The sequence below is a fragment of the Bacteroides sp. CAG:189 genome (assembly GCF_000432295.1).
GTDB lineage: Bacteria > Bacteroidota > Bacteroidia > Bacteroidales > Bacteroidaceae > Bacteroides > Bacteroides salyersiae.
Window position 1 is genome coordinate 1 of record NZ_HF991014.1, and the last position, 52,065, is coordinate 52,065.

The 52,065-nt window shown below is 42.6% G+C and carries 35 protein-coding genes and 1 pseudogene; 7 read left to right on the forward strand and 29 right to left on the reverse strand.

Translation table 11 applies throughout. The features are described 5' to 3' along the window. Positions 1 to 814: 814 nt before the first annotated feature. Positions 815 to 3,937 carry a response regulator gene (locus QVP90_RS03485; RefSeq protein ID WP_021935667.1) on the reverse strand — a complete coding sequence of 1,041 codons (3,123 nt, stop codon included), beginning with the start codon at positions 3,935 to 3,937 and terminating at the stop codon, positions 815 to 817. 319 nt (positions 3,938 to 4,256) lie between these two features. Here QVP90_RS03485 and QVP90_RS03490 point away from each other — a divergent pair, with 319 nt between their 5' ends. Next, on the forward strand, positions 4,257 to 4,580 hold the full coding sequence (locus QVP90_RS03490) for a thioredoxin family protein (protein ID WP_005924007.1): 324 nt from the start codon (positions 4,257 to 4,259) through the stop codon (positions 4,578 to 4,580). Positions 4,581 to 4,811: 231 nt separating this feature from the next. Here QVP90_RS03490 and QVP90_RS03495 read toward each other — a convergent pair whose 3' ends face one another. The 16 genes from QVP90_RS03495 to QVP90_RS03570 all read right to left on the reverse strand — a co-directional run bounded on the left by QVP90_RS03495 (position 4,812) and on the right by QVP90_RS03570 (position 28,327). Next, positions 4,812 to 6,986, reverse strand: coding sequence for an alpha-N-acetylglucosaminidase (locus QVP90_RS03495; RefSeq protein ID WP_021935668.1), 2,175 nt, complete (start codon positions 6,984 to 6,986; stop codon positions 4,812 to 4,814). Positions 6,987 to 6,992: 6 nt separating this feature from the next. Next, positions 6,993 to 8,090, reverse strand: coding sequence for an acyltransferase family protein (locus QVP90_RS03500; protein WP_021935669.1), 1,098 nt, complete (start codon positions 8,088 to 8,090; stop codon positions 6,993 to 6,995). A gap of 43 nt (positions 8,091 to 8,133) precedes the next feature. Next, on the reverse strand, positions 8,134 to 9,381 hold the full coding sequence (locus tag QVP90_RS03505; RefSeq protein WP_021935670.1) for a GntP family permease: 1,248 nt from the start codon (positions 9,379 to 9,381) through the stop codon (positions 8,134 to 8,136). Positions 9,382 to 9,438: 57 nt separating this feature from the next. Continuing rightward, the gene (locus tag QVP90_RS03510; protein WP_021935671.1) at positions 9,439 to 10,587 is read right to left on the reverse strand and encodes a glycerate kinase family protein; all 1,149 of its coding nucleotides are present in this window, start codon (positions 10,585 to 10,587) and stop codon (positions 9,439 to 9,441) included. Positions 10,588 to 10,655: 68 nt separating this feature from the next. Next, positions 10,656 to 12,827 (reverse strand): alpha-N-acetylglucosaminidase, encoded by a 2,172-nt coding sequence (locus tag QVP90_RS03515; protein ID WP_021935672.1) that lies wholly within the window; start codon positions 12,825 to 12,827, stop codon positions 10,656 to 10,658. A 107-nt stretch (positions 12,828 to 12,934) separates the two neighbouring features. Beyond that, on the reverse strand, positions 12,935 to 14,503 hold the full coding sequence (locus QVP90_RS03520) for a T9SS type A sorting domain-containing protein (protein WP_021935673.1): 1,569 nt from the start codon (positions 14,501 to 14,503) through the stop codon (positions 12,935 to 12,937). Positions 14,504 to 14,564: 61 nt separating this feature from the next. Continuing rightward, a complete protein-coding gene (locus tag QVP90_RS03525) occupies positions 14,565 to 15,614 on the reverse strand; it encodes an endonuclease/exonuclease/phosphatase family protein (protein WP_021935674.1) in 1,050 nt (349 codons plus the stop codon). Positions 15,615 to 15,622: 8 nt separating this feature from the next. Next, positions 15,623 to 16,408, reverse strand: coding sequence for an endonuclease/exonuclease/phosphatase family protein (locus tag QVP90_RS03530; protein ID WP_005923985.1), 786 nt, complete (start codon positions 16,406 to 16,408; stop codon positions 15,623 to 15,625). A 10-nt stretch (positions 16,409 to 16,418) separates the two neighbouring features. Continuing rightward, positions 16,419 to 16,550, reverse strand: a complete 132-nt coding sequence (locus QVP90_RS03535) for a hypothetical protein (RefSeq protein ID WP_259029693.1) — start codon at positions 16,548 to 16,550, stop codon at positions 16,419 to 16,421. Positions 16,551 to 16,562: 12 nt separating this feature from the next. After that, on the reverse strand, positions 16,563 to 18,299 hold the full coding sequence (locus QVP90_RS03540) for a RagB/SusD family nutrient uptake outer membrane protein (RefSeq protein ID WP_005923982.1): 1,737 nt from the start codon (positions 18,297 to 18,299) through the stop codon (positions 16,563 to 16,565). 24 nt (positions 18,300 to 18,323) lie between these two features. Beyond that, a complete protein-coding gene (locus QVP90_RS03545; RefSeq protein WP_005923979.1) occupies positions 18,324 to 21,746 on the reverse strand; it encodes a TonB-dependent receptor in 3,423 nt (1,140 codons plus the stop codon). A 215-nt stretch (positions 21,747 to 21,961) separates the two neighbouring features. After that, on the reverse strand, positions 21,962 to 22,885 hold the full coding sequence (locus tag QVP90_RS03550) for a FecR family protein (protein WP_005923976.1): 924 nt from the start codon (positions 22,883 to 22,885) through the stop codon (positions 21,962 to 21,964). 87 nt (positions 22,886 to 22,972) lie between these two features. Then, positions 22,973 to 23,539 carry an RNA polymerase sigma factor gene (locus QVP90_RS03555; RefSeq protein ID WP_005923973.1) on the reverse strand — a complete coding sequence of 189 codons (567 nt, stop codon included), beginning with the start codon at positions 23,537 to 23,539 and terminating at the stop codon, positions 22,973 to 22,975. 397 nt (positions 23,540 to 23,936) lie between these two features. Then, positions 23,937 to 24,413 (reverse strand): copper resistance protein NlpE N-terminal domain-containing protein, encoded by a 477-nt coding sequence (locus QVP90_RS03560; RefSeq protein ID WP_007480316.1) that lies wholly within the window; start codon positions 24,411 to 24,413, stop codon positions 23,937 to 23,939. Positions 24,414 to 24,450: 37 nt separating this feature from the next. Beyond that, positions 24,451 to 25,743: a hemolysin family protein gene (locus QVP90_RS03565; protein WP_025819347.1), complete on the reverse strand. Its 1,293-nt coding sequence runs from the start codon at positions 25,741 to 25,743 to the stop codon at positions 24,451 to 24,453. A gap of 208 nt (positions 25,744 to 25,951) precedes the next feature. Continuing rightward, complete coding sequence (locus QVP90_RS03570; protein WP_021935675.1) at positions 25,952 to 28,327, reverse strand: TonB-dependent receptor; 2,376 nt, start codon at positions 28,325 to 28,327, stop codon at positions 25,952 to 25,954. Between the two features lie 112 nt (positions 28,328 to 28,439). On the opposite strand from QVP90_RS03570, the gene QVP90_RS03575 reads away from it, so the two are divergent. Then, a complete protein-coding gene (locus QVP90_RS03575) occupies positions 28,440 to 28,877 on the forward strand; it encodes a putative signal transducing protein (RefSeq protein WP_130058477.1) in 438 nt (145 codons plus the stop codon). A 25-nt stretch (positions 28,878 to 28,902) separates the two neighbouring features. After that, on the forward strand, positions 28,903 to 29,718 hold the full coding sequence (locus QVP90_RS03580; RefSeq protein WP_007480322.1) for an alpha/beta hydrolase: 816 nt from the start codon (positions 28,903 to 28,905) through the stop codon (positions 29,716 to 29,718). A 357-nt stretch (positions 29,719 to 30,075) separates the two neighbouring features. Here the strand turns inward: QVP90_RS03580 and QVP90_RS03585 are convergent, their stop codons facing one another. Together QVP90_RS03585 and QVP90_RS03590 are read right to left on the reverse strand one after the other, a co-directional pair. Beyond that, positions 30,076 to 30,912, reverse strand: coding sequence for a DUF4595 domain-containing protein (locus QVP90_RS03585; RefSeq protein ID WP_005923952.1), 837 nt, complete (start codon positions 30,910 to 30,912; stop codon positions 30,076 to 30,078). Between the two features lie 13 nt (positions 30,913 to 30,925). Beyond that, a complete protein-coding gene (locus QVP90_RS03590; protein WP_007480323.1) occupies positions 30,926 to 32,311 on the reverse strand; it encodes a S41 family peptidase in 1,386 nt (461 codons plus the stop codon). A 123-nt stretch (positions 32,312 to 32,434) separates the two neighbouring features. Here QVP90_RS03590 and mnmA point away from each other — a divergent pair, with 123 nt between their 5' ends. Beyond that, the gene (gene mnmA, locus QVP90_RS03595; RefSeq protein WP_005923947.1) at positions 32,435 to 33,499 is read left to right on the forward strand and encodes a tRNA 2-thiouridine(34) synthase MnmA; all 1,065 of its coding nucleotides are present in this window, start codon (positions 32,435 to 32,437) and stop codon (positions 33,497 to 33,499) included. An 84-nt stretch (positions 33,500 to 33,583) separates the two neighbouring features. On the opposite strand, the gene QVP90_RS03600 is transcribed toward mnmA, so the two are convergent. The 3 genes from QVP90_RS03600 to QVP90_RS03610 all read right to left on the reverse strand — a co-directional run bounded on the left by QVP90_RS03600 (position 33,584) and on the right by QVP90_RS03610 (position 36,664). Beyond that, entirely contained in the window at positions 33,584 to 34,249 is a 666-nt protein-coding gene (locus tag QVP90_RS03600; RefSeq protein ID WP_005923944.1) for a LuxR C-terminal-related transcriptional regulator, read from the reverse strand. A 15-nt stretch (positions 34,250 to 34,264) separates the two neighbouring features. Continuing rightward, positions 34,265 to 35,821, reverse strand: a complete 1,557-nt coding sequence (locus QVP90_RS03605; protein WP_021935677.1) for an ATP-binding protein — start codon at positions 35,819 to 35,821, stop codon at positions 34,265 to 34,267. 252 nt (positions 35,822 to 36,073) lie between these two features. Then, on the reverse strand, positions 36,074 to 36,664 hold the full coding sequence (locus tag QVP90_RS03610) for a DUF4251 domain-containing protein (RefSeq protein WP_005923938.1): 591 nt from the start codon (positions 36,662 to 36,664) through the stop codon (positions 36,074 to 36,076). 259 nt (positions 36,665 to 36,923) lie between these two features. Here QVP90_RS03610 and QVP90_RS03615 point away from each other — a divergent pair, with 259 nt between their 5' ends. Continuing rightward, a complete protein-coding gene (locus QVP90_RS03615) occupies positions 36,924 to 37,964 on the forward strand; it encodes a sugar kinase (protein WP_005923935.1) in 1,041 nt (346 codons plus the stop codon). On the opposite strand, the gene QVP90_RS03620 is transcribed toward QVP90_RS03615, so the two are convergent. The 7 genes and pseudogenes from QVP90_RS03620 to QVP90_RS03650 all read right to left on the reverse strand — a co-directional run bounded on the left by QVP90_RS03620 (position 37,961) and on the right by QVP90_RS03650 (position 50,786). Further along, positions 37,961 to 38,395, reverse strand: a complete 435-nt coding sequence (locus QVP90_RS03620; RefSeq protein ID WP_005923933.1) for a hypothetical protein — start codon at positions 38,393 to 38,395, stop codon at positions 37,961 to 37,963. The genes QVP90_RS03615 and QVP90_RS03620 overlap by 4 nt on opposite strands. Before the next feature lie 53 nt (positions 38,396 to 38,448). Then, the gene (locus QVP90_RS03625; protein WP_005923930.1) at positions 38,449 to 39,624 is read right to left on the reverse strand and encodes an MFS transporter; all 1,176 of its coding nucleotides are present in this window, start codon (positions 39,622 to 39,624) and stop codon (positions 38,449 to 38,451) included. A gap of 25 nt (positions 39,625 to 39,649) precedes the next feature. After that, complete coding sequence (pbpC, locus tag QVP90_RS03630) at positions 39,650 to 41,959, reverse strand: penicillin-binding protein 1C (RefSeq protein ID WP_021935678.1); 2,310 nt, start codon at positions 41,957 to 41,959, stop codon at positions 39,650 to 39,652. Between the two features lie 32 nt (positions 41,960 to 41,991). Next, positions 41,992 to 47,601 (reverse strand): alpha-2-macroglobulin family protein, encoded by a 5,610-nt coding sequence (locus QVP90_RS03635; protein ID WP_021935679.1) that lies wholly within the window; start codon positions 47,599 to 47,601, stop codon positions 41,992 to 41,994. A gap of 116 nt (positions 47,602 to 47,717) precedes the next feature. Further along, entirely contained in the window at positions 47,718 to 49,466 is a 1,749-nt protein-coding gene (locus QVP90_RS03640) for a glycosyltransferase family 39 protein (protein ID WP_007480335.1), read from the reverse strand. 366 nt (positions 49,467 to 49,832) lie between these two features. Further along, a pseudogene (locus tag QVP90_RS03645) lies at positions 49,833 to 50,009 on the reverse strand (GGGtGRT protein); the annotation flags it as partial. A 180-nt stretch (positions 50,010 to 50,189) separates the two neighbouring features. Further along, complete coding sequence (locus tag QVP90_RS03650; protein ID WP_021935681.1) at positions 50,190 to 50,786, reverse strand: hypothetical protein; 597 nt, start codon at positions 50,784 to 50,786, stop codon at positions 50,190 to 50,192. Between the two features lie 455 nt (positions 50,787 to 51,241). On the opposite strand from QVP90_RS03650, the gene QVP90_RS03655 reads away from it, so the two are divergent. Together QVP90_RS03655 and QVP90_RS03660 are read left to right on the forward strand one after the other, a co-directional pair. Next, positions 51,242 to 51,388 carry a hypothetical protein gene (locus tag QVP90_RS03655; protein ID WP_005923914.1) on the forward strand — a complete coding sequence of 49 codons (147 nt, stop codon included), beginning with the start codon at positions 51,242 to 51,244 and terminating at the stop codon, positions 51,386 to 51,388. A 43-nt stretch (positions 51,389 to 51,431) separates the two neighbouring features. After that, positions 51,432 to 51,905 carry a DUF3871 family protein gene (locus tag QVP90_RS03660; protein ID WP_259029947.1) on the forward strand — a complete coding sequence of 158 codons (474 nt, stop codon included), beginning with the start codon at positions 51,432 to 51,434 and terminating at the stop codon, positions 51,903 to 51,905. The last annotated feature ends 160 nt before the right edge of the window (positions 51,906 to 52,065 follow it).

Here is a 52,065-nt window from a genome sequence, read left to right on the forward strand (position 1 = left end):
GACAGGCTTAACGGTTGAAAATCGTTACTGTTTCGTTACCTATTTGAAATTTTGAAAGCAAAGTAGCTGAAATATAAGCGGTTAGAGTTATAGGTTCAAAACCCTGTCTCTCCGCTGAAATAGTAGAAATATTTACTAAATAGCCCTGTAAATCATTGATTTACGGGGCTATTTCTTTTTGTGATAAGTTGTAGCATCTTCAAGAAAAAGACGTAGCAACTTTCCAAAAAAGATGTAACAGGTTTTAACGGAAAGATGTGCAGGTTTCCAAAAAAGATGTAGCATCTTTTTTCCGGTGAATGTTTTATTCTTTAGAATGTTGACTCTTCTGTATGTTTTTTCCCCCTTTCACCGGCTTCACCTTTTTTTAATCAAATACCCTATTCATCTGCAGTACAGGGTGAAGGGCCGTTGCCACTTTCCGCTCTCTGTGTAAATACCTTCCAAGAACTGGGCATACGGGGCGTAAGCCTCAGGCATACGGGCAGTGAGCACCGATCATACAGACGGTGGGCACGGTTGCCGGAAAAACAAGGCGTGCCTTCACCCTGCATCACCGATAAATAGGGTATTTGATTAAAAAAGGTGAAGCCGGTGAAGGGGGTAAATTCTATGTGGATAATGTACCCCGATGAACAAAATTGTCCCTTAGGGGAAGCTTCTAAAATGAAATGGCCTGATCAAACCGGAACAATATATCAAGTGTTTTTAAGTCTGTTTAAATTTTGCTCAAAATAAACTGATAAGAACTTTTAAGAGGAAAATTTAAACAGGTTCTAAGCATTGCTAAATATGCTTTTTCAAAAGTAACTTGTTACATGAAAATGATATGTTGCCTTAGCATGGAAGTTATTTGTGTTTTCAATTGGTCGGCATTTATCGGTTTTGCCATATAGGCATCAAAGCCGTTTTCCATGACTTTTTGTTCGTCAGAAGCATAGGCGAAAGCGGTGACAGCTATGATTGGAACCTGAGTCGAATATTTGCGTATCTCTTTAGTCGCTTCGTATCCATCCATAACAGGCATGTTGATATCCATCAGAATGAGTTGTGGAGCATATTCTTTGAATAGATCAACCGCTTCCTTTCCATTCCAGGCATGCACCAAAGTGTAGTCTTTTTTGAGAATGGACTCTATCAGATGATAATTGCTTTCATGATCTTCTGCAACCAGAATCGTGATTTTTTGTTTTTTTATTTTTATCGGTTCTGACTTTGTCTCTTCTTCATGATGCTGATTAGTTGCAGGAACATAAGGTAGGGTAAACCAAAAAGTAGAACCTTCGTTTATCTGGGATTTCAAACCGATTTCCCCTCCCATATGTTCGACGAGGGTTTGACAGATAGAAAGACCTAAACCTGTACCTTGTGCAAAATTGTTTAGCTTAACGAAACGTTCGAATATATCTTTTTGTTTTTCGGCCGGAATGCCACATCCGGTATCGGTGACGTAAAAATAAAGAGTGCCATTGTCACGCTTTTCGTAGCCGAAACGTATGCTGCCTTTATTGGTAAACTTAATGGCATTAGTAGCCAGATTAATAATTATTTGTGAAATGCGGTTACGTTCGGCGTGAATATAAAGTTCCGGTAATTGGGGCTCAAACGAAAGCGTGACCTCTTTGTCCGGAGACAGTTTCAGACGAAGAGAACTTTCCAGCTCTGTCATGACTTTGTTCAGTTCGAAATCAGTGTCTATGAATTCCATCGTACCGGCTTCAATTTTAGAAAGATCGAGGATGTCACTGATAAGTTGTAACAATAAAGTATTGTTGTTGTCGATAATGCTGACATATTCTTGTTTCTCTTCTTCCGCTTCAGTAGAGGCCAGAATTCCGGAGAATCCGACGATGGCATTAAGAGGGGTACGAATCTCATGGCTCATATTAGCAAGGAAAGCAGATTTCAGACGGTTGGATTCTTCTGCACGGTTTTTGGCAGAAACTAAATCTGTCTCCATCTTTTTTCGTTCAGTGATAACCAATGAAGAACCTACCAGTGTTAGTGGTTTTCCTTTTTCATCATAACTTTCTACGGCAGCACGGGCTTCTACCCAATCGATGTGCTTGCAACCATTGACACGGTTCACAACACGGTATTCTTCTTTAACAGTCTGTATACGTCCGGCAATCAGATCGGCATAGGCCTCTTTCACTTTAGGAAGATCTTCTTTGTATATCTTGGCAAAATATTGATTATCGGGCACAGACATTTGTTCTTCATTTATTTTATTATTATCACTTAATTCGACAGGTTTGTTTATGTCACAAAGTATGGTGTGAGTTTGCAGATTCCATTTCCAGGGCACAATGTTGGCTATGTCGAGAGCCATCGAAAGCTTATGGTTGATAGAGCGTAACTGTTTTTGTGCATGATGTAATTCTGTGCTGTTCAGGCAGAATACATCCATAAAGCGTCCGTCGCTGGTAGCGTTTACTACGATATCATAAAATGTATCTATTTCTTTGTAATAGTAAGAGAAAGTGATGGAGCGTTTTTCCTGTAAGGCTATATTCATGAAATACAGGAATTGTGGCATTGATTCCGGGAACATTTCGCTGCCCGACTTTCCTATGATTTCATTTCGTTTGAAGAATCTGTTTTCAAAGTGTTTGTTTACATCGGTGTATTTGGTATCGATGATACGGCCTTCTTTATTTTTTATCAGTTCTTCCGACATATAAAGAATGGGCATGTTATTGATAAGGCTATAGTATCTTGTAGTGGTTTCCAGTTCTTTTTGTTGTAATCGTTTCATCTTTTCGAGTACGTGCAGGCGGTGATACTGGAAAGATAGTAAAAGAACGATAATAAAACAGATACTTCCGATGATTATATATTCGTATTGTTCCCAGAAAGTAGGAGGGGCATTATAGAAAACGGTGTTTTTAGGACAACGCTCGGGACTGAGATTGTGTTGGATTAATGATTGGTAATTGAACCTTGGCGCAGCATCTGTGGCATAGTAAAAAGGGATATCACGTGCCTGTTTTCCATTGAGAATTTCTTTAATCGTGTTTAAAAGCCGGTCGACGTATTTTTCTTCATCATATATGTAGCCGCCTACGATTCCGCCTTCTTCATCGACCCCTACCGTTCTGAATGAAAATAAAGGCATGGATGAAGTGGCGATGATCCGATGCGAATTACTTATCAGTACGGTATTGCCATTGTAGTCCTTGGCACGGAGCCAAGAGGAAAATAGAATGCCGGTAGTTTGCAGGTCTTGCTGGTTCAAGATGGAAAACAGGCTGTCGGTCGAAGTGTTTTTGGCAGAAATGAACTCGTATCCCATTTCCGGATACTTCTCACGGATGAGTTTGGAAAGATCGTAATCGTTTTGTTGGCAGATATATGTTTCATCACCGATGTATATAACTTTATCCATTTGCGGGATCAGTTGTTTCATAAGCTGAAGATTCTCTTCCATATAAATATTGGCCTGCATCATTGTCAGGTTATATTTGTCTTGCAGGCTATTTATAGGAATACGTTCTTCTTCTGTGAGGGGATGCCCTTGAATGATCGAGTCGATAGGCCCTGTGTAATCCCGTTCACCGCACAATATCATAGGGATGTCGGGCCAGCGCCGGTTCAATTCATCGTGTAGGATGAAGCTTGCATTTCCTATAAGTACAATAACTTTGGGAGAGTAGGAATATACTTCTGAAAGTATATCCTTTTTCAGATTTTTTCTTGCTTCAGCGTCTTGTAATGTCAGCATGTTTAAGTTTTCTACATACACTCCGATTTGTTTGTTTTGTGATGCCATGTTTACAATTGGAGTGATGAAACTATTGCTCCAGGGATTAGAACTGCTGTAAGCATTAAGAACGAGAATATGATTGATGTTGGTACCAGTGTTCTCGCTGTATGACAAGTAGGTTTTTACTAATAAGCAGAGGGTGACGATGATTGCTTTTAAAATGCTCCTCATTTCTTTTTTATGATTTTGTTTGTTGCTTGGTTTAAATTTTGAACAAAAATATGTATAAATTAGCGATGGGCAAAAAAAAGCAGGAGAATATTTGAATAAAATGATATAATTGAAGTTAAGTAGTATGATGAAGAAACGTTCAAGTGGCATATCTTGACATAAGCGGATCGTTTTTTGTCAATATTGAGAATGGATCGATACTTTTGAAGGGCTTGGTTGCCCGATGTATTAATCTATCTTTATTCTTGTCTGTATCGTAAACATTCTCCCTTTTTGCGTTGTTGGAACAGCAGTTAATCAATTTAAAGTATTTATCGAAATGGAAGAAAAGAAAATAGCCCGTGAAAATAGAAATGAGGAAAAACTGAGTCATGGCGATTGGGTCATGGCGGAATTTTATGCAACTTGGTGTCCTCACTGTAAGCGTATGCATCCGGTGGTGAAAGAGTTTAAGAAAATGATGGAAGGTATTCTTGAAGTCGTGGAGGTGGACGTGGATCAGGAAAATGCTCTTGCCGAATTTTATACGATTGAAAGTACGCCTACATTCATCTTGATGAGAAAAGGTGAACAATTGTGGAGACAATCCGGAGAATTGAGTTTGGAAAGATTGGAAAGGGCTGTGAAAGAGTTTAAGTCCTGACATGTTTTATGTCTGTAACAGATGAATATTTCTTCTGATGTTGCAGATAGTCGGGATTTATGAAAAAGATGTGGCAGTTTTTTCTATTCTGCCACATCTTTTTCGGAAAGAAGTTATACCCTTTCATACAGAGGATACTGCGTCTTTAGGGACTTAAATACTGTTTTCAAAATTGCAAGTTGCATCACATTTCACTGCAAGTTGCATTGTCTTTTGTCGTTACCCTGATGATTAGTTTATTTTTCGTTCATACTTATTTAATAAAAAACGGGCGTAAATAAGCAGGTCGCCTTCCGGAGTTACTTCAACAGGGCGGGTGGAACTCACCCATGAATCTTCGAACAGTCTGAATTCTCCGTCCAGCTTTTCCTGATCGAATTCCCGATTATTTTCAACTGCTGCAACGACCGCGTCCAGATACATGTCCCAACGTTTGGAATAGTAGTCCTTGATAAGTCCTGCCCAAGTACGACTGGCATAATCATTTAGACGGCCTCCCCAGGTGGTAATCAGATTGCGGGCATTCTTCTCATAATAGTTTTTCAATTCCGGGGTATTGCCGTATTTGCGGGCATCGGAAATCCACTTGTCGAGCGAGCAACGGCTATGGAAGGCATTCAAACGTTCCAGGTCGTTTAGTATTTCGCGCATTTCTGCCGCTCTTGCCTTTAATGCCGGCAGGTCTTTGGCTTCATACATGCGGTCGAAGTCATCTTTTACCGTCAAGAAATAATTTCCAAGTAGTTGGCGTCCTACAGTGATGATATCCAGCCGGAGTGCATCGCGATTGCAATCGGGAGCTTGCAACAGCTTTTGCCATGCCTGAAGCAGAGCGGTATTCGGATAGTTGATGGAAGTACGGTTGTTGGGCTTATTCATTACGGGACGAAGGTTGGGTAGTATGGCCAGGGTTCTGGGAACTTGTACATACACTTGATTGAACAGGATATCCCAAGCTTCGCGAACCGGTTCGGAGGTAACTCCGGTATGACGGTCGGCAAGAGCATTCAGCCAACTGCGATCGTCCGTATTCAGTGTCCAGGCTTTTTCGAAGATATATTCGTAGGGGAACTGCATCACATCCAATCCTTCCAACGTGGAGCCGATACCTTTAAAATTGCTTCCGCCGTTTATCAGGGTGTTGTCCAGACGGGCACCGCTTTCTTTTACGTTTCCGGTGAGCGTGGTGTTTCCGCCAAAGTTACCAAGATAACACCAAATGTAAGGTTGGCCGTGGAAGTGTTCGGTGGTTTTCCATAATTCCACGTTCTCGCAGTGATAATCTAAAAGTACCATTTTGCCTTGCGGCACTCCTGTCAACATTGCTTTCACGCGCGGTGCGGTCCAGTCTTTACGGTCGAAGTAGAACATCCAGGTCATTTGCATCCATTCGGCTTTCGGGTCGGCAGCAGTCAGGGTGTGATACATGTCCGCGGATACTTTACTGAGGTATTCCGGTTCCCAGCTTGGAGGATCTACCTCATTGAAAGGGTCTACGCCATAAATATGATCTGTCCCGAAGAGACGGGTTTGTTCCTTGATGTACTGTTTTTGGATAGTAGCAAATAAGGCTTCTTCCGGATTCAAGAAATGACAGCGATACTCTTCGGCAAAACCTGCCCATTTTCCGAGATTTTGAATATTCGCTTCGGGGAAGATACGCTTCAGTGCACCGGGCACATGTCCGGCGAAGGCGGGAAGTACCGGTTTCATGTTCAATTCGCGTTCGCGGGTCAGAATTTTCTTTTGTAATTCCACTTGGCTATCCAGCCAGTGCATGGGTAGAGGGCCGTTCCATCCATCTATATTGGCCATCCGGTGCCAGGGAAGATAGGTCGGTCCGGTAAAGTAAGAGCGTATTTCTTCATCCGTCAGTCCTATTTTCTTCCATACTTTGTACCACACGGCTTCTTGTCCGGTAATGGCCAGGGGCATGTTGATGCCGTTTAGCGCCATCCAGTCGATGAGGCGTTCCCAGTCTTTCCATTGCCAGAAAGGCATGGTGTAGCCATATGTACAATAATTCAGGAAGAAACGCCGGTCTACTTTCGCTTCTATTTGAATGGGTTTCTCGACAGCCGGAAGTGTTTCAGGCATTTCTACCGGAATGTCAGCATACCAGGAGATAGTGGTCAGGCAATAATATCGCAAGTAGTGATTCAGTCCCATAGCCATCGAGTTGGCATTGTTGCCACTGATTATGATTTTCCGGGGATCGGAAGCGTCCAGGCGGAAACAGTCTTTCCCGTCTATCGGTTTCATCTTTCTGAACTGAAAGTTTTCGGCGTATGCCGGAATGAGACGTTTTACCATCGATTGCATGGCAACTACGTCTTTCTCTTTCGCTCCCGCCGCGAGGGAGAGGAATAGGGTTACGATAACCAGACAAATGTTTCTTTTCATCATTTTTAATTAGAGTTTTATGTAAATTTGTTTCTTAAACAGAATATATCCCACCAGCCAAATGAGGGACAGGAAAAGGGCGGCATACATGAACGAACCGAAATAATTGCCGAATAGAGGTTGCAGGCAGGTATCGAACAGGAAAGTATTGATATGCCATGTACGGAACAGGTCACCGAATATCTCGGCTGCTACATATAGCAGCAATGGATTAACCCCGAAGACTTTGAAGAAAGTACACCATTCTTTCTTTTTTCGGACGTCGATTACTTCAATTAGTACAGCCAATGCCAAAGCAGCTATTCCGCAAGTAACCAGCACGAAACTCGGCGACCACAGGCGTTTATTCAGCGGACAGGCATAGCTGAGCAGGAATCCGGCAAAGAGCAGGAGAGTGCCCATAAAGAAGAGTTGCTGCATCCTCTCCTGGTTGTCTTTCCGGTTGATAAGCATGTGACCGCATACAAAACCGATCATTACTTGGGCTACGGCAGGAATGGTACTCAGAATTCCTTCGGGCTCAACGAATTGCCGGCCTTGCAAGTACATGTGGCTGGTTCCTAAAACGGTGGAATCGACTATGGCCATGATGTTATCGGGACTTTTCTCGAATCCGTTTCCTGCCAGTTGAAGGATAAAATAGCCTATTAGCAAGAGCAGGGCTATCGGAAGAAAACGTTTGTGTGGGATGAATAATGCCATGACGGCAGTGATCCCGTAACAGATGCCGAGCCGTTGCATCACTCCTAAGATGCGCATGTGCTCCCAGTCGTTCCAGATTCCCGTTTCGAAGGAATGGATGAGCCATTTCATCGCAATGCCTATCAGAATTAAAAGAAAAGCACGTTTTATTATTTTTCCGATTGTAAGTTGCCATTGGAAATTGTATTTCCGGAGGGAGATATACGTGGAAATTCCCATTAGGAACATGAACATCGGGAAGACGAGATCGGCAGGAGTAAAGCCGTCCCATTTTGCATGCCGTAGTGGGGCATAGCCATATCCACATGCACCGGCATTGTTGACAAGTATCATGCCGGCAACAGTGATACCTCGCAAAACATCGAGAGAGAGAAGACGTTGGTGGGTGGATATAGGGGGATTCATGATTTATGGATTATGATTTATGAATTATGTGAAACGGGAACTATCAGATGAGACATAGAAGGGTGGTGGAGGTGGCTAATACGGCTCCTATGAGGGTTTCGTAGGGGATAAGTTTTAACCGCTCTTTAAACGTCAGTTCGCAAACGCCTCCGGTGGCATGGAAAAAGGAACCGTGGGGCAGGTGGTCCAGAACGGTAGCGCTGGAATTTATCATGGCAGCTCCCCAGGCGGCTGATATGCCTACGGCAAGGATGGCATCGGCAAAGGAAGCCGAAGCAAGCGTAGCACCAGCGGTAGTGGATGCCGTAGCGGCGGACATTAACGCGCCCGATACCGGGGCTATCATTATTTCGTTGAAATGCGCTTGTTCCAGAAGATGCAGTATCCAGTCTTTAAGGGTGGAGTTCTTGATGACGCCCGCAATTGTTCCTGTTCCGGTCAGCAGTACGGCTACGGTGGACATCTTTTGAAGACCGTACTCCATACTCGGCAAGATGTTTTTCCATTGTTTCATGCAGAGAATGCCGCAGATGCCGCCGATGGGCAATGCGATGAGAGGGTCGACGGTGATTCCTGCCACAGGCCGCAGGGCAAGCAGGATGATTGTGATAATGGGGGCTACCAGACTGCTGGCAAGAGACGGCAATTGTTTGTCGTCTGCAACTTCTTCTTCTTGTTTGGTTCCGTTGTTTGTCAATCTTTTAGGGATAAGACGCATGATGACGAAAATCGTAAAAAGTAGTCCTATAACTGCCGGCAGAACATTATAAAACATGACCGATGAGAGATCGGCTTTAAAGTTTTCGGCGGCAATGATGGTATTCGGGTTGGGAGATACTATATTACCACATTTTCCACCGCCGATCATGGCTATCAGCAGCACGGATGGCGACAGTCCCAGACGTTTTCCGATGGATAAGGCGATGGGGGCTACGGTGATAACCGCTACGTCGATAAAGACGCCGACTGTACACAGCAACATAGTGGCCAGAGCCAAAGCGGCAAATACACGCTTCTCACCGAGTGTGTTGATGATGGCATTGGAAATAGTAGTTGCTGCTCCTGTTTTGATTAGTATGCCCGATAGCACACCTGCCGTAAGAATGCGAATAATGGCCGGAGTTACGTCCTTGACACCGTCCGTCATCACGCTTACGGTATCTGCCAGTGACAGTCCACCCAATAATCCGCCTACAATAGCACCGGCAATCAGGCTGTAGGTAGGAGATATTTTCTTTATAATTAAAAAGACGGATATTAATAATCCGAATAAAGCACCGATGGCAGTCATAGAAGAGGATTTGATTTATGATTTGTGATTTATGATTTATGCTTGGATTCGGGGGATTTAGGAATTCGGGGTGAAATGCTGTATGATACGGAGGAGCTGGGTGACGGTTCGCTCTATATTATTCAGGGTGAATTCTTTTTGCATGGCCTTGTCTAAGGAAACAGGAGCCGGTTGAATGGACAGTACGGCGGTAAATCCCATTTCATTCAGTTGGGTGGTAGCTTCTACTCCTCCTCCCAATGCTATTACGGGAACATGCTGTTCGTGAGCTATTCTCAGTATTCCACCCAGTGCTTTTCCCATAGCTGTCTGGGCATCGAGTTTTCCTTCTCCCGTGAATACTAAATCGGCATCTTGCAGCGATTCGTGAAAATGCAGTATTTCCAGTATGGTGTCGATGCCCGGTTTGAGGGTAGCCCGGAGGAAAGGCAACAGACCGCCTCCCATACCACCGGCTGCTCCGGCACCGGGGATGGAAGCGATGTTTATACCTTTCTGTTCCTCGATTACAGCAGCATAATGTTGTAAACCTTTGTCCAGTGCTATTACTTCTTCATCGGAGGCTCCTTTTTGCGGAGCATATACAAAAGCGGCTCCTTGCGGACCGTAAAACGGATTGTTTACATCACAGGCAATAATAAAAGAAGATTCTTGCAAAGCCGGGTGGAGATGTGAATCGTCAATGGAAGCTATGTGCATCAGGTTGCTTCCCTGTGGATCCAGCCTGTTTCCCGATTTATCGAGAAAACGAACGCCTAAAGCAGCCAGCATACCTATCCCGGCATCATTCGTCGCACTCCCTCCAAGCCCCATGATGAACTGCCGGCAACCTCTGTTCAGTGCATCCAGAACGATTTCTCCCGTGCCATAGGTAGAAGTGTTCATCGGGTTTCGTAGTAGATCCGGGACTAACGGTAGACCACTGGCGGCGGCCATTTCAAGTATGGCCGTTGTTCCGTCGCGGGTAATTCCGTAGGTTATTTCAATCGGGTTCATCAACGGATCGTGTACGAGGCATGATATTCTGTCGACATTTAATCCCGTACAGATGGCTTCTGTCGTTCCTTCGCCTCCGTCTGCAATCGGAAACGTGGCTATGTTGCAGTGAGGATATACTTTTAAAATAGCTTTCTCTGCTGCTTTGGCAATGTCGAGAGACCTAACTGAACCCTTAAATGAGTCGAATGCAAGAAGTATCTTTTTCATGGTTGTGCATCGTTTTAATTAAAACCTCTTTATAATCAAACCTTTTTTGATTCACCAAAAATAAGACTTTAATTTTTTATTTCCTTGGCTTTTTGTACCAATTCGATTGCCATATCCAATGGTTTTTCAAATGGGGTAGTGGTATTATGCCAAGGAGTACGTATCCATTCTTCTTCCCAGTTGTCCAAATCACCGCGTTGCTTGGAGAAATAGAGCTTTAGGCGCGGAATATAGTAATCTTTGATCAATCCGCTCCAAAAACGTGCTGCATAATCCTCCTGGAATCCTCCCCAAGTGGTAATCAGCCGTTTGGCATTTGCTTCATAAGCATCTTTTTCCGCAGGTGTAGTACCGCTATTTCTGGCCAGTTCCACCCATTCCTCCAAACGGTAGAGCGGGTGAGAAGCCAGCAATTTATCAACGTTTAGCAGCAGGTCGATAGCTTGATTTAAATGTTGATGTGCGGCAACCGGCTTTCCGGCGGTATCTTCAGTCAGTGCTTGCTTGTAAAGTTTGTCAGCTTGGGCAGCGATGTAATAGGAAGCAAATTCAATGGCATCGTTGACGTAGAGTTTGGAACGATTTAAGCTGTCTGCACTTGCCAAGAATAATTCTATTCCGTGCAGGAAATCGTCGCTTACGTCTATCTTACTGATACGCCGTTGATCCGGAATTACCGTTTGCCAAGTGAAACGGGGATAGGAATATAGCGAACTGTATGCTGTCTTTCTGAATAGCTCCCAGGCATTTTTCATACTTTCCGGATAGGCACCGTAACGGGCCGTGCAATATGAAGGCATCCATTGCTCCGGATTGATTGCCTGATCGGTCCATCCCATATCTGCCAGTAGCTCGTAGACCACTTCGTTATTTTCGAGCCCTTCGGGTGCTGAGCCGAAACCGATCAGGTTTCCGTGAGAAGGGGCTTTCAGTGCTTCGGCTGAGGAGGTGGCATACATCTGTAAATCGCCTGTCAAAGGTGTTTTTCCTCCGAAATTAGGCACATAGCTGAATATCCATTTCTTTCCGTAGAAACCATCATGTACTTTCCAGGTCTGTTCGGTTCCCCAGACCCATTTCGGGTAATCGTTACCTAAATCGATGATGATCATTTTATCATCCGGGACGTGGCTTAATAATGCTTGCAGGCTTGCTTTGTCCCAGAAATCATGTTGATAGCCGAATGTCCAGCCTTGGGTCACCCAGATGGCATCCGGATTTCCTGCCGTGATGGAGCGATAGATAGATTCTCCGTATTGGGCCAGTAATTTATGTTTTCCTTCCACGTCGTCTTTTGCAACAGGAAGTTCCATCTCGTTGAAGCTGTCCGAGAGATAATAAGTGTTTTTTCCGAATTCCTTTTCCCACTCCTTGACGAACCGTTTTCCGATTTCTTCAAAGAAAGGAGAATCCGGAGGGAGCACGTAGGCATTGAATTTATCATCGAAACCACCCCATTTCAGGTGTTTGAACTTTATATCGGGATGCTTTTCGGCAAAAGCCATCGGCACGAAACCTGCAAAGGCCGGTGCTATCGGCTGCATTCCCAATTCGCGCATGCGGTTAATGATCTGATGTTGTAATTCAATCTGGCTTTTCTGCCATTCGTCGGACAGAGGTCCGTCCCAAGTATTCAGATTTCCCATGCGATGCCAGGGGAGGTGTGCCGGAGCAGTGAAAAATTCTCTGGTTTCTTCTTTTGTCAATCCCATTTGCAGCCATACGCGTTCGGCAATGGCTTCGCTGGCAACAGTGGCCAACGGCATGTTTACTCCTCGGAGTGCCATCCAGTCTATTTCGTTTTCCCAGCGCGCCCAGTCCCAGTAGGGAGTGGTGTATCCGTAGGTACAGACATTTAGGAAATACCGGAAGTCGTAAGGCGTGGTTTGTTTTCTTAATGAATAATCGGGCCATAAAGAGGGAAGTTCCAAATGTTCGCCACTCCAAGTCTTCATACTATGGCATGCTTCTCTCAGATAGGTGTGAAAAGCATAGCAAAGTGCTACTGTGCTACTTCCTTTGAGGGTTAGTTTTCCTTCTTTTGCTTCTATTTCAAAGGTTTCTTTCCCGTCAACGGGATTTATCTGTTGAAAACTAATACCATTTACTTTTTCTCCAATTTGCCGCTCGATGACGTGTTTGGCAGGAGTTACAATATCGGCGGAACCGGAAGTACCGGTGCAGGCGCCCGTAAAAAATACCCAGGCAATAGAAAAACAGGTAAGAAAGAAGCTTCTCATACAATTAGATTTTCAAAATTAATAAAGAGAGCCGGCAACCAAAGACATTAGGGGAATCTCCCCGGTTGCCGGCTGAAAAATGATAGTTGGATTGTGTTAAGATTACATTACTTCAGGACTAATTTGGCCGTAACATTGTTCACTTTAGCAACGTAGATGCCTTTATCTATATTCAAAGTGGTTGAAGCATCTTTCTGAATAGTACCTTCGTATACTTGTTTGCCGGTCAAGTCGTAAACAGATACGGACACAGTACCTTCGAAACCATCTACGAACAGTTGGTTACCATCATTCCAGATTTTAATACTTGACTTTTGGGCTGCCGGGTTCCATAGACCGGTTGCACTTCCATATTCTACAGCACCGATGGCGGGAGTAGCCGGGCGGGCAGTACCTAATTGGTCTGTTGTAGGAATCGTTACTCCTGCATAGCTGGCTGTTCCTTTGGCTATTGCAATACTGTTTTCACAAAGAGAAGCGATAGGTGTGGCATCATTACTCAGAGTCGGGCTCCATACTTCATCTCCTTCAATATCGGGAAATACTGTGTTATCCAATTTGTACAATGAAGTAAACAGCTTGCTGGTTGCGAAATCAGTAACCTTGATATTGGAGTTATCAAACAGGGCAGAGTGGTCTACATTGTTTAACTGGGTATCGTCTGCGGTAGCATAAGTCGCTCCATAAACACAGTTCTTTAATTCCCAATCATAGTTTCTTACGATTTCAACGCCGTCTTTTTTGTCTCCTTTCCAGAAACCTAAATCAGTAGGAACGAAATAAGCTCCATCAACCAACCCACCTGTATTTCCGGCAATAATGGTATTTACCAATACCAGTTTTGAAGAACAATCAGTATTGGAACATACGAAAATACCGCCACCTAAATTCTTGGTTGAGTAATTGGCTGTGATGGTGCTATTGATAATTTTTACACCGTCAAGTGGTTTTGATACATCACGTGAGTAGATATAAATAGCACCGGCACGGTTTCCGGCATAATTGTTCACAAATGTACTGTTTGTTATTGTCAATGCAAATGCTGATTCGTTTTTACCATTGGTGCTATACATATAAATGGCACCTCCGGAAGCCGAACTATTGTTGTTTTTGAATGTAGAATTTTCAATAGTCACTTTGGCATTATTATAAATGCGGATACAGCCTCCATCACCTGTTGCCGAGTTACCGTCGAAAAGACAGTTCTTTATAGAGCAGGTTACATCCTGACTTACTCCTAATACGCCACCCGAACTACTGTGCATATTCTTGATAAAGTCACAATCTTGGATATTTAGGTTGGCTCCTGTCTGTACGAATAATGCTTGAGCTTTATTTTTCCCTGTAAAGACGCAATTTTTAATCATAATCGTGCAAGCTCCTTTCATTGATAATGTTTGCTTGGCACCGGTAAATTTTATTTTGTTTCCGGTAGCTTGGTTCATACCATCGATAGTCAATGATTTGGAATCTATGGTGACAGCATCAAATTCTTCGATGTCATCCGTTGCAAGATTAAACTTGATAACATCGTCAGTTTGTGCACTTGCCATAATGTTAGGGAAAGAACCTTCTACTGAAGGGTCGCCACTGGCACTTGTCACCGTAAGGTCTGCTGCAAACATATTACATGTTGCTAAACTTAATATTGCCGAAAGTAAAATTTGTTTTTTCATAACAATACAATTTTAATTGATTAATAAATGATATATCAGATAAAAGTTCCAAAGTTCGATTTTATAACACCAGCTTATGTGTATAGATCTCATTACCGTTTCTCAACCATAGCAAAACAATCTTTGATTTTTGGTTGTAAATAGGTAATTTGTCTCCATCTTGGATATAGGTATCGAAAATGATTTCTCCGGTGATTGAGTAAAGCTTTACATTAGCTATTCCTTCAATTCCTGTTATACGATAATTGTTACCGTCTTTTACAATCTCTATATTGTTTTTCTCATCCGTTATCGGTTTATTACCGGTAGCGTTTGATAAGTCGATTTTTACATAGACAGGTAAATGGTCTGAGACTGCTGTGAGGTCGATTTCACTCTGATCAGCAATTCCGGTTTCTACAACACGATAGGATGTGGAAGATTGGTTGTGACCTAAGATAAAGTCAATACAGTTTGCCGGAGCCGTAGACGGATAGGTGAACTGTTTGGTATTATTTAAGATAGAAAATCCATTATTTTTGAATGTAACCATCGCCCGGTAAGTCTCTTTTATGTTAAGATCACCTCCTAAAAAAACAGGTTTACTGACACTTTTTGCAAATTTGATGATATAGTCGGTTGCTACATCTCGGTCTTCTGCATTCAGAGAGTAATGGGTAGATAGGAAATAATAATCGGGAAATTCTGCAATTATGATTCCACGATTGTCATCCGGATCGGGTTTTGCCGTTCCTCCTCCTGTTCCTTTAGGAATAAGATGGGTTTTTACTCCAAGCGGTTCTTCTTTGCTTAATAAGGCGATACCGTAGTAGGTATTATGAGTAATTAAAAAACGGGATTTCATTCCGGTTTTAGTACCCAATTGTTCGGCACAGTCTTTCACAAATCTTTGATCTACTTCTTGGATGGCTACTACATCGGGAGTTACACTTTTGATGACAGATGCAATTTTATCTATTTGACGCGAGTTGATGATGGTGTGCCCTTGAATATTATAGGTCATCATCGTCAGTTGTTTTCCCGAATCGTCTGCATGTGCCTGAATCAATCCATAACAGAGACTTATGGCAGTCACCAATAGGCAGCGTAAAGCGGTATTGAGTCTATTCATACTGTTAATTATTTAGTTTCTTTTATTAATTCTAATTCTGTGATAATAGGTAAATGGTCCGATAACAGCGATTGTATGGATTGAGTACGAACAACACGCCAGGCGTTTTTAGGATATCCGAAGAGATAATCAATTTTTATAGATGGTTTATGGGATGGAAAAGTAAGATCGTCATTTGTCAGTAAATTCCAACCGGTCATTCCTCTTTGTATCGTTTTGGAGTCTGGGCGTGCGTTGAAATCACCTCCTAAGATGACAGGGTAAGGCGATTGCATCAATGTTTCCGTAATCTTTTGTATCTGTAAAAAACGGGTATCTTCTGAAAAATAATCCAGATGCGTGCAGGCAAAAGTAATTGTATCGGTACCGTTTACTTCGAAAGTACCTTGAAGCATCACCCTTTGTTCTTTTTCCTGTGGGCGAGGTAACATCATTTTCTCTACTCTGAAATACGGATGTTTGGAAAGCATTCCTATACCGTAATATCCATTTTTATAAGTAATTGATTTTCCGTACAAAGGATACATTCCGGTACGGTATCCTAACTCTGTAATGAAATCTTTTCCATTCTGTCTGGGGGCTCTTTCACGGTAGGTTTTACTGTCAACTTCTTGTAAAGCGACAAAGTCCGGTTGGAAAGCTTTGATGTGTTCGGCTATTTGTTCCAGAGAGGCCAGCTCACCAAAACGGAGATTATAAGTCATGACACGGATGCGCAATGTGTCTTGTTTTTGAGCGAAAGCCCAATTACCCCCAAAGATTGAAAGTAATGTTATTAATAGAAACTTTTTCATTTTGTTTATTTTAGTTTTTCGTATCCTCATCCGAATCGTTTCCGCCATTCCCGGAAGTTTCCGGAGCATTCTCTTCTGTTCCGCAGGAACAGAAGAGAGCCATCAGAGTGAATATGGGCAGGTATATATTCTTATGTCTCATGATATTGTTTTTTTACCAACCTGGATTTTGTCCTAACGATGGGTTTTTTAATCTTTCCTGATAGGGGACAGGCCATAGATAATGCTTGCTTTCATCAAAATTGCGTGAACCGCCTTCGGCAGTAGATTTATCATAAACCACATCACCGAACTCATCTACAATCGGGTTATCCTGATCGTCCACGTACGGACAGCCACCCAATTCATTCATACATACTTCCAAGCTGGGGCAAGTAATAGCACGGCCGAGGCGGAAACCTTCTTTCCAGCGCAGAATATCAAAGTACCGCATACCGTCGAATGACATTTCAATTCGTCTTTCACGTCTTAATTCTGTTTTTAAATCCATATTCCATGCTTCCAGTTCAGAGAGTTTCATCGGATGCATTCCTACCCTGTTACGCAGGCGATTGATCGTTTCATCGATTTGGTCTTGGGTTAAAGTTTCTCCTTGCTGGTTAAATAAGGCTTCTGCATAAATAAGGATAATTTCCGGATAACGAATTACGTTGATGTTATTGTGATCTTGGTCTGTCAGACCGGCCAACTCCGGAGAATTATATTTTTTGAAATAAAATCCGGTCTTTGTATTGGCACCGTTATTATTGTTCCCTTGCAAGGAAGCAAAACGAGGTAAGCCGAAAGTTGCATTTACTCTGTTGCCGGCATCACCATCATCACCGCCGGGCCATGCATCTCCCGGGGTATAGAGGGTCATTTTCATACGTGGATCTCTATCTTTGAAGTAATCGGCATAATGTGTTACCGGATATTTTGATAGAGGGGAAACGGCAACATCGGTTCTTTTGTAATATTCCAAACCGGTAGTGGCAGGTTTGCCGTCTGTACAAAGAAATGCATCGACAAATGTTTTGGAAGCGTTCAAACGTATATAATTTACCGGTGTACAAGTATAATTTGTCATATTATTCATCCGGATATCTTTTACGTATAAGCTATAAATGATGGATTCTTTATTATCAGGATCATTTTCAGAATTTCCTTCCAAGTGATAAACCTTTTCATAGTCATATAAATCGTAAGGACTGTTATCCAAGATATATTTGGAGACCTTTTCCGCCAGTTCATATCTTTGATTTTGGAGAGCGATACGTGCCATCAGTGCCAAGGCTCCCCATCTGTCGATACGGCCTACATCTTGACCGGTCTGAATTTCCGGACTCAGTTTCTCGGCTGCCCACTTCAGATCTTCGATCATCCAGTCGACGACCTCTTCTTTGGGATTACGGGGGCCATAAGCTTCTTCAGAACTGATAACCTTATCGATCAAAGGTACATCACCCCATACAGAAGTCAGCCAAAAGTACTGTAACGCCCGGATTACTTTCACTTCGGCCGCATACACGTCTTTTGTTTCTTGAGGGACATCTGCGGCATTATAATTATCTAAAAAGTTATTGCAATCAAAAATGTGGCCATAAATGTCTCTCCAATAATTGTAGAATGGAAAGTTGTCTTGCGCACTGCTGGTTCCTCCGCTCACTTTACTCAAGCCGGATGTCGGGTCTCCCCATATTACTGTTTCCGCACAAGCTTCACCCAGATTGATTATCAGGTCATATTGCAAACCTTCATAACAGGGATACAAGGCAGCCCGCAGTTGGGCTTCCGTTTTCCAATATGTATCGTTGACCGCTTTGTCTAAAGGATATCTTTCCAAAAAATCACTGCAACTAAAAGTAGTCATCAGGCAGCAGCCTGCCAGAATATATTTTATTTTATTTTTCATGATGTTATTTCTTATTTGTTTAAGTTAGAATGTCAGATTCAATCCAAATACATATGTTCTTACCTGTGGATAAGTATCTCCGGAAGATTGTTGAACTTCGGGGTCGAAGCCGTCGAAATATTTGGTGACGGTAAACAAATTATCGGCAGAGACATAAGCTCTCAATCTGTTGATTCCAAATTTTCTCATCCATTTTTGTGGAAACGTATATCCTAATTGCACATTCTTTAAGCGGAGATATGCTGCATTTTCTATCCAGAAATCCGAGAATCTGCGATTGTGGGTCTGTGCATAATACATACGTGGATATGATGCGTTCGGATTTTCGGGAGTCCATCTGTCTAAATGAGACTTTTTGGGAACCGAGTAGTCGTTGATGAAACAATGTCTGGCCTCTTCACTTAAATAACCGTTTGCTTTGCCCACTCCTTGGAGGTAGAAAGAAAAGTCGATTCCTTTCCATTCCAGTTCTCCTTTGAATGAGTAAGAATATCGTGGCGTCTTGTCACCGATTATTTCTTTGTCGTAATCATCTATAATTCCGTCCGGTTTTCCATCCGGGCCACTGATGTCTTTGTATTTGATATCACCGGGCTGAACGGCAACACCGTCTTGTATCACCGGAAACTTCGGATTTACATAGTTGCCGAAACTGTCTTTTCCTTCAAAATCATCCACTTGTGCCAATCCGTCTGTTCTATACCCATAGTACGCATCAATCGGATCGCCTACTCTGCGAATTTGGTCTCCTAATACGGGGGCGCTCGAACCTAAATCTATAATTTTGTTTCTTGCATCGGATAAATTGAAGAATGCGCGGTATTTCACTTGACCTATTTGATCTCTCCAAGCTAAGTTTATTTCCCATCCTCTACTTTCTACTTCTCCTAAATTCTCCAATGGCAGGTAGTCACGGCTTGAGTCTTTTTGCCATTTTCCTATCACTAAAGGGAAAGAAGGACGTACCAAAGCGTCCATATTGTTTTTCTTGAACCAGTCGGCACTGACCGTTAGACGATTGTTAAAGAGGGCGAAGTCGACACCTATATTGAGCATGCGTATCGTTTCCCATTTTATGTTTTTGTTTCCTAAAGCGATTTGTTGAAAGCCAGTGTTCAACTGATTGCCGATAGGATAAGCTTTGTCTACGGATTCGATTGCTACTAAATATGGATAAAAATTATCACCTACATTCTGGTTACCTAATTCTCCCCATGAAGCACGTAGTTTGGCCATCTGCAAAACAGGGTCTGCAAAACTCATGAATTTTTCTTTAGAGAAATTCCATCCGGCAGAAAAGGAGGGAAAGCATCCCCATCTGTTATCTTTTGCAAAACGGGAAGTTCCATCGTAGCGGACATTGGCTTCGAGCAGATATTTTTCGTCATAATTGTAGTTTATACGGCCGAAGAAAGACCGGAGAGCCCATTCTTCCGCACTGCCCCCGTTGGTGATTTCATCTGTTCCGGCATCTATTACTTCAATTCCATCCAGCAACAGTACTTTTCTACCGGCACTTAATGTGTTGGTGTGTGCCCATTCCTGAGAAAAACCACCCAACAATTTGAAATCATGCAAATTGATGTTTTTCTGGTAAGTGGCAGTGGCATTCAAAGTTTGGGTCAATGTATTGATATGAGATTCACTGATTGAGTTCTTTCTTAATTTGTTTCCCGGGTCTTCCGTACCATCAGACATCCAGCGATTCATTGCCGGGACATATTTTTTGGTATCTCGGGTGTAATAGTTGGCGGCATATTGTCCGTTTAGGTACAGACCTTCTATTATTTTCAAAGAGGCGTTTACCTGTCCGTTGAAAGTACGTGAATTACGTTTATTATAACCGGAATTATAGGCAATGTCCACCGGATTCATCAATGAAGTATATGCGTAATGGTCGGTATCTACCCACTCTCCCTTTTCATTTTGTTCTTTCCATTTTACAGGAAGAAGGGGAGAGACACGCTGAACGGTTCGGAATACACCAGTCGTTCCGGATACACCGTTTTCCTGGCGATAAAAGTCTACGAAACTGATATTACCGTTTATTTTCAGGCGGTCATAGAGTTCTGTATTCATGCTTAGGCGGGCGTTATGTCTTTTTGAGGAGAACGGATCGCCTACGATAAGACCGTCCTGATCTAAATATCCGTATGACATGTAATAGCCGCTTTTTTCCGTACCACCACGGACACTGATATTGTGTCCTGTTTGCATTGCTGATTTTTTATATACTTCTTTTACCCAATCGGTGTTTGAATAGTCATTGGGAGAGTCGCCCCGATCGTATGCTTCGAATGCTTCATCTTGATATAGTTTACCAAAACCGGCAGCTATATACGCTTCATTAGCTAATTCCATATATTCCCGTCCGTTTACTAAGTCGGGTAATGCGGTCGGAGTCTGGAAGCCTACGTATCCTGAATAACTTACTGTGGTTTTTTCTTTCTGATTACCTTGTTTGGTTGTCACCAAGATAACTCCGTTGGCTGCACGAGCACCGTAGATGGCAGAAGATGCAGCATCTTTCAATACGGATACGCTTTCTATATCATCGGGATTCAACAGGTTTAAATCTCCGCCGGCAATTCCGTCGATCAGGATGAGAGGATCGGTTTTGCTGTTCAATGTACTGATACCACGGACTACGATCGACATTTTATCATTGCCCGGTTGGCCGGAAGGCTGTACGATGGATACACCGGGCAACATACCTTGTAAGCCACTACCTACATTGGTAATTGGGCGGCTGGATAGCTCATCGCCTTTTACGGCAGATACAGCTCCTGTCAGGTTTACTTTTTTCTGTACACCGTAGCCTATAACTACTACATCATTCAGCATTTCGGTATTTTCCGTCATACGAACTGATATTTCAGTTTTTGAACCGACTTCAATTTCTTGGGTTTTATAACCGATGAAGGAAAATACCAATGTTTTTCCGGGATCGACTTCTATCGAATAATTACCGTCTATATCAGTGATAGTCCCTTCTTTTCCACCTTTCACAAAAACGCTGACTCCGATCATAGGATCCGTAGTAACCTGATCGATGACTTGGCCACGGACTTTCACTTTCTTTTCCGGAGTAACTCTGTTTTCTGTCTTTTTGTCGAACAGAAGCAGCTTATCTCCCGAAATACTATACCCTACATTCGTCTTTTTCAGTAAACTGTTTAAAGCATCTCTTAAAGTTGCATTTTTCACAGAAATACTTACCAATTGCTTCGTATCGACAAATTCTTTACTGTAAGCAACCGATATCTTTGCTTGTGAGGCGATTTGGGTAACCGCATTTTCAAGCGTTACATTTTTCAGGTCCAATGTTATTTCCCTATTTTGTGCGTGTAATGCTAAAGGAAATATACATAATACCAACCAAATAGAAATCCACTGTCTCACATGAGAGCAAAGACAATAATGATTTTTTTTCAGAGAATTTTTCATTGTGTGTTTTTTAGAATTATGATTATTTTAAATTTGAGCAATAGAATCCCTTGCTAAGAAATGTTCGTTTCTTAACTCTTTGAAATCTAATATATTAATGGCTTTCTAATCAACAAAGAAGACGATGTCGGTATTCTTATGTTGAAGTTTCTGATAAGGTTTGTAATAGCGCGTTCATAAGTATAATATTTCAGATTAGGTTTTATCTTTTTTGTTTATCTCGGACTTATTTTTATCTCTCTCCGATTCGTTTTCTCATATTTGATCGGAGTAATATGTCTCATGCTTTCCAATATTTCCTGTAAGGATTCACCTTCGCTTCTTAATGTATACGTATAAGAATAGATGGCTTCATTTTCTATATTGAATTGTACGTTATACTTTCTGGACAATACTTTAAGTACATCTTCCAGGGGAGTATCATTAAATATCAATACATCTTTCATCCATACGGATTCATTTTTGTAATCTTTATTTTTCTGTATGATACACGTACCGGTTTCTTTTTCATAAATAGCTGTTTCACCCGGTTTCATTATATAGTCGAATGAGTTGCTTTGTGCATTTCGTATTTTTACGGAACCTTCGTCTAAGGTTGTCAACACTTTACTCTCTGTCGGGTATGCATTTACGTTGAACGAAGTTCCCAGTACTTTGATCTGCATGGAGGCGACATCGACAATGAAAGGCTTCTTTGCATCTTTCTTTACTTCAAAATAGGCTTCTCCTTCTACAGATACTTTTCGTTCTTTTCCGACGAACTGTTCCGGGTAGGTCAGTTTCGTATCTGCATTGAGATATACTTTTGTTCCGTCTGCCAACATTACCGTCATTCTTTCTCCACATGGCACATAAATGTCTCTGGTTACCGCTTCGCGGTTGTCGCTACCCGAATATATCCAAAATGCCATATTCAAAATAAGGAATGGCAATAAGACAACTGCTATTTTCAACCAAGAGAATTTTTTCCTTTTCGAATTAATCCGATTCATCAGGTGCACGTAGACTTGTTCCTGGCGAAAACAGGTTTCCTCTGTTTCGGGGATATCTATTTCCTTTCCTTCGATGATATCTTCGATATCTTCGTCCATTGCTTTGGAAATAGCGTTTAATGCTGTTTGTTTATCTTGAGTTGTCATTTAATTGCTGTCTTTTATTGGTAATACACAAGTCGGTGAGAAAAGTATTATATAAAATGGAATTTTTTTTAAAAAAAGATATTTTATTTATAAACCACCCAAGAGGAGAAGCATGAAAGAGGATAATCTGATTGTCATACGCAATTCTTTCAGTGCCTGGCTATACTGAAACTTGATGGTATTGATAGATAGGTTCAGCTTATCGGCAATCTCCTGATTCGAATATTTTCCGGAGATTTTCAGTTCTACTATTTTTCGTTTTTGGGGAGATAGCTGTTCAATGGCTCTACGAACCAACCGTAATTGTTCTTCATCCAATTCCGGTTCTTCGGTTTCGTTGGCAAGCGTATTTAAAAGGTTTAAATTATCTGAGATACGAAATATCTCCTTGTCTTTGTCGCGCAGAACATTCAGCAGATCGTTCTTTAGAATAGTAAAAAGATACCGGTTAAACGGTCTTGATTCGTCTATGTCTTTTTTCTTTTCCCAGATTTTGAAAAAGACATTTTGGACGACATCCTCTGCAAGTTCCCTGTTATATAGGTATTTAAAAGCCAGCGAATACACCTGTTTACTGTATTCGTTAAATAATAAAGTAAAGGCCAGTTGGTTGCCTTCCTTCATTTGACGAATTATAATTTCTTCATTAATCATCAAATAAATCCCCTTTTAAGCTATATTATTTTTTCAACGGATTAGGTTTGTTTTACACCACGATTGTGACTCTAATATATATATTAGTTTTCTTTCCACGATTCAAAGTTAGCCAAATATCTAGTACATAGCGATTACAAATATATGAAAAACTATCAGAATACCGACATTTCGAAAGTATTCTTGATGAAAGAAATGAAAGTCTTGCGAGAAAATGGAATTGATAAATAGGGAAGATAGAACTGATAAGCAGGTGTTTCGGGTATTGGAACTGAAAAAATAAAGGTTTGGCTGGGATGATAAAAAGAGAATCGAGATTGTCGGAATGTAACTTGTCTGTAACAAAAAAGGCCTCATGGGGTAATACTCATGAAGCCTTTCCTTTGATTTGTTTTTCTTATTTTACCCGTACGATGTCGTAATTCAGGTCGCTGACTGCTTCCTGAAGGCTATCGTTTGATAATGTCAGGGTCGTATCGTTGGCAATAACGAAGTAGACAGGTTCGCTACCGTCATTCGGAGTCAGCTTAAGGGCCGATTTCTTTTTGTTTTTGACGGTTTTCTGAATCATCTGAGGTTTACCGGCCGATGTAAATGTTTTGTCTTTTCCCTGTCCGTCAGCATCCAGATAGGTCATGTCCAACGTGTAGGTGGTATCGTTTGCATCGGCAAGCATATTCAGAGTCAATACATAGCGGATACCCGGACCATCAGCAGCAGGAAGTGTTCCTTCATAAACTTCGGTTGCTTCTACTGTAGGTGACATTGCTTCGATAGCAATGCTGTCTGCTTCAGCCTCTGCGGCTTTGTTTGCTTTTGATTGGCATGATGCCAGAGCAGCTACAACGGCTGCCAACATAATTACTTTTTTCATTGTTAAGTGCTTTAAGTTAATATAAAAAGTGAGTTGCTTATTCCTCTTCCTCCTCTTTTCGTATGACAAGCAACTTATCAACTCTTCCACGGTCCATGTCTACCACTTCAAACTGTAGATTCTTATATGTAAAGGTATCTCCTGCTTTGGGGATACGTCCGATAAGGAACATAGCCAAACCTCCCAATGTGGTGAAATCTTCCGAATCTATATCTTCGTAAGAAAGGATACCCATTTCTTCCATAAAGTCGCCGATGTTCATAGAAGCCTCTACCAACAGCGAACCGTCTTGACGACGGACGATTTCTTCCTCCTCCGTATCATCTTCTTCGAGAATGTCTCCGAAGATGCTTTCGGTCAGGTCGTGCAGGGTGATAATACCCTCTGTGCTGCCATACTCGTTAACAACAACCGCGAACTTGTTTTTGTTCTTCTTGAATAGCTCTAAAACTTTTTTTGCGTATAAACTTTCGGGTATGAAGAGGGCAGGACGGGCTATTTTACGCAGATCGAACTCTTGTTCGCTGCCCACCATGAGAATAATATCTTTTACTGAAACCACACCGATGATCTCATCTTTGTTTTCATTGACCAGCAGATATTTGCTGAAGTGTTCGGTATCGATGATACGCATCACCTCTTCTTTGGTTTCGTTGGGGTGGAGTACTATTAGGTCACGGCGGTGAGTCATCAATTCGTTGGCACGTTTATCCGAGAAACGGAATACATCTTTCAGCATCTCTGTCTCTTCTTTATCGATCACTCCCTGCTCGGAGCTTTGATGAAGAATCATTTTCAGTTCTTCCTGTGTCATGATGCGTTCTTCGCTTTTCAGTCCGATGAGTTTGTTGAGAAGTCGGGTAGAAACGCTCAACAGCCATACGAAAGGATAAGAGACTTTGGTCAAAAGGATCATGATGGGGCTGAACATTGTGGCATATCGTTCCGGATTGCTCAGTGCGATGGATTTCGGAACAAGTTCGCCAACGATGAGTGACAGATAAGTGATGACGGCTACGGTAGTAATCATGGCAAGGTTCCGGGCATAGGCTTCCAGTCCGGGAATCATGGCAAAGAGTGGTGTTACGTCATCGGCGATGGCTACACCACCGAAAGCACCCGATACGATACCGATCAGTGTGATACCGATTTGAATGGTGGAGAGGAACTTTTCGGGTTCTTCCAATTGTTTCAGAACTCCTCGTGCGGATTTGTTTCCTTTGCTTACAAGGGTTTCCAGACGTGCTTTACTTGAAGATACTAAGGCGATTTCATACATGGCGAAGACGCCATTTAAAAGAAGTAAGAGAATAATAATTATAAATTCCATATAATATATGAATGGTTTCTGTCCCGAAAATTACTTGAATCTATTGAAACACTATCTATATGGAGAGTATATTAATGAATATTTAACGTTTTATGAGGCTTCGTTTAATTATACAAAACAGGCGGTCGTATCGGGCCGCCCGTTCTTTTATTTGTTTTGGGTGTATTCGTCTGCTTTCGCTTTCATGCGTGCCACACGCTTTTCCGTGTTAATATTCGAAAGTGATTCCGAGAGTCGGCATCAGTGTGCCGCTTTTCTGTTCGATGTATTTCATTTTGTATCGCTGTTCAGGCAGTGGATCCGAAGGGTTTTCAATCACTCCGGTACTCATATAAATATCCGGTTGTTTGAAGGTACTCTTCGTCACATTTTGCAGGTCGATATAAAAGCCTAACATGCAGCGCTTGAGGTAGAACGTTTTGTCTACCCGGATGTCCAGTTGCCCGAAAGCGGGGAGCCGGCCCGTATTGTATTTACTATAATCGTAGTAGGGTCTGCCCTGTGCATTCCAGGCTGTTACGAGCCGGGATTTTTCTTCGTCATAAGGGGTATAGGGAGCACCGCCGATACAGCTTACTTTCATGCCGAAGCTCCAATGGCGGGGGAAGTTGTATGTGCCGCTCAGATTGAAAATATAGCGGTTGTCCCATGCCGATGCAATGTATTCGCTTTGCTTGTTGTTGCGATATTCACTTTTGAAAAGGGTGAACGAAGAAGCGAGGTTCAATTTTTTTGCAACGAGCCATCTCAATAATATTTCTATGCCGTATGAACGGCCTTGTGCAGTAGAAGTCAGTTCTTCATTGCCTATTACCCCGTAATCATTTCCTTTGCAGGCAAGCGGAATACCGTCTGTAACGGATAGGGGAATCCGGTCATAGGACTTATAAAAACCTTCGGCGGAAAGTTCGAATGTACTGTTGGTACGCCAATTCAGGCCGAGGCTACCTTGACTTACGCTCATGTAGCGGAGTTGTTTATTTACCAGTTTCCCGTTGTTCCCTTTGAATCCGAGTCCTGTATAGGGCGGTAATTGATAGTATAGTCCGGCGCTACCACTGGCATACAGTCCGTCGATGAGGCGGTAAGAGAGGGAGAGACGTGGGGAAAGTTGCTCGGAGAGGTGTTTCATCCTTGACGAATAGTTATTGGCATCCGCTCTTACCCCTAATGATGCCGTGAAGCGTTCGTCGGGCGAAGCATAACTCATTGTTCCGAATATACCCCAGTGGAGAAGCCCTAAGGCTGTGTGATAGTCGGATGTCTCTCCTTTTCCGATGTACACGCGTTGGAAACTGGTATTGGTGTACTGGCTATAATTGAGGTTCAATCCCAAATTTACTTTCCAGGCTCCGAAGGTAGAACTGTTTTCCAGTCGGAGTTTCGTCTCCTGTTCTACAGAACGTAGCCGGAGAGTGAGGTTGTCCTCCGAAGATTCGTCATTGTGCAGATATTTAGTGTTGCGGTTGTTCAGATAGCTGTGGCTGATGACTGCCGTCTGTACATGTGCCCCGGCATAGTGACGGTATACGGCTCCCAATGTGAATGTTTCTTGCTGTATCTTGGGAAGGTAACTCAATATGTATTCTGCTTTTTCTCCGTCCAGTTTGGTGTTGAGGCGCATATTGTCTATGCCTGCCAGGCCGAGCACAAGTAATTCATTCCGTTCGTCGAAACGGGTTTTCAGTTTGAACTGTGCATCGGTAAAAGTGGGTAGGAAAGGTAACCCCAGCATATCAAACAGAAATTGCAGATAAGATTGGCGGACAGATACGAGATAAGAAGTTTTATTTCCCAAATGCCCGTTGGAAGCAAGGGATACTTCCGATGCGCCGAGCGTGGCTTTCAGTGAGTTCCGTTCCATGTCTCCGTCGCGGAGTTTAAAATCGAGTACCGAACTGAGCGAATTACCCCGGTTTGCCGGGAAAGCACCCGTGTAGAAATTAACTTCCCGGATAAAGTCTGCATTAATGATACCGACGGGACCTCCTGATGCTCCTTGCGTACTGAAATGGTTGATATTCGGTATTTCGACTCCATCCAGATAGAATCGGTTTTCGGATGGAGAACCGCCACGTACAATCAGGTCGTTGCGGTATCCGGCGGGCGAGAATGCTACGCCCGGATATGACTGTACTACACGTGAAATGTCCCGGTTGGCTCCCGGACTTTTTTCGATTTCCTGTACCCCGATAATGCGCAGGCCTACCGGACTTTCCAGATCGCGACGAAAAGGAGAGGCGGTAATTGTGACTCCTTCTAATTCCGTCGGGTTTTCTTCCATTTCGATGTCTATATTCAGATTTTTGGTCGAAAGGATATATTCGGAGGTCAGGGTGGTTTTATATCCTACGGCAGATGCCTGCAACCGATAGATACCGGGAGGGACTGCTTGGATGGTGAAATGCCCCACTGAATCCGTGACACTGCCCATACCCGAACCGGCGATCACTACGTTGATAAATTCCAATGGCTTACGACTGGCTTTGTCGATAACGGTACCTCTTATTTGGTGGAGTGGTTGTGCCGTTGCCGTTATGAGGAGATAGAGAAAGAACAGAAGAAATACGGAGCGTTTTTTCATTGGTTTGTTTTTTCCTTTTCTATTTTGAATACAAAATTACATAAAAAATGTTTTTCTTTTCATTATTATCCGGTATTTTTGTTGGCATTAATCACTTGAGTAGATAATCATCATGAGAACAGTCCGATTGATAACATGCAATGATGCTATGCAGGCGCATATCTTTCAGGGAGCTTTAGAGAATGAGGGAATAGAATCATTGTTGCATAATGAAAATCTGTCATCATTACTGAAGAGTTGTGTAAGCAATATTTCCGGCGTCGATATTTTCGTTTATGAGAAAGATTATGAACGTGCCCTTCAGGTGTTGCGCGATAATCAAAGCTTTCCGGAGGATCTGAAATGTTGCCCTTATTGCGGTTCGGCGGATATCACATTTAAGTTGCGGAGCGACAGACGGATGCGGGCAGCTTGTGCTGCGGTATTGTCTTTGCTGGTTATGGCGCCTCCCGGAGACAATCATTGGACTTATAAATGCAATCGTTGTAAGGCTCTCTTCGATAAACCGGTTTCTGCGGATTATAAGAGAGAAGAAGAATCCCGGATTTAATTTTTAATGCAAATGTTTTAATGCGATGAAAAGAAAAAGTTTATTATTGCTCTGTCTGTTGTGGTCAGTACTTCCGTTTTATGCAGCACAGGTAGATACGCTGATGGTAAAAAGCCCTTCTATGAACAAGGAAGTGCAAGTGGTAGTGGTTGTTCCTGATATTGCTTTGGGCAAAAAGGGTGTTGATTGCCCGGTGATATACCTGTTGCATGGTTTTGGCGGTAATGCCAAGACGTGGATCGGCATTCGCCCTGAACTTCCGCAGATTGCCGATGAAAAAGGAATTATTTTTGTATGTCCCGATGGTAAAAACAGTTGGTATTGGGATAGCCCGAAGAATAAGGATTATCGCTACGAGACTTTTGTCTCTTCAGAAATGATCAATTACATAGACAAACATTATAAAACGATAGCCGATCGTCGTGGACGCGCCATTACCGGGCTTAGTATGGGCGGGCATGGAGCACTTTGGAATGCCATCCGGCATAAAGATGTGTTCGGTGCAGCAGGTAGTACCAGTGGTGGAGTCGATATCCGTCCGTTTCCGAAGAATTGGTTGATGTCCGAGCAATTGGGAACAATCGAAGAAAACAGACAGGTGTGGGATGACCATACGGTTATTAATCAGGTGGATAAGTTGCAGAATGGTGATTTGGCATTGATTGTGGATTGTGGGGAAGCGGATTTCTTTCTGGATGTAAATAAGAATCTGCACAACCGTTTGTTGGAACTGAAGATCGATCATGATTTCATCACCCGTCCGGGAGCGCACAACGGTGAGTACTGGAATAACTCCATCGATTATCAGATTCTTTTTTTCAGTAAATTCTTTAAAAAGTGAAAAGCAGTAAAAAATAGTTGATCGAAAGTTTGATTTACTGTTTTTATGTCGTATCTTTACAGACATAATCATATAGTAGATTCAGTTAGATTACACAGGAAGGAGAAAGCTAAAGCTTTCTCCTTTTTTTATTTCTTTCTGCTTGAGAAACCTACTGAACAGGGTATTCCGGGTGATTAAGGACGGTCTTTACGGAGAGTATGCCGGTATGTTACGACATGTTTCATTACTTGTTACGATGCCTTTCATTACTTGTCGCAGTACAATTGATGCTGTTTTCAGATAAAACGTTCTTTTGTTCCTGTAACTCTCGCTTTTTAGTTAAGAATGCGTAAATCTGCTCTTGACAAAAAGTGATCAATTCAAGAGATACGAATACTGCACATAACGGTACCAGTTTCTACCTGGGATACTGATTTTTACTGCACATGAAGTGATATATCCTTTTTCGTCCTCCGTGTAGCTATAAGTAGTAACTTCTTCGCTATTTTTTATTGTCAACTGACCCGGAAGAAGGGAAAGAGGAGCTCCGAGTATGTTGGCATAGAAAGCTTCTGTATGGAAAGAGAGAGGGTAGCGCTCTGAGAGGAACAGGCATGGTAACTTGCTTTTCTCATTGGATATGCCGGGACAACTCTCATTGATACCGGTGGTGAACGTGTTTTGATAGGTATTTACTTGTTCCGTTATATTCATTGTACCATTGTCCGGGATAATGATCGATATTTCAGAATATGGGCTACCGTCGATACTTTCTTTCACTCCGGTCAGATTTTCATCTCCTGTTGTTGAGTAAGAGAATGTATATGTGCGGATTTTACCGCCGGGTTCTTTGCGGGTACACATGGTGGCATACCCTTTCTCATCTATCTGATAAGTAGATACGGTGCCGGTTTCATCGGTTACGATAACCTTCCCCGGTTCGTAACTGATCTGGCTGCTGACACTATGCGTATATTCGCCTTCGAGCAGTCTGTCCGTATAAGTCTGTTTGGTGATGTGTCGGGTTAATTTTCCATCTTCATAGATAAATTTCTGTTCGGTAGTTACTCTTTCTTCTCCGGAACCGGTTGCTTCGGTAATGGTGAGACATGCTATTTTTTCTTCCGTATCTTCTTCTTCTTTTTCATTACATGCTGTCAGCATCAAGGAAAAAAACAGGAAAAAAAGAAAATTGCGTTGTATTCGTTTCATTATTTTATTTTTATTAAGGCCTCATTCCGTCTCCGATTCGGACCGTGTATGTAGTGCCGGTTTCCGGTGTTTCTTCGTCCGGTTCTTCCTCTTTTGGGGGATAGGTTCCGTCAATAATTCCGAGAGCTGCACTGAATAATGTCTCTTCCTTATTTCCCAGTGGCAAATAGGTCACTAAATTAGTGGTTGATGTCTGATCTATTGTATATTTGGCAGTAAAATTTCCTCCCATATGTGCTTCGCCTGCACTGTTATAAACAGTACATACTACCGGATTCAACGACCAACCGTATTTAGGGTTGACAAAACTTTCGGTAGCTACTCCCATAGCAGGCAGTGCCGTACCTAATATTTCCCATTTCTCAAACGGGAACAGGCAGTCATAAAAAGTCCCTGCTATCCCCGTAGTAGTGCTGCTGGTTAGTATGAAGCCTTTTTGGATATTCATATTCGCTCCGTTTCCTATCAGTTGCGGGTCGAAGAGCAAGTCGAAGTCTTTATAGGATTGCTTGTCGTTATATTCCAGATGGGCACAGATTTTTCCCACTTCACTCCCCGGTGCTAATAGGGAAGCTAACAAGTGCGCACATTCTAATGATCCTCCCGTATTGTTACGTAAGTCGAGCACAAAGTGAGTCACACCTGCACTGGCAAATACCCGGGAGATATCGCGAAGTTTGTTGTTGTATTTCTCCTTGTCATCGGCAGTTCCTGCTGTGAAATGGTTGTAGACCATATATCCTACTTTTACTCCTGTAGCACTGGTTACTATTTCGTATACGGGAATCGGGTCGTCTTCTACTATTTGTTCGGCACCAATACTTGCAGTTCCGGTTTCTATAACCACTCCTTTCTGTTTCTCGGTCTTCTTGTCTTCATCCTCTATATTTTGCAATTCATACTTTCCCAAAGTCAGTGTCATGGCTTTTCCTGTTTGGAGAAGGGTCTTTTCGTTTTTCTTGGTGATGTATTCATCGTCTACTTTCACTATCCATTCGCCACGTTCCAGACCGGCTGTTGAAGCCGGAGAGCCGGGAAGAACATTTGTAATTAAAGCATTATAAAGTGTATCTACATCTGCATTCTTATAAAGTGTATAGTCGAAGCCGTATTCGGGAGACTGCACCTTATTCAGTGTGTCTATATAAGAATAATTTTTGTCGAGAGTAGTATAAATCACTTTCTTGAGGAATTCTGCGGGAGCCAGAAAATATTGGTTGGGAGTAACCGAAGGCATTTCGTTGTACCAGAGGTATTCCTGACGCATCACGCTGTCTATCCATATATCCAGTTCGGTTTCTTCCGCATACTCCGGCCAACGGTCTACTCCGCAGGAGAAAAGACCGGATATCATCACGATGAATAATATAGGGGTGAACAGTATGTTTCTTATCTTCATATCTTTATCGTCTTTAGAAGTTGCAAATGTAGGAAATACTTCGCTTATCTACCACAATTGTGGTATAAAAATGCCTTTAATGTGTGATAGCCTGTAAACATCGTTTGCTTTATCTTTGCCGTCATGAAGAATATAGCAGCTTTAGTATCGGGTGGGGTAGACAGCTCGGTAGTCGTTCATCTCCTTTGTGAGCAGGGGTATAAACCGTCGTTGTTTTATATTAAAATAGGTATGGACGGTGCGGAATACATGGACTGTTCTGCCGAAGAGGACATAGAACTTGCCACGGCTACGGCCCGGAGGTATGGCTTGCCATTGGAAATAGTCGATCTGCATCGTGAATATTGGGACAATGTGGCAGCCTATGCTATCGATAAGATACGGAAAGGGCAGACACCCAATCCCGATGTGATGTGTAATAAGTTGATTAAATTCGGTTGTTTTGAGCAGCGTGTCGGGAAAGATTTCGACTTTACGGCAACAGGGCATTATGCTACTACATTATTGCGGGATAGGAAGATTTGGCTTGGTACAGCCAAAGATCCCGTGAAAGATCAGACTGATTTTCTTGCTCAGATTGATTATCTTCAAGTTTCCAAACTGATGTTTCCTATCGGTCATTTGATGAAACATGAAGTGCGCGAGATAGCACAAAATGCGAAACTTCCTAATGCGCGTAGAAAAGACAGCCAAGGCATTTGCTTCTTGGGTAAGATAAACTACAATGATTTTGTCCGCCGTTTTCTTGGAGAGAAAGAAGGAGCGGTGGTCGAGTGGGAGACAGGGAAACGGATCGGAACTCACCGGGGATATTGGTTTCACACTATCGGTCAGCGTAAAGGATTGGGATTGGGTGGCGGCCCTTGGTTTGTGATAAAGAAGAACATTGAAGAGAATATTATTTATGTGTCTCATGGCTATGACACAGAAGCACAATATGGTACGGAGTTTTCTCTTTCCGATTTTCATTTTATCACCGGAAACCCTTGGGAGGAAGGCTCGAATGAAGTAAATATAACCTTCAAGATTCGTCATACTCCGGAATTTATTAAAGGACGTCTTGTCCGTAAAGGTAACACCTGTCATGTACTTTCTTCTGAGAAACTGCAAGGTATTGCTCCCGGACAGTTCGGAGTGATTTACGATGAGAAGGCGGAGGTGTGTGTAGGAAGCGGAGTGGTTATTTAGTTGAAAGTTGAGAGTTGAAAGTTGAAGGTTGGCTGCGCTGTTATGCTGCATAGTAACTTTCAACTTTCAACTCTCAACTTTCAACTAAATATAGTATTCCGCCAGATCTACAATCCCCGCCCGCATTGCATATTTGGTGGCTTCGTGTACATTGTTTACTCCGAGTTTCCGGAAGATATTTTTACGATGGCTGTTGATGGTGTGAAAGCTCAGGTTCTTTTCTGCGGCAATTTCTTTAGTAGTCTTGCCTGATGCAATTTCTTTGAGAATGTTTTTTTCTGTGGCGGTAAGTAAATGATCCTCCTGTATATTTGTGCTTGAAGATACCTGTTGGATATTTCCGGACAGTAACAGGTTAGTTACGTGGTTGCAGATGAAACGTTCCTTGCGTGAAGCGCATTGGAGAGCGGTGAGTATCTCCTCTTTCGAGTTATCTTTCATAACTACTCCGAATGCCATACTGCTAAATAATACCTGACGGAGAAATCCGATGCTCAATTCATCGGAGAACAGCAGCCAGTCCACCTCCTTAAAACGTTCACGAAGCACTATCAATTCATCTGCTCCGGCAAAATCAAATAAAGTATAATCGAGGATCACTACCGCTTGTGGGTGTAGGCGTAATTCTCTGATAAGTTCTGTTTTATTATCTACGGCCAGCAGTTGTGATACATCTTTCTGCTTACTGAGCAGAAACATCATGCCTGCTTTGGTGATATCCTGATTATCTGCTATGATATATTCTCTCATGAATCGTATTCTTTATCATGGTAACCACCGGCTGATATTTCTTTCGGTGGCACTAAACTCAACACCTATCTTAATAAGTTTGCGTCCATCGGCTTGGTAAGGAATCAAATATCCTTTATCGTCTATTTGTTGTAAGGCTTCTTCTGCCGTTCCATTTAGTTTGAATTCAAATATATAGATGTAGGCGGGAGTCTTCACAACAGCGTCTGCCCGTCCGCGTGCACTGCGTATTTCTACGTCGGTGAATTGCCCCATTAATTTGAAAACGAGGTAGAATACCACTTGATAATGGCGTTCGCTTTTATCATTCAACTCGTATGGGAAATCAGCAAAGAAAGCTTGTAGGCGGGTGAGGAAGGAATCGTAATCGCCGGTACGTAGCTCTTGAATAAATTTTCCAATATAGAAACTTTGGTCGTTGTTCAATACGGAAGTGTAAAAGGGTATTAGAAAATTGATAAAGCCATAGCGCACTTCATCATTGGGAAATTCCAACAGATAAATCTCAAATTCTTGATTATAGTCTTTTATTGTCAGATAACCGCTCTGATAAATCAGTGGAATCGGATTATTGGCATCTATCCGGTATTCGGTAAATGAAGAGGCGGATGCTTCTACTCCGTCAATCAATGTACGTAAATCATATTCGCTTTTTTTGAGCAGTTCCACAAGAAAAGTAGGAGTACCTGTCTGAAACCAGTAGTTGCTGAATTTGTATCCGTCGAAAAGATTGAGTACGCTGAAAGGGTTAAAGACTCCTTCTGCGAATTCGCAGAAATGATAACCGTCATACGATATCTTCATCTTTTGAAGAGCTTCTTCCTGTGTCAAACCATTGTGTTCCGCCAACTGTTGTATTTCCGGTGCGAAAGTATGGGTTAATTCTTGCATGGTGATACCGCAGATCGTGGCATATTGGGGCTTCATACTGATGTCATTCAGTTGATTCAGGTCATTGAATACGCTGACTTGTGCAAACTTCGTCACTCCGGTAAGAAAGACGAAACGGAGATAACGGTCGGAACTTTTCAGGACACCATAGAATGCTTTCAGTGTCTGACGGTATTCTTCCATTAAAGGAATGTTACACAAGGTTTGCAACAGGGGTTTATCATATTCGTCTACCAATACTACTACGCCGCAGCCTGCCTGTTCACTGGCACGGCTGATAACATAACTGAATCGTTCTTCCGGACTGCGGTCCTTCTTTTCATCGCCATATTGACTTTCCCATTTTTCAAGATGTTGGTTAAGCATGGCATTTAAATCTTCCGGGGTCTCGTATTTTTTAGCATTCAAGTCCAGATGCAGTACCGGAAATTGCCTCCATTCTTTTTCCATCTGTTCGATGGCCAGTCCTTCGAACAGCTCTTTCTTACCTTTAAAGTAAGCTTCAAAAGTAGAAAGCAACAGGCTTTTTCCAAATCGACGCGGGCGACTCAAGAAATAAGGTTTTCCTGTATTCGCTATTCTCCACACGAAAGCGGTCTTGTCTACATACAGATAATTATCTCTGCGGATGTCCTCAAAAGTCTGTATCCCGATCGGGAGTTTGCGTAATACACTGTTCATTGTTACTTTTTATTTATTGACCATTCAAAGATACTCATTATTTCCATAAACCGTTTCGTACCTTGATGAATTTTGAAATATAACACGAGTGAAAATAACTCAAAGTGTTGATAACCAGTGTTTATGGGACTCTATACTTTTGCAGGACAAGAGTATGGACTTTTATATAAGAAGAGTGTACACTCTTGCATGTGAAAAGTGTACACTCTTGAAATTCCTGATTGGTTTTACCTTTAGCCCGTCTTATTTGTATTACCAGGAACGTCCTTTGAATACATCCGATTGGTCTAACGGTACGATGTTACCACTCAATGTGAGAGTATTGTTGTTGAAGTTCGGGTTTACGGTCACGGTAGCATTGTTACCTCCATTGGTCAATGAGATAAATATCTGGGCCGAAATACCGATGCCCTGTACACTGAATGAGCAGTTTACATTTCCTTTTTTATCAGTAGTAATTTTCATATCCGATGCACTACCGTCTACTGTTACACCACCGATTCCGTTAGGGCCGGGATATGGAGTGTTGAAAGCGACCTGCACGGTAGAGCGTTGACCGTTCATCATTACAAAGTTTGTTGTGGATGATACGAACGCACTTTGTCCGTTACGGAAGATTACTTGATCTGCTTCAAGTACGAACTGTTTGTTCTTCAGTGCCTGTACTGCTTGCTGGTAGGCCACTGCATCAGCCGCCTGTTCTTCTGCTTTCAGTCTTGCTCTTTCTGCATCTCTTTGTGCTTTACGGTCGGCACGGCGTACTGCTCTTTCTGATTCTTGTGCATACATCATGGTAGATGCACTTACCAATACTAATGCTAATAATGCAATTAACTTTTTCATAACTTGTTTTTGTTTAGGTTTAATAACGTTGTTCGTTTATTGCAAGAACAAGATATTTTTGATATTGTTCATCTGCACGCCACAATTTTATATCTGATCCTATCAATCGTTATATTCATTAACAGACTGATAATGTTGATGAAGCGGCAGGAAGTGCGTGCTTACATACGTGACTTTTGCAATAAAATTTATTAAAAGTTTATCTCTCCTTAGATTTTTGATACTACCTTTGGATATTTAATGAATCTATTGAAACATTATGAAGAAGATCGTTACTTTCGGAGAAGTGCTTCTCCGCCTTACTGCTCCCGGAAATCTCCGTTTTTCACAAGCTCGTGACTATGTGGCCGCTTTTGGTGGTAGTGAAACCAATGTAGCTGTATCTCTTGCCAACTTTGGCATTCCTACAGAATTTGTGACCCGGCTACCGGACAATGAAATAGCCCGTGCCTGTGTCAGTGATTTACGTTCCCACGGACTTCGTACAGACGGAATAATTTATGGAGGTGATCGTATGGGCATTTACTTCCTTGAAAACGGAGCTTCTTTTCGCAATTCGAAAGTGGTGTACGATCGTGCCGGTTCTTCTTTTTCCACACTTCGTCCCGGGATGATTGATTGGGAAACTGTTTTTGCCGATGCAGGTTGGTTTCATTGGTCGGGAGTTGCTGCTGCTTTGTCTCAAAGTGGAGCTGATACCTGTTTGGAAGCATTGCAAACGGCAGATCGTATGGGATTGACTATTTCATGTGATTTGAATTTCCGTAAGAATTTGTGGCAATATGGACGTACGGCTGCTGATGTCATGTATCCGTTGGTGCAGTATAGTGATGTGATTTTTGGTGCGGAGCCGGAATATAAAGAGATATTAGGCATTTCTCCTGTCGGTTTCAAGGCGATAAATACGGATTACCAACTCGATTTGCAGGGATTTGAGAAGGTCGGCAGGCAGGTGGAGACATTGGTGCCCCGTTGTAAAAAGATGTTCCTTGAATTACGGAATTCTTTGTCGGCCAATCATAATCTGTTGGCTGCCGTGCTTTATTCGGATAATACATTAAAGCATACGGGGATTTATGACATTGCGCATGAAGTAGACCGTGTGGGTACGGGAGATGCTTTTGTCGGTGGACTTATTTATGGATTGTTGACTTATCCGAATGATGATCAGAAAGCACTGAATTTTGCTTTAGCGGCTTCCTGTCTGAAAAATACATTCTACGGAGATTTCAATCTGGCGACTGTCGCTGAAGTGGAAGCACTGATGAACGGTGATGCTTCCGGACGAGTACAGCGTTAAGTGCTCAGTTGATGGCGTTTCTGCCACCAATAGCGGATGAACAGTGCACCGGTGGCGATTAAGGCCAGTGACAGTCCGGTATAAAATACGGATATGAAACTGTTGGGTAGCAAATGCAGGCTTCGAATACTGATTCCCATAGAGATCATGAAAATCATGACGATCCAGCTCTTTACATCAAAGAAAGAGAACGGGCAGTTCTTTTCCGGTTTCTTCTGAATGATGCGTTCGGTATGCTTGTAATATAATCTTCTGAATATGAGTACAAAGAAAAGAAGAAATACGATCGTGGCCTCTCCTATTTTAAACAGCCAATACTGTGAATCACTGAGCCATGTCACGATTCCTATCCGCAGTATATTTGTTCCTGCCACTATCCACACGATACCGGCAGTAATGAGTAAAATTTGTCTGTTGACCCCGTATTTCATATATTAAATTTTGGATTGATGTTCTTAACAACAAATGAAACCACCCTTTGGGTTCACTTTCGCGAAAAAAAAGTGATAAGCAGTGAGCAACTTGTCAGTAAAACTCCCATTCCTATGACTCCATGCCAGCCGAATGCTTGCCAGGCACTTCCAGCCAAAAAGGTCCCCATCGAACCGCCGACAAAGTAAGTCGTCATAAAAATCGTGTTGACACGGTTGGATGCGCCGGGACAGAGCTCGAAGATGCTGGCCTGATTACTTAACTGGATACATTGCATGCCTATGTCGATAATGATGATGCCTGCTACAATACCGAAATAGGTGTTTTCTCCTGCAAAAAGCAGGAACCAGGCAAAGAGTATCAACCCGCAACCGATGAAGTTGAACCGGCGAACTCCCACTCTCCTGACATACTTCCCTACTACGGAGGCAGAGAGTGCACCTGCTATTCCACAGAGTCCTAACATGCCGATGACATTGCTTCCTGCATAGAAAGGGGCTTGTCCCATCTTGAATGCCAGACACGACCACATGGCGAGAAATGAACCGAATGCCAGTGCTGCCCGTATGGAATAAATCCGCAATAAGGGATATTCTTTCAGGAGAAGAAACAACGATTTCATCAGATCACTGTATTTTCCTTTGAATGTGGGACGGATATCCGGCAATACTTTCATTACAACAATTCCGCATATCAACATCAATGCGGCCGCGATGTGATACATTTCTCTCCATCCGAACACTTCACCGATAAAACCGCTGATAACACGCGAAGCAAGAATACCCGTCAGCAATCCGGAGATAACGATACCTACATTTCTTCCTTTGTTCTCGGGTTTCGAAAATTGGGAAGCTATCGGAACAAATATCTGTGGTATCACCGAACAGATTCCTGTTAGAAATGAAGCTATTAATATAATGTGTATATTGGGTGCTAACGCAATGGTCAGCAGGGAGACGATCAGTATGGCAAAGTTCGTGACAATGATTTTCTTTCGTTGATACAGGTCACCCAAAGGGATGATGAATAATAATCCGAGTGCATAGCCTATCTGGGTGACCATTGCTATAAGGTTGGTTTTAAATTCCGAGACACCCAGATCGTGGCGTATCATGTTCAGCAACGGCTGATTGTAGTAGAGGTTGGCTACGGATATGCCGGCAACGATAGCCAATGTCCAAAGTATGGATGCCGGTAGTCCTCCGTTTTCTTTCAAAGTCTGTTTCATAGGGGCAAAGATACGAAGATTGGATTTACTCTACAAAGAAAGTCACCGAAACCGTATTTCCTTCGTTGTCTACTGCTGTCAGGGAGTGTTTTCCGGAAGCGGGAAGGAAAGATATCTTGTGGAAGTCTTGTGTCTCGCTCAGGTAGTTGTTGTCGAGATGCCAGTATACGGTTGCTTTCGGATTGTTGTGTACCAGTTCAACGTTCAGTTGCCCTTTGCTGCCATCCAACTGTTTAGGGAGGAATACCCGGGCATTCATCGTAGGGTAGACAAATTGCATGGGGCGGAACACATCTTCGCCGCATCCGGGTTTGAAAGGAGGGAGTGGTTTATATTCCGGGTGGTGCTGTTTGTAATACCATTCCCATACGGGAGGCAGGGTAAACCAGCTTTTTCGAATGGTAGGCTCCATGTCGATGCAACTTTCGTAGATGCGGGAAGTTCCATCGGCCGACAGGTTGATGAGATGATGGTACGGGCAGGCTTCGGTCTTTAATCCGGCAGGGAGTATCAGTGTCGTATCCGTCTCTTCGCAGAAACGTCCTTTCAGATGTCCGGAAAGTCGGCATACTTCGGCATCGGCAAATATTCCGGATGGTCTGTCGAACCATGGGGAAGACGGAAGAAGATTGAATACATCGAATAGGACAGGTCCTGCCGTACGTGCTCCTACCAAGCCCGGTTTTCCTTCTCCGGTTGCGTTGCCCACCCATACGCCGACAGCATAACGGGGAGTAACTCCTACGGCCCATGCATCACGGAAGCCGTAACTCGTTCCCGTTTTCCAGGCAATGGTCTGCATAGACGGGATGGTGCGCCAGTCTATCTCTTCCGGTCGGTTTACTTCTTTAATGGCATCGAAGGTTTGCCAGACGGCACCCGGAGAAAGTGAGACATGTGAGTTGGCAGATGGCAGATGCCGGGTGGAATCGGAGAGTAATAAAGAGCAATCTGTCTTATCCAATCCTTTCAGGCAACGTGCCATTTCGGCGTAAGCCACAGTAATGTCCCATAAAGTACCTTCGGCTCCTCCTAAGATAAGTGATAATCCATAATGGGAAGCCGGGCGGGTAAGGGTAGTGAGACCGATCTGTTTGAGCAGGTTGTAGAATTTGGGAACGCCGTAATGCTGCAACATGCTGACGGTCGGAATATTCAGAGAGCGCGCAATCGCTTCCGATGCCGGAACGGCACCTTCGAACTGTTGGCTGAAATTTTGTGGAGCAAAGCCGTTGATATTTATAGGAACATCCGGTAGCAGCGTGTGGGGAAGGATGCTGCCTTCCTGCAGCATGGCATAGTAAAGAAAGGGTTTTAGAATACTTCCCGTGCTACGCGGTGCACGGATGATGTCTACTTGATTACCGCTTCTCTCTTTGTTGAAGTGCAGGTTGCCACAGTAGGCAATGGGCTGGTTTTTCTCTATGTCGATAACGAGTATGGCCATGTTGCGGATGTCACTGCGGGAGAATTCGTTGTTCCAGCGTTCTACCAGTTCTTCCACTTGTAGTTGTATTCCACGGTCGATGGTACTCACCGAGTAAGTTCCGTTACGGGTCCGATAGAAATAGTCGGTCAGATGTGGGGCTGTCTGTGGTAAGGGTTTGGGTTCCTGTGGCAGAGGTTCACTGAGGGCAAGCTCATAATCGGAGTCGCTCAATGTGCCGTTCTTGTGAAGACGTGTCAGCAGGCGGTTACGCTTGTCGAGCAAGGACTGACGGCTTTTGGAAAGATGTATCATGGCGGGTGAATTGGGAAGTACGGCGAGCATGGCCGCTTCGGCCCACGACAAGTCTTCTGCTGCATGCCCGAAGTATCGCCAGGCAGCAGCATCCAGCCCCACTACGTTTCCTCCGAAAGGGGCGTGGGAGATATATAAAGAGAGTATCTTTTCTTTGGAATAACGGAACTCCAACCGGGTGGCCCATATCATTTCGATAAATTTCTCGGTGAACGTGCGTGGCTTATTCCGGGCAAGGCGAATCGTTTGCATCGTAAGCGTACTTCCTCCACTGATGATGCGACCGGCTTTTAGGTTCTGATAGATGGCCCTGCCGGTTGCCAACGGGTCTACTCCCCAGTGCCAATAGAAATGATTGTCTTCGAATGCTAAAAGGCAGGTTTTAATCTTTTCCGGTGTGGTGGTGCGTGGAGGAAAGCGCCATTGTCCGTCCGGAGCGATGCGGGCACCGAGCAGTTCATGGTGACGGTCGGCTACAACGGTAGAGTAGGGCACATGAAACAGTTGCCGGGGAAGGCAAAAGATATACCAGACAATCAGAAGGGTAATGCCCCCTCCGATTATCCGGCTTTTTTTCTTTTTCCATCTTTTCATTCCTGTCTCTTGCCTGCGTTTATCCGCAGTTTTTACCGTTCGACGATTGCTTTGCCGGCCCGTGTCCTCGCCTGTGCTCCGGCATCATACATTGCTTCGCATTGGATAGCCGGTAGTACGAATGTACCTGCATAGGTGGCTTGCAGCCGTACGGTGAATGTTTTATACTGTCCTCGTTTCAGGTTGAAATAGGTCAGTACACGGTCATCGCGGATATCCCGGTAGGAATAGCTGTTGTTGCTATCTGCACTGTTGGCCTTTTCCGGATCGGTTGTCATGCGCTCATTGTATATTTCCCAACCCGATGGTATGATGTGAGTCAGGGCAATATCCGAATAGTCGGTAGTGCCGCTGATGTTGGCTACGGTGACCACTGCCATAAAGTCGCTGCCTTGTTTCAGGGCTTCGGGGGCAATAGCTGTTCCGTTCATATCCGTATACTTTACGTCAAGGCGCAGGTTGTTTGACAAGGCCGGCAGGGTATCGTTCAGTAGTTGTGTTTTGGTTATCAAGTCCACATTCAAAGCTCCCTTACCATTGTTTTTTACAGTAACCGAGCCGCCACCGGGTGCAACAGACAACGCTTTCTCGAATACGGCCTTAGCCGATTTTACCGCCGGTTGTTGTTTGCCGTATATCGTCCAGGTGAAGTCGAGAGTACCCGATAATTTTTCTGCCAACCGGCCCATTGCCATTAATGCAAATGCGGTGGATTGTGTGCTGAACCAATCTTCACGTGACAAATTCTTTGAAACCTTTTGTGCCTGCGTGAATGCTTCCCGTTCACGCCCCATGAGCAATAAGGTCTCCAATATCATGGCTTCGTCGCGATCGTACGAACCGTACACATAACTTCCGGCCGAAGGCGAATAAGGCTCTACGGTTGTCTTGGCATTAAATACCAGTTCATTGGCGGCTTTCGTTTTTCCGTTCAGCGCATAAGCGGCGGCCAGTCTCCATTTGGCTTGCAACGAAAGATCTTGCTGCATCTCTTTCATCCGGTTCATCGCTCCGTGTTCCGGTGCGCCTGCCAACGCTAATGTATATAAGCGGAAAGCCTGCTGTAAATCCGATTGCCAATAATAGCCGGTGTTTTGTTGAGGCGTACGCCAGTTCTGTGCAGCCGAGCGCTGGAATCGTTTCCATTTATTCAGCACATTGGCATTTACGGCATATCCTTTTTCTTGTGCCATCACTAAGAACATTCCGGCATAGGAGGTGATCCATTCATTGGCAGAAGCATTGCCCGGCCAATATACGAATCCTCCGTTGGGTAACTGCCGGCTGTAAAGTTGCTTGATAGCTTCCTGTACATTCGCTTTTATCTTACCGGCTTCTGCTTCATCTACTGCTTTGAACTGGCCGACAAACAACAACGGAAGGGCTTTCGATGTCAACTGCTCTGTGCAGTAATGTTGATAATTATACAGAAAATCGAACCGGCGGCTGATGTCCACCGATGGGATACGTGACACCTCTAATTTCGCGCTGTTTTCGGGTGAATTACTACCCGGCTTATAAGAGAGTTCGCAGCTTTGTCCGCTTTCTATCCATTTGCTTTCGCGCAGGGTGATGGCCGGATTCGGATTACGCACTTCTATTTCGATGGTTTCCGAAACTTTCTTGCCAGCTCCTTCAGCCGTCAGCCGTACAGTGGTTTTCCCCGGCTTACTACCGGTTTTTAGTCTGAAATAGACCAACTGGTCGCCGGGTTCTGCAAACGTTACGGATTGCTGATGTTCGCCATTTACTTGTGCACTGCCTGATACAGAAACGGATACTTTTACATTTTTCACCTCTTTCTCCATGGCGAATATGTTGACCGGCAACAAAATCTCTTCTTGGGTACTGAGTACACGTGGGAGTGTGGAAAGAATCATCAGTGGTGTACGTACCGGAGTCGTCTTCTCTACATGTCCGTAAGCACCGTTTTCTCCGGCTACCACCATGGTACGTACCGAACCTACATACATCGGAAGGGTTATCCGGTGCGTCCGGCTCTTTCCCTTGCTTAGGCTGAACGGGCCGATGAAGCGTACTACCGGTTTGAAACGATTGGCTTTCGTGTCTGCGGGTTTTAAGGTTTCGTCACCTCCGGTACTGAATAGCGAATTATAACTGCCGGTATAAGTGCCCAACACATCGTCGTACATATCCCATGTCCGGATGCCCAATGCCTCACGGGCATAAAAGTCATTCCAGGGGTCGGGAGTCTTGAAATTGGTCAGATCCAGTAACCCGTCGTCCACAATCGCCAAGGTATAGGTCATCGCTTTTCCCTTCTTCTCACTTACTGTTACGCTGAATTCCGTTTCGGGGCGCAGTACGTCCGGCATTTGAATCTGCGGTTCGAGCACAGTCTCTCTATTGGTTACGAATACCGGCATCACTCCATACATACGGATCGGTAAGTCGTTGATCGTTTGTGCATGAGGTTGCAGCAGGCTGATGTGCAGATAAACGTTCGGGGCCATTTCCGGCGTTACCTTAAACTGATATTTCGTATCTTCCTTGCCCGAAACGTCTATCCATTCGCGTTGCAGTACGGTTGAACCGTTTTCCAACGTGGCAAGTGCCCGTCCTCCCGCCGATGCAGGGATAATAGCTGTTACTGTTTCGCCTATTTCATAAGAGTCTTTATCGATAGAGAAGGCCAGCATCTTGATACCGTTAGGATCGGTTTTAGACGAACGTCCACGCCACTCCGGCCAGTCTACGTATACCGTGCCTCCGGTGGCATGTCCGCTTTCCGTATCCTTGACATATACCAGATAACGTCCCCAACCCGGATAGTCAATCCGGAATTTGAAACTGCCTTTTCCATTCACAGTGTTTATCTTTCCGGTAGCTACCGGCGTGTAGGAACTACTGTTGACGTACGTCTCAAAAGACTCGCGGGAGTTTTCCCACCACCAGCTCCAGTCGATACGATAAATCTTATATTCCAGTCCCGAACGGTTTACCGGCTTCCCTTCCGGGGTTACAGTCACAATATCAAAAATATGATCTTTATCAGTCTCGATATATTTGCCTTTAGGCTGATTCAGATTGATACCTACATACGAGCTGAAAGGAGAGTAGGGCACACTCATGGTATAGATACTTGCATCTCCGCCCGGTTCGAATACTCTGGCCGTGATATTCGCCTGTAACATTCCGGGCGCATTTCCCGATTCCGGCAGTTTGAGCGTAAACGAAGCGTCTCCTTCTGTATCCAGCATTCCACTGAATACATCTGTCCGTGAAGAGGTAAATTCCGTAGCCGGATTGTTGAAGATATACTGTCCATAATTCTTGAATTGCGTGTTGACTTTGGATAACGACATCTCTACTTTGGTTTTCAGCCGTGAAGCTTTGGCACCTGTCAGCCATGCCGATGACAAGGTGGCTCGTACTTCTCCGTCTGTGGCTTTCAGTATATTCCCCGGCAATTGCAGGTTTATTTTCAATCGGTTAGGTTTTACGGTCTCTATCCGCAGTGATTTATGGAAAGCGGTTCCTCCCACTTTTACATAAGCATTCCATAATCCGGTAGGGTCTTCCGTTTTTGTCGGTACGGCAAATGTATAGAGTCCGTTCATTCCGTTTGTAGAAATGAGTTTATTGTAGAATTGCCCTCTCGGGTTGTAAATTTCCAATGCTACGGGATGCTTGTCGGGTATTCGTTTGTTACGGTCTTCGAGCATGAACGAGATATGCAGGGTATCTCCGGGGCGCCATACCCCTCTTTCGCCATATATAAAGCCTTTCAACCCTTTCTGTATATCCTTGCCACCGACATCGAAACGACTTACGGATTGTTCTTCACCATCGGCTACTCTTACATAGGCCTTTTGTTTTCCGGCTTCCGCTACTACGATGAAAGGCACTCCTTTCGTGTCAATAACGGCAAACCCGTTTTTGTCGGTTTCTGCTTCACCTACCGGTTGCAATTGAAAGCTATAAGCGGTTACTTTGGCTTTCTCTACCGGAGCTGTGTCGAGTATATTGTTGACTGTTACCCATAATTTGTTAACAGAGTTCCGTTTTACAATCATGCCTAAGTTGGAGGCGAGTACATTACAGGATGCCGTGCGGTCCGAACCCATATAATAAGAAATATGGCAAGGATTGTCCCGTTCTTCCCAACGGTATTTCCGCCAGTCCATCTTTTCCGAACCGTTATAATAATAGTAGGCCTGCGGGGTATCCCATTCTGCTTCATCTTCTTCCGACAGCTGGCCCGAAGATACTTTAGTCAATCTTTCCGGACCCTCGGAAATTTGTAGTTCCTTATCCTCTTCTCCGCATGGATAGGCGGAATATGCCTGTTTGAATGAAAGTATGATGCGATAAATAGCACCCGGCTCCTGGTTTATCAATCCGGAAAGGTCGATCGAATAATCTTCCCATTTGCGAATGTCTTTCGAAGGGTCTCTGTCCAGATGCAAAGTCTGTTTATAAACCAATCGCCCCGAGCGTCTCAATTCGTTGGAAGATGCCAAAGAATTACTCTGCATGAACATCAGTACATTACTTTCGTAGATGCGGATAACACTCAGATCTACAGCATGCAGGCTGACTGCCCGGAAAGGTACTATCAGATTCTTTGAGTCGGGTAGGATCGCTGCTTCCGTACGCAGTTCCACTTGTGGTTTCAGGCTGGGCTGGCTGAAAGAGATAGAGTGGGAGGTACCTAACCTTTTCCCTTCCATATTTTTCACTCCTTCGTATATTCTTAATGTCAACTTGTTGGCCCGGTTAGGTTCAAAGTACACATTTACCTTATCGTTTATCACTTGGAATGTATACGAAGAGAGTTCCGGAATTTCGATCAGCCCTTTCAAGTCCTGAGTGTCCGATACCGGATCCGAGAAAGAGATCTGTATTCCGTTTTCGGGCTGTTCGATTCGTTGGGCAGACATGAAGCGAAAGATGTTTTTGGCAGGTATTGTGATCTTTTCTACCATTTTCCGGTCGATGCCGGCCGCTTTTCCATCCAGCTTAATTTCCAGTTCATAATCTTTTTCTGCTCTCGGAATACGGCCGATGCTGAAAGTATATCGTGTCGGATTCCCGGTCCCCTCTATTGAAATGTTATAGGAAGAAGTCCCGTTACCACTGGCTGATAGGATTTTTTCTACCTGTGCGTTGTCTATTTTGTCGCTGAAACGAATCTCTCCTTTTACCGAAGCATAATCGGGAGCTGTAGCAGTTATATCCAACGGTTCCATCGCCAATGAGAAATTCTTCTCCTGCACGCGGAAGGAGAAGTTGAATTCTTTCAATCGTTTATCCACAGTGACGAATTCTCCCAATTGGAATGAGCCTTCGTACATTGTTCCTTGTTTCAGAGCTCCTTCTTCCGGAAGAAATTCAATCGTATTGTTGCTTACCCAATACGCTTTTCCTTTCAGTGAAGGTGAGAAATGAAACGGATTCTCTTTCAGCTCATTATTTAAGTCCACTACGGGTTGATCTTGGGTCAATTCTATCCGTATGGGAGACGATTGTGAGATAACTCCGCCTGTGTAGGCATTGATGTACGGAGCAAATTCCGAAGAAGGAATGATTTCTTTCTGACTGCCTGCACATGAGTTCAGGCCAATGATGATAATCGAAAGGCAAGAAAGAAGAACCGGGATAATGACTGTCCGTTTCATAGTTCAAAGAATTTATCGTTCAATGAACAAAGATAATGAAAAGTCTATATTCTATGGATGTATTTCAATGAAAAAACAATTTCGGTATTTGAAATAAGATTTTTTCTTTTATCATCTTATTTTTCGGGCAGATATAGCACAAAATATTGGTTTTCGAATACAGTCTTATATTTATTTTTTTCTATAAATTCGTTTATTACCCTATGCTTTTTATTACTTCTGAAAGGACCTGTCTCAATACCACAGTCAATCAGGTAGTTTTCGCTTGGTTCTCCGAACTCTTTGCCTATACTGTTGAATTTTTGTCGCAATATAGCAGGAAGCGGACCACTGTAATTATTTAATTTGTGTCTAAACAGAGGTTCTCCTAATAATTCCGGCCAGGAGCATCCGATAAAAGGTTTGGTGCGTGTCATATAATTTATAGCTGGAATACTGCCATAAGCAAATAGGTGATCGCCTTGTTTGATATAAGGTTTTATTCCTATTAACAAGTCATTGAGAATCTGTGCCCTTTCCCGGCTCGTATAAATATGTTTAACTCTGTCGTTTTGAATAGAATATCGCTTTTCGAAAAGCGGACCACCATCAAAGTATACTCCGTCACATATGGCCTTTGCTCCACATGCAAGGATATATATCCCCAATGTAAGCAGCAATGTTTGTCTGACAGCCCATTGCGGTATGGCTGGAATATGAATATTTTGAATCGATAGATAGAATGAGATTGCCATAGGCATCCCTAACCAATAGATGATGCTTCCGTTATTGACCATGCCTCCATCACTGCCGAGAGGTATGATCATGATCATCGAGAGTCCGGCCCATGATAGCATTTTTATCTCTTTATCTTTGTTCAGAACGATATTTCCCAATATCCCGACCATACTGAAAGCGCACAAAGTGAATACTACGTTCTCTTTATAAAAGAGAATGGCAAGTAAAGAGAAAACGATGATCCGGACAGGCAATAATACCACCTCCTTTTTTATATATTTAGCAGATCCCCAAAATATAATATAAAGTAAAACAATCTTTATTCCTAATTTGAGAACTAAATAATAGATTCGTACTTGTGCAAATATCATATTGGATAGGGTATGGGAACTCGTACCGCTATCATCTTCTGCTATAAAGAGCAACTCACGCATGTTATTGACGAAAGGTTCATAATGTCCCCAGACTTTCATTAGACTGATGATACCCATTATTCCTATAATAAACGAAACTGTAAATACCAGGCATCTGTTGATGCAGAGACAAACTGTTTCTCTATAATAAAGAGCATGCAATATGACCAATAATATGATTCCGTAATCTAATATATTGGGAATGCGTGAGAAAGAGTTGATTCCTATTATGATACCACTTATGATGAAATATAGATATTTATTTCTGTTTAGCCCTTTAAATATATAAAAGATAGCTGTCGTATACAAGAGACTGGTTATAAGATCATTGTAAAAAGTCATCGGCATGGCTATATAAGATATCGTGACCAAGACACAACCTATGATTATAGCCGACATTGGAATCTGTTTTCTAAATAGTTTATATAATAGATAGATGATTATCATATTATTGACTATTCCCAATATGCGCATATCGAATATCCCTGCATCAGGAAACAGTGTCATAAAAGCACCACCAATGACCCCGCTCAAGTAATACATAAAGTTGTATTCCACGCATTCCGGATTTTGAAATATGTTATCGTAAAAAACCATATAAAACCCGGAGTCACATAACTCGAATCCGATAAAAGCAGAAATTAGTTGATAGGCGATAAGGAATAAAAATGTAATGCCAAAAGCTGTTTTCGGCTTTGCTTCTATAGTATGGTAAAGATTAGATAATGCGTTCATTAATGTATTTATAAATTCTTTTGTGTTATTGACTTGTATAAGCTTCTTTTAAAAAACATGCAAATATAGTCAATTATTGGTGTACGATTCTTTTTCTTCTTTTAATTTTTTGACATTACAGATCTGTTGAATAAGTGTTCTTATTAAGATTTGGTGGAATGATCACAATAAGTCACGCTTAACCTTAGATAAACAATTTCAATTTGTGCTATGATTCATTCCAATTTCGTCATTTAATCACGGCCGATTATGAGAGAATAGTAAGCGAGAAGTTATGAAGAAATACTATCTGTTCATGCAGTATATATAATGAAAATCCCCATAACATTATCAGTTACAGGGATTTATTATATTGTAATAGTTAAATTACTTAGCTAAAGCCTGAGCTATGTCAAACGCACAAGCCACTGTACAACCTACCATAGGATTGTTACCAATTCCCAGGAATCCCATCATTTCTACGTGAGCGGGAACGGATGAAGAACCGGCGAACTGAGCATCTGAGTGCATACGTCCCATCGTGTCCGTCATACCATAAGAAGCAGCGACACTGTATCCCCGTAAAACAATCAAACATTATTCTAAATGCTTATTTTACAGATAAATATTTAAGTACTTAAAAGAACGCTCCAGATTACAAATCTCTGTATTTTGAATAATTGGTCGTGAATAAGTCATAAAGAACTTATTTATACCCTTTATCACTGTGTAAAGATAGTGGTTTTATTTTTCTTTCCTTCTTATTTGTGTATCAATAAAATATAAATCATTATCAATCCCATAGAGTACATTGTTAGGAACAGCATCAAAGATTTCGTATTGTTCATTATGGAATTCATCTATGTAGTCCATCTCGAAACCAAGTGCTTTCATGTATTCAGCAATTTTACTTTCTGTAGCTTCACGTTCAGCTAAGATATAGGGCTGTATAAGAACTGCACAAAATTCATGTTGACTGTTATAGGCAAAGCCAATCATGTGATAGGGAACATTACTGAAGAACTTATTATGTGCAGAAATACGAATGAAGAAATTTCCTAAATCATCGCCTGCGTATTCAAAATTGTTTAGCTTGACAACAATATCGTCTTTGTCCCCTGTATAAACTTCATTTTCTCCTCCCTTACTTAAGAATTCTATGTTCAGTTCAGAGAAAGAAATCCATAAGTTATTAGAATTGGCAAATGAAATCAGTTCTTCGATTTGCCCTCTCTTATAACTTTCTGTTGGTTCAAGCGTTCCTGCTGCTTCCTTTTTTCTTCTAATGATAGAGGCTGCTTGCTCCAAGAGGCTATTGATTGGCGGGTACGCTCTATCCATTCTTTATGAAATTTGTTGATGTATTCCATCTTTTGTTATGAGTATGAGTTTATGCAAATGTAGTTAATATGTGAATATTAAACAACTATTTTATTGATAAGTTGATACATATTATGAACTTTACTCAAAAAACACTCCTACAAAGCCTCCAAATCCTTATATATGAAGAATAATAGATAAAAATAAGATTAAATAAAACGGTAGTTTCCGAATCAGCTACCGAGAGACCAAATCCCTGTTTTTAGTTAGATTATACATTAGATATAATCACTGGAAGTGGGGATTTTCTCGTATTTATATTCTTTCTCAATCAGGGAGCTAAAGGCTCTCTTTATTTTTTTTCTTCTCACTGCTCACCTGTTTACCTCACCTCCCATACTCCTCTGATCGCCTTATTAATGAAATAAATAGAAACAATAAATTATTAACAATTAAAAAATAAGGGGAAAATAGAAATGAAAAAATTAAAATTGATTATTGAAGTAGTAAAGTTTATAGGAATCATAGCGCATCTTTTGGAAGCGTTTGATTACATAGAATCCTTTATTAAAAGGAGAACTCAACAGAAACCAAATCCCGTAGGATTTAAAACAGAAGAATAATTATGACCAAATTTGAGAAGATTGAAACTGGTCTGATCTGGTTATTGGCAGAATTCCGACTGCTCTCCATAAAAAAGCAAGCGAACTCAGAGAAGATGAAAAGACTTTGTTTTATCAAAGAATGGCATTTTGCTTTGAGATTAAATCCATAAGTAAAACACTCAATGGAGAAGAAGTATATCTTTGTATAGGCGGTGTACGCAGTTATCACGAAGAAAATCTTTATTCAAGGAAAAGTCCGGAGAAATTTAAAATATTCATCGGTTACCGAGTAAAGGTTTGTTCAAATCTCATGCTAACTTGTGATGGATTAAAAGAGAAACTGGAAGCTATGTCTGATTTGGATATATACCAATCGGCAATAAAACTATTCACGTCTTTTGAATCAGAAGTAAATCTAAGACTTTTAGAGAATCTAGGACGCACTAGATTAACAATTCAACAGTATTGTCAATTAATAGGTCGGCTAAGACTTTATCAAGTATTACCACTGTCAGAACAAAAAAAACTACCATAAGAAAAAGATATACACCGAAGAGGGTATCACTGAGAAAAGGTGGTATCCTCTTTTTGTGTCCAAATCAAGGATGTGTTCAAATTAATCTGATAGACTGTTTTGAATACATCTTTTCGTGTTATCAATTTAATTAAAGAATGAAATGAAAACAGCCTTAATA

Bases quoted from the DNA above. Each gene is read 5' to 3' on its own strand.
- QVP90_RS03485 (WP_021935667.1), bottom strand. From the start codon at position 3,937: ATGAGGAGCATTTTAAAAGCAATCATCGTCACCCTCTGCTTATTAGTA.
- QVP90_RS03490 (WP_005924007.1), top strand. From the start codon at position 4,257: ATGGAAGAAAAGAAAATAGCCCGTGAAAATAGAAATGAGGAAAAACTG.
- QVP90_RS03495 (WP_021935668.1), bottom strand. From the start codon at position 6,986: ATGATGAAAAGAAACATTTGTCTGGTTATCGTAACCCTATTCCTCTCC.
- QVP90_RS03500 (WP_021935669.1), bottom strand. From the start codon at position 8,090: ATGAATCCCCCTATATCCACCCACCAACGTCTTCTCTCTCTCGATGTT.
- QVP90_RS03505 (WP_021935670.1), bottom strand. From the start codon at position 9,381: ATGACTGCCATCGGTGCTTTATTCGGATTATTAATATCCGTCTTTTTA.
- QVP90_RS03510 (WP_021935671.1), bottom strand. From the start codon at position 10,587: ATGAAAAAGATACTTCTTGCATTCGACTCATTTAAGGGTTCAGTTAGG.
- QVP90_RS03515 (WP_021935672.1), bottom strand. From the start codon at position 12,827: ATGAGAAGCTTCTTTCTTACCTGTTTTTCTATTGCCTGGGTATTTTTT.
- QVP90_RS03520 (WP_021935673.1), bottom strand. From the start codon at position 14,503: ATGAAAAAACAAATTTTACTTTCGGCAATATTAAGTTTAGCAACATGT.
- QVP90_RS03525 (WP_021935674.1), bottom strand. From the start codon at position 15,614: ATGAATAGACTCAATACCGCTTTACGCTGCCTATTGGTGACTGCCATA.
- QVP90_RS03530 (WP_005923985.1), bottom strand. From the start codon at position 16,408: ATGAAAAAGTTTCTATTAATAACATTACTTTCAATCTTTGGGGGTAAT.
- QVP90_RS03535 (WP_259029693.1), bottom strand. From the start codon at position 16,550: ATGAGACATAAGAATATATACCTGCCCATATTCACTCTGATGGCTCTC.
- QVP90_RS03540 (WP_005923982.1), bottom strand. From the start codon at position 18,299: ATGAAAAATAAAATAAAATATATTCTGGCAGGCTGCTGCCTGATGACT.
- QVP90_RS03545 (WP_005923979.1), bottom strand. From the start codon at position 21,746: ATGAAAAATTCTCTGAAAAAAAATCATTATTGTCTTTGCTCTCATGTG.
- QVP90_RS03550 (WP_005923976.1), bottom strand. From the start codon at position 22,885: ATGACAACTCAAGATAAACAAACAGCATTAAACGCTATTTCCAAAGCA.
- QVP90_RS03555 (WP_005923973.1), bottom strand. From the start codon at position 23,539: ATGATTAATGAAGAAATTATAATTCGTCAAATGAAGGAAGGCAACCAA.
- QVP90_RS03560 (WP_007480316.1), bottom strand. From the start codon at position 24,413: ATGAAAAAAGTAATTATGTTGGCAGCCGTTGTAGCTGCTCTGGCATCA.
- QVP90_RS03565 (WP_025819347.1), bottom strand. From the start codon at position 25,743: ATGGAATTTATAATTATTATTCTCTTACTTCTTTTAAATGGCGTCTTC.
- QVP90_RS03570 (WP_021935675.1), bottom strand. From the start codon at position 28,327: ATGAAAAAACGCTCCGTATTTCTTCTGTTCTTTCTCTATCTCCTCATA.
- QVP90_RS03575 (WP_130058477.1), top strand. From the start codon at position 28,440: ATGAGAACAGTCCGATTGATAACATGCAATGATGCTATGCAGGCGCAT.
- QVP90_RS03580 (WP_007480322.1), top strand. From the start codon at position 28,903: ATGAAAAGAAAAAGTTTATTATTGCTCTGTCTGTTGTGGTCAGTACTT.
- QVP90_RS03585 (WP_005923952.1), bottom strand. From the start codon at position 30,912: ATGAAACGAATACAACGCAATTTTCTTTTTTTCCTGTTTTTTTCCTTG.
- QVP90_RS03590 (WP_007480323.1), bottom strand. From the start codon at position 32,311: ATGAAGATAAGAAACATACTGTTCACCCCTATATTATTCATCGTGATG.
- mnmA (WP_005923947.1), top strand. From the start codon at position 32,435: ATGAAGAATATAGCAGCTTTAGTATCGGGTGGGGTAGACAGCTCGGTA.
- QVP90_RS03600 (WP_005923944.1), bottom strand. From the start codon at position 34,249: ATGAGAGAATATATCATAGCAGATAATCAGGATATCACCAAAGCAGGC.
- QVP90_RS03605 (WP_021935677.1), bottom strand. From the start codon at position 35,821: ATGAACAGTGTATTACGCAAACTCCCGATCGGGATACAGACTTTTGAG.
- QVP90_RS03610 (WP_005923938.1), bottom strand. From the start codon at position 36,664: ATGAAAAAGTTAATTGCATTATTAGCATTAGTATTGGTAAGTGCATCT.
- QVP90_RS03615 (WP_005923935.1), top strand. From the start codon at position 36,924: ATGAAGAAGATCGTTACTTTCGGAGAAGTGCTTCTCCGCCTTACTGCT.
- QVP90_RS03620 (WP_005923933.1), bottom strand. From the start codon at position 38,395: ATGAAATACGGGGTCAACAGACAAATTTTACTCATTACTGCCGGTATC.
- QVP90_RS03625 (WP_005923930.1), bottom strand. From the start codon at position 39,624: ATGAAACAGACTTTGAAAGAAAACGGAGGACTACCGGCATCCATACTT.
- pbpC (WP_021935678.1), bottom strand. From the start codon at position 41,959: ATGAAAAGATGGAAAAAGAAAAAAAGCCGGATAATCGGAGGGGGCATT.
- QVP90_RS03635 (WP_021935679.1), bottom strand. From the start codon at position 47,601: ATGAAACGGACAGTCATTATCCCGGTTCTTCTTTCTTGCCTTTCGATT.
- QVP90_RS03640 (WP_007480335.1), bottom strand. From the start codon at position 49,466: ATGAACGCATTATCTAATCTTTACCATACTATAGAAGCAAAGCCGAAA.
- QVP90_RS03650 (WP_021935681.1), bottom strand. From the start codon at position 50,786: ATGGATAGAGCGTACCCGCCAATCAATAGCCTCTTGGAGCAAGCAGCC.
- QVP90_RS03655 (WP_005923914.1), top strand. From the start codon at position 51,242: ATGAAAAAATTAAAATTGATTATTGAAGTAGTAAAGTTTATAGGAATC.